General features: G+C 60.6%; 43 protein-coding genes and 6 tRNA genes. 41 read left to right on the plus strand and 8 right to left on the minus strand.

Features of this window, described 5'->3' with window-relative positions; all coding sequences use genetic code 11:
* Positions 1 to 107 precede the first annotated feature (107 nt).
* A complete protein-coding gene (locus tag ACIPZF_RS11355; RefSeq protein ID WP_400798928.1) occupies positions 108 to 875 on the minus strand; it encodes a hypothetical protein in 768 nt (255 codons plus the stop codon).
* Positions 876 to 1,190: 315 nt separating this feature from the next.
* Here ACIPZF_RS11355 and ACIPZF_RS11360 point away from each other — a divergent pair.
* The 11 genes from ACIPZF_RS11360 to ACIPZF_RS11410 all read left to right on the plus strand — a co-directional run bounded on the left by ACIPZF_RS11360 (position 1,191) and on the right by ACIPZF_RS11410 (position 19,868).
* Positions 1,191 to 1,266 (plus strand) — tRNA-Glu (locus ACIPZF_RS11360).
* 2 nt (positions 1,267 to 1,268) lie between these two features.
* A tRNA-Gly gene (locus ACIPZF_RS11365) sits at positions 1,269 to 1,344 on the plus strand.
* A 91-nt stretch (positions 1,345 to 1,435) separates the two neighbouring features.
* Positions 1,436 to 1,511, plus strand: a tRNA-Glu gene (locus ACIPZF_RS11370).
* A gap of 3 nt (positions 1,512 to 1,514) precedes the next feature.
* Positions 1,515 to 1,590: transfer RNA gene (locus ACIPZF_RS11375), tRNA-Gly, on the plus strand.
* 85 nt (positions 1,591 to 1,675) lie between these two features.
* Positions 1,676 to 1,751, plus strand: a tRNA-Gly gene (locus ACIPZF_RS11380).
* A 207-nt stretch (positions 1,752 to 1,958) separates the two neighbouring features.
* Complete coding sequence (locus ACIPZF_RS11385; RefSeq protein ID WP_400798931.1) at positions 1,959 to 6,626, plus strand: Tc toxin subunit A; 4,668 nt, start codon at positions 1,959 to 1,961, stop codon at positions 6,624 to 6,626.
* A 50-nt stretch (positions 6,627 to 6,676) separates the two neighbouring features.
* Positions 6,677 to 7,759: a neuraminidase-like domain-containing protein gene (locus ACIPZF_RS11390; protein WP_400798934.1), complete on the plus strand. Its 1,083-nt coding sequence runs from the start codon at positions 6,677 to 6,679 to the stop codon at positions 7,757 to 7,759.
* Between the two features lie 6 nt (positions 7,760 to 7,765).
* On the plus strand, positions 7,766 to 11,236 hold the full coding sequence (locus ACIPZF_RS11395) for a hypothetical protein (RefSeq protein ID WP_400798936.1): 3,471 nt from the start codon (positions 7,766 to 7,768) through the stop codon (positions 11,234 to 11,236).
* 86 nt (positions 11,237 to 11,322) lie between these two features.
* A complete protein-coding gene (locus ACIPZF_RS11400; RefSeq protein ID WP_400798939.1) occupies positions 11,323 to 13,944 on the plus strand; it encodes a hypothetical protein in 2,622 nt (873 codons plus the stop codon).
* A gap of 101 nt (positions 13,945 to 14,045) precedes the next feature.
* A complete protein-coding gene (locus ACIPZF_RS11405; RefSeq protein WP_400798941.1) occupies positions 14,046 to 14,696 on the plus strand; it encodes a hypothetical protein in 651 nt (216 codons plus the stop codon).
* Positions 14,697 to 14,765: 69 nt separating this feature from the next.
* The gene (locus tag ACIPZF_RS11410) at positions 14,766 to 19,868 is read left to right on the plus strand and encodes a SpvB/TcaC N-terminal domain-containing protein (protein WP_400798943.1); all 5,103 of its coding nucleotides are present in this window, start codon (positions 14,766 to 14,768) and stop codon (positions 19,866 to 19,868) included.
* 40 nt (positions 19,869 to 19,908) lie between these two features.
* On the opposite strand, the gene ACIPZF_RS11415 is transcribed toward ACIPZF_RS11410, so the two are convergent.
* A complete protein-coding gene (locus ACIPZF_RS11415; protein ID WP_400798946.1) occupies positions 19,909 to 20,319 on the minus strand; it encodes a PA2817 family protein in 411 nt (136 codons plus the stop codon).
* A gap of 78 nt (positions 20,320 to 20,397) precedes the next feature.
* Positions 20,398 to 22,845, minus strand: coding sequence for an acyl-CoA dehydrogenase (locus ACIPZF_RS11420; protein WP_400798949.1), 2,448 nt, complete (start codon positions 22,843 to 22,845; stop codon positions 20,398 to 20,400).
* A 172-nt stretch (positions 22,846 to 23,017) separates the two neighbouring features.
* Here ACIPZF_RS11420 and ACIPZF_RS11425 point away from each other — a divergent pair, with 172 nt between their 5' ends.
* From ACIPZF_RS11425 to ACIPZF_RS11435, 3 genes are all read left to right on the plus strand, one after another.
* Positions 23,018 to 23,641, plus strand: coding sequence for a glutathione S-transferase (locus tag ACIPZF_RS11425; protein ID WP_400798951.1), 624 nt, complete (start codon positions 23,018 to 23,020; stop codon positions 23,639 to 23,641).
* Between the two features lie 157 nt (positions 23,642 to 23,798).
* A complete protein-coding gene (locus ACIPZF_RS11430; RefSeq protein WP_400798953.1) occupies positions 23,799 to 24,731 on the plus strand; it encodes an ABC transporter ATP-binding protein in 933 nt (310 codons plus the stop codon).
* Positions 24,728 to 25,507, plus strand: coding sequence for an ABC transporter permease (locus tag ACIPZF_RS11435; protein ID WP_400798956.1), 780 nt, complete (start codon positions 24,728 to 24,730; stop codon positions 25,505 to 25,507). The genes ACIPZF_RS11430 and ACIPZF_RS11435 overlap by 4 nt, the downstream gene beginning before the upstream one ends.
* Here ACIPZF_RS11435 and ACIPZF_RS11440 read toward each other — a convergent pair.
* A complete protein-coding gene (locus tag ACIPZF_RS11440) occupies positions 25,391 to 26,029 on the minus strand; it encodes a DUF2062 domain-containing protein (protein WP_400798959.1) in 639 nt (212 codons plus the stop codon). The genes ACIPZF_RS11435 and ACIPZF_RS11440 overlap by 117 nt on opposite strands.
* A 142-nt stretch (positions 26,030 to 26,171) precedes the next feature.
* Here ACIPZF_RS11440 and ACIPZF_RS11445 point away from each other — a divergent pair, with 142 nt between their 5' ends.
* The 7 genes from ACIPZF_RS11445 to murB all read left to right on the plus strand — a co-directional run bounded on the left by ACIPZF_RS11445 (position 26,172) and on the right by murB (position 32,545).
* Positions 26,172 to 28,397, plus strand: a complete 2,226-nt coding sequence (locus ACIPZF_RS11445; RefSeq protein ID WP_400798962.1) for a DNA internalization-related competence protein ComEC/Rec2 — start codon at positions 26,172 to 26,174, stop codon at positions 28,395 to 28,397.
* A 68-nt stretch (positions 28,398 to 28,465) separates the two neighbouring features.
* Positions 28,466 to 29,101 (plus strand): MotA/TolQ/ExbB proton channel family protein, encoded by a 636-nt coding sequence (locus ACIPZF_RS11450; protein ID WP_016391244.1) that lies wholly within the window; start codon positions 28,466 to 28,468, stop codon positions 29,099 to 29,101.
* Complete coding sequence (locus ACIPZF_RS11455) at positions 29,098 to 29,532, plus strand: ExbD/TolR family protein (RefSeq protein ID WP_400798965.1); 435 nt, start codon at positions 29,098 to 29,100, stop codon at positions 29,530 to 29,532. Before ACIPZF_RS11450 ends, ACIPZF_RS11455 begins: the two co-directional genes overlap by 4 nt.
* Positions 29,532 to 30,542, plus strand: coding sequence for a tetraacyldisaccharide 4'-kinase (gene lpxK, locus ACIPZF_RS11460; protein WP_400798968.1), 1,011 nt, complete (start codon positions 29,532 to 29,534; stop codon positions 30,540 to 30,542). The genes ACIPZF_RS11455 and lpxK overlap by 1 nt, the downstream gene beginning before the upstream one ends.
* Before the next feature lie 43 nt (positions 30,543 to 30,585).
* Positions 30,586 to 30,771: a Trm112 family protein gene (locus ACIPZF_RS11465; RefSeq protein WP_003247142.1), complete on the plus strand. Its 186-nt coding sequence runs from the start codon at positions 30,586 to 30,588 to the stop codon at positions 30,769 to 30,771.
* Positions 30,768 to 31,532, plus strand: coding sequence for a 3-deoxy-manno-octulosonate cytidylyltransferase (kdsB, locus tag ACIPZF_RS11470; RefSeq protein WP_400798970.1), 765 nt, complete (start codon positions 30,768 to 30,770; stop codon positions 31,530 to 31,532). The genes ACIPZF_RS11465 and kdsB overlap by 4 nt, the downstream gene beginning before the upstream one ends.
* Positions 31,533 to 31,537: 5 nt before the next feature.
* Positions 31,538 to 32,545, plus strand: coding sequence for a UDP-N-acetylmuramate dehydrogenase (murB, locus tag ACIPZF_RS11475; RefSeq protein ID WP_400798973.1), 1,008 nt, complete (start codon positions 31,538 to 31,540; stop codon positions 32,543 to 32,545).
* Positions 32,546 to 32,697: 152 nt separating this feature from the next.
* On the opposite strand, the gene rne is transcribed toward murB, so the two are convergent.
* A complete protein-coding gene (rne, locus tag ACIPZF_RS11480) occupies positions 32,698 to 35,898 on the minus strand; it encodes a ribonuclease E (RefSeq protein WP_400798975.1) in 3,201 nt (1,066 codons plus the stop codon).
* A 743-nt stretch (positions 35,899 to 36,641) separates the two neighbouring features.
* On the opposite strand from rne, the gene rluC reads away from it, so the two are divergent.
* From rluC to ACIPZF_RS11495, 3 genes are read left to right on the plus strand one after another with little or no spacing between them, the layout of a single operon-like run.
* Positions 36,642 to 37,598, plus strand: a complete 957-nt coding sequence (rluC, locus tag ACIPZF_RS11485) for a 23S rRNA pseudouridine(955/2504/2580) synthase RluC (RefSeq protein ID WP_400798978.1) — start codon at positions 36,642 to 36,644, stop codon at positions 37,596 to 37,598.
* Positions 37,588 to 38,262, plus strand: coding sequence for an HAD family hydrolase (locus tag ACIPZF_RS11490; protein WP_400798981.1), 675 nt, complete (start codon positions 37,588 to 37,590; stop codon positions 38,260 to 38,262). Before rluC ends, ACIPZF_RS11490 begins: the two co-directional genes overlap by 11 nt.
* 2 nt (positions 38,263 to 38,264) lie before the next feature.
* Positions 38,265 to 39,290, plus strand: coding sequence for a S49 family peptidase (locus ACIPZF_RS11495; RefSeq protein WP_400798983.1), 1,026 nt, complete (start codon positions 38,265 to 38,267; stop codon positions 39,288 to 39,290).
* 6 nt (positions 39,291 to 39,296) lie between these two features.
* Here ACIPZF_RS11495 and ACIPZF_RS11500 read toward each other — a convergent pair whose 3' ends face one another.
* Positions 39,297 to 39,875 carry a Maf family protein gene (locus ACIPZF_RS11500; protein ID WP_400798986.1) on the minus strand — a complete coding sequence of 193 codons (579 nt, stop codon included), beginning with the start codon at positions 39,873 to 39,875 and terminating at the stop codon, positions 39,297 to 39,299.
* Between the two features lie 96 nt (positions 39,876 to 39,971).
* Here ACIPZF_RS11500 and ACIPZF_RS11505 point away from each other — a divergent pair, with 96 nt between their 5' ends.
* The 16 genes from ACIPZF_RS11505 to ACIPZF_RS11580 all read left to right on the plus strand — a co-directional run bounded on the left by ACIPZF_RS11505 (position 39,972) and on the right by ACIPZF_RS11580 (position 53,458).
* Positions 39,972 to 40,499 (plus strand): YceD family protein, encoded by a 528-nt coding sequence (locus ACIPZF_RS11505; protein WP_400798989.1) that lies wholly within the window; start codon positions 39,972 to 39,974, stop codon positions 40,497 to 40,499.
* Positions 40,500 to 40,512: 13 nt separating this feature from the next.
* Complete coding sequence (gene rpmF, locus ACIPZF_RS11510; protein ID WP_346613720.1) at positions 40,513 to 40,695, plus strand: 50S ribosomal protein L32; 183 nt, start codon at positions 40,513 to 40,515, stop codon at positions 40,693 to 40,695.
* Positions 40,696 to 40,698: 3 nt separating this feature from the next.
* Positions 40,699 to 41,709: a phosphate acyltransferase PlsX gene (gene plsX, locus ACIPZF_RS11515; RefSeq protein ID WP_400798992.1), complete on the plus strand. Its 1,011-nt coding sequence runs from the start codon at positions 40,699 to 40,701 to the stop codon at positions 41,707 to 41,709.
* A gap of 127 nt (positions 41,710 to 41,836) precedes the next feature.
* A complete protein-coding gene (gene fabD / locus ACIPZF_RS11520) occupies positions 41,837 to 42,775 on the plus strand; it encodes an ACP S-malonyltransferase (RefSeq protein ID WP_400798995.1) in 939 nt (312 codons plus the stop codon).
* A gap of 16 nt (positions 42,776 to 42,791) precedes the next feature.
* A complete protein-coding gene (gene fabG, locus ACIPZF_RS11525; RefSeq protein ID WP_387527323.1) occupies positions 42,792 to 43,532 on the plus strand; it encodes a 3-oxoacyl-ACP reductase FabG in 741 nt (246 codons plus the stop codon).
* 203 nt (positions 43,533 to 43,735) lie between these two features.
* Positions 43,736 to 43,972: an acyl carrier protein gene (acpP, locus tag ACIPZF_RS11530; RefSeq protein ID WP_008096410.1), complete on the plus strand. Its 237-nt coding sequence runs from the start codon at positions 43,736 to 43,738 to the stop codon at positions 43,970 to 43,972.
* A gap of 174 nt (positions 43,973 to 44,146) precedes the next feature.
* On the plus strand, positions 44,147 to 45,391 hold the full coding sequence (gene fabF / locus ACIPZF_RS11535; protein WP_400798999.1) for a beta-ketoacyl-ACP synthase II: 1,245 nt from the start codon (positions 44,147 to 44,149) through the stop codon (positions 45,389 to 45,391).
* Positions 45,391 to 46,206: an aminodeoxychorismate lyase gene (gene pabC / locus ACIPZF_RS11540; RefSeq protein ID WP_400799001.1), complete on the plus strand. Its 816-nt coding sequence runs from the start codon at positions 45,391 to 45,393 to the stop codon at positions 46,204 to 46,206. The genes fabF and pabC overlap by 1 nt, the downstream gene beginning before the upstream one ends.
* A 4-nt stretch (positions 46,207 to 46,210) precedes the next feature.
* Positions 46,211 to 47,374, plus strand: coding sequence for an endolytic transglycosylase MltG (mltG, locus tag ACIPZF_RS11545; protein WP_400799004.1), 1,164 nt, complete (start codon positions 46,211 to 46,213; stop codon positions 47,372 to 47,374).
* 9 nt (positions 47,375 to 47,383) lie between these two features.
* A complete protein-coding gene (tmk, locus tag ACIPZF_RS11550; RefSeq protein WP_400799007.1) occupies positions 47,384 to 48,016 on the plus strand; it encodes a dTMP kinase in 633 nt (210 codons plus the stop codon).
* Positions 48,009 to 48,995: a DNA polymerase III subunit delta' gene (locus ACIPZF_RS11555; protein WP_400799009.1), complete on the plus strand. Its 987-nt coding sequence runs from the start codon at positions 48,009 to 48,011 to the stop codon at positions 48,993 to 48,995. Before tmk ends, ACIPZF_RS11555 begins: the two co-directional genes overlap by 8 nt.
* 30 nt (positions 48,996 to 49,025) lie before the next feature.
* The gene (locus ACIPZF_RS11560; protein ID WP_400799012.1) at positions 49,026 to 49,811 is read left to right on the plus strand and encodes a TatD family hydrolase; all 786 of its coding nucleotides are present in this window, start codon (positions 49,026 to 49,028) and stop codon (positions 49,809 to 49,811) included.
* 693 nt (positions 49,812 to 50,504) lie between these two features.
* Positions 50,505 to 51,140: a TetR/AcrR family transcriptional regulator gene (locus ACIPZF_RS11565; protein WP_400683149.1), complete on the plus strand. Its 636-nt coding sequence runs from the start codon at positions 50,505 to 50,507 to the stop codon at positions 51,138 to 51,140.
* A 107-nt stretch (positions 51,141 to 51,247) separates the two neighbouring features.
* The gene (locus ACIPZF_RS11570; RefSeq protein ID WP_400799015.1) at positions 51,248 to 52,216 is read left to right on the plus strand and encodes a GTP 3',8-cyclase MoaA; all 969 of its coding nucleotides are present in this window, start codon (positions 51,248 to 51,250) and stop codon (positions 52,214 to 52,216) included.
* A gap of 65 nt (positions 52,217 to 52,281) precedes the next feature.
* Positions 52,282 to 52,887: a DUF4823 domain-containing protein gene (locus ACIPZF_RS11575; protein WP_400799018.1), complete on the plus strand. Its 606-nt coding sequence runs from the start codon at positions 52,282 to 52,284 to the stop codon at positions 52,885 to 52,887.
* Positions 52,888 to 52,897: 10 nt separating this feature from the next.
* Complete coding sequence (locus ACIPZF_RS11580; protein WP_400799020.1) at positions 52,898 to 53,458, plus strand: DUF1285 domain-containing protein; 561 nt, start codon at positions 52,898 to 52,900, stop codon at positions 53,456 to 53,458.
* Positions 53,459 to 53,773: 315 nt separating this feature from the next.
* On the opposite strand, the gene ACIPZF_RS11585 is transcribed toward ACIPZF_RS11580, so the two are convergent.
* Both ACIPZF_RS11585 and ACIPZF_RS11590 read right to left on the minus strand, forming a co-directional pair.
* Positions 53,774 to 53,849 (minus strand) — tRNA-Asn (locus ACIPZF_RS11585).
* A 74-nt stretch (positions 53,850 to 53,923) separates the two neighbouring features.
* Entirely contained in the window at positions 53,924 to 55,120 is a 1,197-nt protein-coding gene (locus ACIPZF_RS11590) for an amino acid aminotransferase (RefSeq protein WP_400799023.1), read from the minus strand.
* Between the two features lie 287 nt (positions 55,121 to 55,407).
* Between ACIPZF_RS11590 and uvrB the strand changes: the two genes are divergently transcribed.
* Positions 55,408 to 57,421 (plus strand): excinuclease ABC subunit UvrB (uvrB, locus tag ACIPZF_RS11595; protein ID WP_400799026.1); only part of this gene is annotated, 2,014 nt, incomplete at its 3' end.

The following is a 57,421-nucleotide window of genomic DNA, read 5'->3' on the forward strand; positions in this document are numbered from 1 at the left end:
TGCTCGTGGCACCTGCGGCACTCAGCTTGTCATTCACCGCTCTCACTCCAGATTCTAATCCCCCTTCAAGACACAAGCGGCTTCAGCCGCGAACAGGCCGGTGCCGGTCAATCGTAGATCACGCGCTTCTTCCAGGTCTCGTCCTCATCGGTCTTGAGCCCCTGGGTCAGTTCGTTCTCATCATTTTCAGCCGGCTCCATCTGGTCCAGCACCTGGGCATTGGCCCGTGCCAGCAGTTTTTCCAGATACGTCAGCTGCTCTTCATACACTTTCGGCTCCGGCTGCTTGCGCAGGTATTGCACGCCCCGCTCGAAGGCCAGCCGCGCTTGACCCGGCTGCTCTTGCTGCAGGGCCTGCTGGCCGAGGTTGTTGAAGAACTCGATGTGCAGCAGCACCAGCAGATGACGGATCTCCTTGACCCAGTGCTTGCCTTCGCTGGTTTGCAGGATGTTTTCCTGGGTGGCCTTGACGATCTGGTTGTGCAGCGCCTCCAGGAGAAACCGCACATCCTTGGCCTTGACCTCGGTCTGGATCGGGCAGGGAGGGTTGTTCACCGGGATCTTGTCGCCCAGGGCGATCAGCCCTTCGAGTTCGGCGATGCGCGCCTTGAGTTCGGCGTTGTTCTTGTCCAGGGCCAGTTGGCGCTGGTTCAGGTGCAGCTCGAGGCGCGTCAACATCAGCTTCAGGCCCGGGCTCATGAACTGGCCGGGGAAGGTCTCGGTGATTTCGCCGCAGCGGCGCAGGCGGTCGGCCAGCTCGATTTTCAGGCGGGCGCGTTCCAGCTTGCTGTTCTCGACTACGTTGTTGAGGTAGCCGATCACGATCAGCAACGCGATGCCCGCTACGATGAGCAGAGTGATCAGAAGTGGTGTCACCGTTAACGCCTCATCAAGAGTTGTGCTTAATTGAGTGTAGAGCGGCCAGTCTGGCTACCCTGTTGCACTTTGTCGGCCTGTCGCTGGATTTCTCGAGTGATGGCACTTTGCGTCGGGGCCGTCAGAAAATCAACGCCAATTCATCGGCAAGCGCCGCAGGTGGCCTTAAGAAGTGTCGAAGTCATTGATTTAAATAAATTTCTACAAAGGGGTTGACGACCCCTCAAGGCATCCATAGAATGCGCGCCACTTGCAGCGTAAAGCACACAGCGAAACGCAGCAGGGAGTGAAAGCTGGCAGCAATGCTTGCAGCGTGTCCCCTTCGTCTAGTGGCCTAGGACACCGCCCTTTCACGGCGGTAACAGGGGTTCGAGTCCCCTAGGGGACGCCATTGCGGGAATAGCTCAGTTGGTAGAGCACGACCTTGCCAAGGTCGGGGTCGCGAGTTCGAGTCTCGTTTCCCGCTCCAGTTTCTCCGGCAACGCCTGGCGGCGGGGCAGGAAAAGAAAATCCAGGTTGAATCGTGAGGTTCATATCGGGTGCACTGAAAAGTGTTGTGTGTCCCCTTCGTCTAGTGGCCTAGGACACCGCCCTTTCACGGCGGTAACAGGGGTTCGAGTCCCCTAGGGGACGCCATTTGCGGGAATAGCTCAGTTGGTAGAGCACGACCTTGCCAAGGTCGGGGTCGCGAGTTCGAGTCTCGTTTCCCGCTCCAGTTTTAATACTGTGGCGTTCGCACGGTGCAGTGGTGGTGAAGGTCCTCGTGGCGCTTCACGCCGATTAGCGGTAAAGCTTCAAATGCGGGAATAGCTCAGTTGGTAGAGCACGACCTTGCCAAGGTCGGGGTCGCGAGTTCGAGTCTCGTTTCCCGCTCCAAATTAGAAAACGCCATCTCTCAGGAGATGGCGTTTTTTTTTGCGCTTACCCAATGGCTCGCCTGCGAATGCGGCCTGGGTTGCTTGCCCGTACCTATCATTTTTACCAGTTTCGCGTTTCCTCAGCTGCTCCTAGGATCTTCCGCAAGCCCACCGAATGTTTGAATCGACAGGGCCATGGATCATAGAAGACGGCGCGGGGGTTCAAATGGCTGAAGATCAAGATGGCAAACAAGGGATGCTGCTCGAGAAAATTCTGGCGGTCGAGCCGGCCATCAGCAGCAAGCTCGGTGCCACGGCGTTTTTATCCGAGCCCATCGCAAAGCTGCAGCGTGAGCCCGCCAGGCATCTGCTCAAGCGTTATCCGGAGCTGCACTTCAAGGAGGCGCAGCGGCTCAAAGCGCGCCTGCAAGTAGCGACAGCGGCAATGATGCGAGCATTCAGGGAAAAGCGCCTGGTGGCCTCATCGGGGCGGGTAGCAGATCAGCTCAAAGGTCTGTTGGCCCAGACTGATGGCCCAACCTTCGAAAACCAGTTTTTCCCCGATTGGGGTGCCAATACCCGGCCCGATGCGTTGGACGCAACCACCTCGCCGGTGGCTTACCTGATCGACATACTGCTCTTTATTGCTGAGTACGTGGAAAGATATGCCGACCCCCATAAAGCGCTGACGTTAAGCACCCGACGCCCAGACATCTACGCGCTGCTCCTGGATGAATCGGCCATGAACCGCGTGGTTACCCAGGTCGAAGTGATCATTGGCATGATGGAGCGGGTCATCGCCGAACATCAACGGGTGTCAAATGATACAGAAGTTGCCGAAGACAAATTGCTTAACGTTCGCCATCCGTTGAAGCTTTTTCCCTACGAGCTTTACTGGCAGCAGATTAAAACGGTCCTGTCTCACAACAAACTGTTGATCAGCGACGTCTCACGTTTGTCTGATATGGATGCGCCTTACTTCATCCAGTTAGGTGCGCACTCCAAGTGGTCGGATGTCGCCTTGCAGCAGGATACGGAGTTAGGGCCTGCTTTACGCGCCATTCTGATTGAACGCGCCTATTTCCGTGGCAACGCGCTGGGGCGTTATGATCCGCAGACCCGGCGGTGGCGGGTTCCGCCTGTCAGCAATCCACCGGATGAGCTGGCCGACAGCACCAATTTCTATCAGGAGAACTTCGGTGTCTCGGGATACCCTGCGCTACAGAGGGTAGTGAACTTTTGTCAGGCGTTGCAATTCGATCAGCAGGAAATGGACTCGTTGTTCGGCTTCGCCGCCCACGCACCCAAGCTTTCCAGCAACATCACCGAGCCGGTGCCGTTGGATACGCCTGTCTCAGCAAAACTGTTCGCGGCGCGTTTCATCAACAGCGGAGCTGAACCGGCTATCAGTGTTTTCACTGAAAACGATGTTCATCAGTTCCGGAATTTGACCGAGGACCGTTGCGACCGCATCAATCGGCTGGTCCGTTTGGCCCATGCATTGGATTTGCCTTATGCGCAAGCCGACCAGTTAGTCTGTGCAATTATCGAGGCTGAGCATCGGGCGCCCTCCGTCGCTGCGCGAATGACTGCAGATGCTCCGTTGTGGATGACGGTCAATACCTTGCGCGGGCTCGGGCTGTTTCAAGATCTGCGCGCCCGCTACGCTTGCCAACCTGAGGTGTTTTCCGTCTTTCTGTCAAAGATGTCGGTGTTTGGCGTAGGCGACACGCCTAGCCATTTTGACCGTGTATTCAACGCTGACACCAGTACGCCGCTGGTACTCGATGGTGCAGCGTTCTCTGTGGCTGGCGGTGATGCAGCAAGCAAACGTACTGTCGATCAGCTGTGCAGCGGGCTCGGGATCAACATGGAAACCTTCCGCTACCTGGCACGAATGGTCATGCAGGGGCAAGGCAGCACTACGATGCGGCGTTCGTTAGACACGATCAGCGCGCTTTACCGGGTCACGGCGTTGGCTCAGTTGTTGTCAATCACCACCATCGAGTTGCTATCGCTGTTGGAAGTCTTGAGTCCACAAGGGCAGTACGCGATTCTGCTGGCCGGTGCGCCGCAAAATACCATGTATCAGAGCTATGAGCAGGCCGATACCATCAGCGTGATTCATGCCATCAGCAGCTGCGTTCGCTGGTGTCAGGAACGCGACTTGGCCATTGTCTGGCTGGTGAAACAGTTGCTACCGATTGAAAGCATAGAGCTGGTTCAGCAACATATCAGAACACTGTTTACCGATCTCAAGAGCCATCTCATTCCCTTCCAGGATTTCAATCGAACGCTGGCGGAAGCCGGTGTCACAGCGTTGAGAAGCCAGGATTGGCAAACCAACCTGGAGCAGGTCGTCGATGCGCAGGGGCTGATCAAGGATACCGGCAACAGTGAGGAAGATTTTGATGCGCTGCAATATGAGAATTTTGTCCAGCGCGAGACTCAGGTCGTCATCGATCGCTTGATATCTGCAGGTGATGACCCGGAAAGCGAGTTGCCTGCGCTGAGCCCGGACGAAGTCGAGCGCCTGAAAATCCTGATCGTCGGGTGTGTCTTGCGCCTCAGGTCGCAGCAATGGGGGGTGGTGCAAGAACGACTTGCGCAGTTTTTGTCAATCAATGCCGACGTGTCGATCCCTGTTATTTACTGGGCAGGAGAAATGGTTCACACGCTGTTGGCCAGCGCCGCGAGTTTCGACCCTGATCAGATTCAGTCCGATACCATCAAAGCGATAACACCGTTCATCTATCGCCTGCAGCGGTGTGCGCTGGTCGCTCGCAAGTTTTCGTTGAGCCCTGCGTTTTTCTCCACGTTGTTGATGCGCGCGCTGCGGCCCTGCTTGAGTATCAAGACGACCGAACTGACCTTGCACACGTTGTATTTCCTCGAGCGCTATTCGCAATGCCTGCTCTTGGGGCAACAGTCAGAAGAGCAATTGCTGGGCTATTTTGCCCTGATTTCGAATCTGCATGAACTCAGCGAAAATGAAAAGCCATTGATCCGTGATGCGGCTGCAGAAAAAGTGGCCGCCTGGGCAGGTTGGGGGATTCGTGAGGTGCTGGACGTTGCCAAGCAGATTAGCGATGACGGCATCATTGCAAACGTTCAACAACTGAGCATTCTGTTGCAGACACGGCAATTAAGCGAACAAACCGGTCTGAGTGCCGATTCGTTGATGAAAATCAGCCGACTCAGTTCGCATGATGATACACGGACCTACCGGGCGGCGGCAGAAGAGATGCTCAGCAGCTTGCGTCGGGAAACCGAGCAGCGTCGCGATGAAGCGGAGCTGCGTCAAAGCCTGACCTCTCAATGCCGGGTGAGTAAAGCCTTGCTGGTAGCAAACAAACATATTAACGATGAGGATGAGGATGGGGAAGGTACGGTCACCCTGAAACTACTGGACATGGATAACCAGCCGGTATCGGGTATCAAAGTGACCTGGGATACAGACCTCGGCACATTGCTCGACCGCTTCAGTTTTACCGATCATGCGGGCGAGGCCAAGGTACAGATCCGAGCCTGGTTTGAAAAAAATGAAAACAAACGACAAGCGCTGGGCGTAGCCCATGTTACAGCGACGTACCTGCTGGACAGCCGCGCCTACGCGCCCCCTATAACATTCGACTGCGATGAAAAGACGGTGGATGCACTAGGGCTCATAGAGAAACCCGAGGAACCTTGGCTCTTGGCCGGCAACCAGGGCACCTACGTACTGACCACCAGTTTGGGGGATCATAACGGAAATCCCGGTGTAGATCGGCTGGTGAAGTGGGCCACAACCATTGGTTATTTCTTGGATAGTGCTGGTGAGACATTAACAGACGCCAGTGGCAACAGCACGATCAAGCTACGCAGCTTGGCACCTGGGACAGGGCAGGTATCGTACTGGTATGAGCCGAAATCCAAGGATCCCGTGTATTTCAACATCGGCTTTAACGATAGACCGTATGTCAACACATTGGATCTCATTTCCTGGGTGGTTGCCGGATGGCATATTGAGGTTGAGGCAACGATTCTGAGGCTTGATGGCGAGCCGAGCGCGGGCACTGCGCTGAAATGGCAATGCGATGGGGTCAAACTGGTCGAGGGAGACGAGGTGAGCGACAGCCAGGGGCACGCTCGAGCAAGCTTTTACACCTCAGAAGCCGCAATGGCGAGCGTCACAGTTACGCTCACCCACCTGGGTGAGGAGAAGCCTTATAATACCAAGACACTGGAATTCGAGGTGTTGAAGGACGCGAACAAAATCGAGTCTGAGGAAAGTGGACGCTGGCCAATGGCAGATGGTATCAGTGCCAGCGAGTATGAAGTTCATGTATTCAGCTCGGATGATAAGCCAGTTGCGCATTACCCGATCACCTGGAAAGTGCAAGAGGGAGGTTATAAGGATATTGTAAACCTGACCGGTCTCGACGGTATTGCACGTTATCAGTTGAAGAGTAAGGAGCCGCGGGAACTAACCGTTGCTGCCGTGACGTTGAATGGGGGCGGCAAAACATTCGACCCCGTCAAGTTCTTGCCGCCGCTGGGCTTGCAAGTTTTGTTTGACGGCGAGCTTGTAGATGGTCCGATCACCATCAGCCAAGAAGACGATGCCAGCGGTGTCCCGCATACCTTGACTTATCGAATAGCCGAAGACCATCCGCTGCTGGAAGAGAGCATGAGTCTCGTCTATTCGAGCCGTGACTCTGCTCTTTCTTTGGGACTTAAATTTGATCCCGCCCTGGGCTCGGGGAACTCATTCGCCGACGGAGAAGTAACCTGGACGATCACCGCTAGTGCGACAGGATTGCGCCAGCCTGCTGGGCTAAGGCTGGGACTGTCCTTTGCAAAGGCCATTGACCCGATATGGACCGACGCCATAGTCAAACCGATGGGTAACTAATCGCGCCCCCCCCCCTACTTTGTTTTGACCGCTTCAATATTGAGGTGTCTATGAACAGTGCACTATCCAACACATTGGCGGAGCAATGGCGGGACGCGCTATGTGCCTACGTCACTCATCACATCATGCCGGAAACACTGCAGGCCTCGTCGTTGAATATGATCACTGCCGAGCACGTGAGCCGCTATTTCTTGTTGGATACGCAGGTCACGGCTGCGGTGACGACTTCCTATGTGGCTGAAGCCCTCGCCTGCACCCAGACCTACGTCAATGCGATATTCAATAATGTTGAGCCCGGTTACCCAAGTAGTTTTGACGCGGAACTCGTTTCGTTCTGGAAACAGGCGATGTCGAATTATTCCATCTGGGCGGCTTACCAGATGCTCGAAGACTATCCCGAAAACTATATTCGCGCGGATTTGCGCTTCGATAAAACGCAATTGTTTCAAACGTTGGAGAACAACCTGGCGCAAAGCAAGATAAGCGATGCCACTGTGCAGAATGCGTTGCTCGCGTATCTCAAGGGCTACGAGTTCCAGAACAGTATCAGCGTGCGTTCGGGTTACATCGATTTTATCGGTTGGCAGCAAGACCACGAGCATTTTCCGGGTTACGGCTTTGCCAATTCCAATCATTACCTGCTGGGTCAAGATGCCGCTTCACCGCCTCAGTTTTACTGGCGTCAGGTCGATGTTCGTCTTGATGAGGATTCCACCTATATTCAAGCAGATGCATGGAGTGAGTGGCAAACCATCTCCGTGCCAGCTGCAAGTGTAGTGATTCAAGCCCGATTGGTTATGTTCTGCGGAAGGCTGCACCTTGTCTGGCTATCACACGACGAGCCTCGCGAAGTGCGGGAAATTGGGGAAATGGGGGAAATGGAGGAGGGGGATTCAAAATTACTCGGCTATACGTTCAAACTCCAGATCATTCACCTGGGGCTGGATAATTTCTGGTCCACCCCGGAAACCCTTTGGAAAAGAGATATATTTGTCGGATTGGAGAGCGAGCTGGAAATCGAATCTTATAGATTGGTGGCGTTGGCGCTAACCGGGCCGCGGGGCAGTGACGACCATTTGTTGATTATGCTTACGAAGGAAGGCGACGATCCCCGCATGAAGTATACGGTATGACGTGACGTGCTGAAGCGAGTGGATGAGTCGCCGATTTCAGACGAGGCAGTCAAGCGGCTGATTGATATGTTCGAGCCGAAAGGTAAAGAGCTAAAGCTTCAATTTCGTTTGCCCGCAAGTGAATACGGCTTGGAAAGTGTCAAGCCGGATGACGACAATGACCCGTTTTTATCCCTTGAGGTGGTGCTCGGAGATAAGGTAGATACGGGAGCTAAGGATGATGGCGAACCTTCAAACTATGCACTGCACGTGCGGGGGATCTCTGCAGAGGTAGTAGAGAGGAAGCGTCCGTTAGCCATTCAGATTATCTTCGAGGCGAAATCGGCAGCTGAGACACACTATTTTAGTATTCTCTCGCATCAGCAAGGGGTGATTGAATTTCGCTGCAGCGTTAAGGCGCCTCCGGTTTTTGGCGTCGTGGCGCTCTACCATGGTGAGTTAAACTTGATCGAGTTGTCCAGGGAGGATTTTGCAGCCGAACCATATGGGTGGTATGCAGCAACAACGCTTTTAGACTTAGACCCGCTGTTGGACGTGTTGGTAGGGTATTCGCCCATCGAAGTTCGCGAAGGCGCGGGTTTTTCCGTTCAGATAGACCGTGAAACCATCGATGCTTACCCAATAGCGGAAAACTTCATCACCTATCGCTCGGACCTTGCTGCTCCACAAAGCATGCAATTGAGAGTAAATGACGAGCCTGCGTGGGATGGAGTGGTGACGGCCAGCGGTGGCGGCGCCAGTCCATGGATTCAGAGATCGGTAACGCTGGGGCAACCGGTAACCGTTAAGTTTGGGAAGCCTGACGAGCTATCCATGTTCACGGTATCTACGTTGCTACAGGAGAATTTGCTCTTCAAGAGTATAGTGCCCTATATCAGTCACCAGTCAGGCACTGATTTTCTGGTTTTTGAGTCAATTCAGGTCAAAGGAAAACCTCTGGTTGCACGATTGAACTCCCAGCAGATACCGGATCTTATCAACCGTGCGCAAGCGTCGCCTTGGGCGGTGTTCGCCTGGGATGCGCAGCATTTGCAAGAACCCCCTTATGTTCCTGAGAGCCCTTCAACCTGGCGGCGGACAGTCGACGATCCGCTGATGAACATGTTTGACGCGAATGGCCTTTACCTGCGTGAGCTTTTTTTCCATGTCCCGCATCTGATTGCATCGCGCTTGCAGGAAGAACAACGCTTTGAAGAGGCCCGGCGCTGGCTGGGTATGATCTTCAACCCGCAAAGCAGGCATCCTGAAACTGAACATTCCGGCATCGACTACTGGAACTGTGCCTGGATACTGCAGGACGATAACACTCAGGCCGCAGGCCTCGAGCATCAGTTGATCGACCCACACGTCATCGCGTTGCACGCGCCTTCCCATTATCGCAAAGCCATATTCATCCAATATGTTTACTTGTTGCTCGGTGATGCGGACGTGCATTATCGCCGTCAAACCCGTGACAGCCTGGCCAATGCCTGGCTGCTCTACCGGATGGCGGCGGAGTTGCTGGGGGAGGCGCCGAATGCGCGGGCCATCGACACCTGGCAACCGCGAACAGTCGAAGACTTGATCAAAGAAAGCGATGACCAGTCATTCGCGCGCTATGCATCATCCGTATCACCGGCGGACTTACCCAAGCAGCTGAGCACATTTGTCTGGACCGGGGTGGCGGCGCACCGAGCCTTCCGCTTGCCAGTCAATCAACAACTGCTCGATACCTGGGCTCTGCTGGAACAACGTATTCACAACCTTCGCCATTATTTGACGATCGATGGCAATCCATTGCAACTCGCGCTGTATGAACCGGCCGTCGATCCACTCGAACTGTTGATGGCACGCATGGGCGGCAACGCCAACATGTCGCATTTGCTGGGTTCCAGTACGGTAGTACCGCCCTACCGTTTCCGCACCCTGGTTGCGAAAGCGCAGGAAGCGGTGGCTGCGCTGATTCAGTTCGGTGAACAATTGCGCAGCTACATGGAGCTAGAAGACCGTAGTCACCTCGAGATGCTGCAGTACCAGCATGCGGCTGAGCTTGGAGGTTTCACCATCGAAATTCAAAAGGAGTTGTATGAGCAACAGAAAAAAAATGAGGTTGCGCTGTGTGAACAGAAGTGTTTGGTACAGGCGCGTCTGACTCATTTTCAAGAGCTGGACCAAGAAGGTGTCTCGGTAGGTGAAACATTTGCCATGGCGCTGCACGGTGCGGGGAGGCTGATAGGCACTGTGACTGGCGGGGTAATGGCCGCTTCCCATTTCGCGTCTGTGGTTCCCAATATATTTGGTTTAGCCAATGGCGGTAGCAATTATGCGGGGCCGCTGCAGGCGGCTGGCGCTCTGCTGAATGTGGGGGAGACGGCATTGCTCACCGCCGGTGAAATTCTACGGGAAACGGAGGGTTATCGGCGGCGTGCGCAAGATTGGAAACTGCAGATAGATCTGGCAACAAAAGAGTTAGCGGTTATCGATAAGCAACTGGAAGCTCAAAAGCACGCTACCCTGGCAGCACAACAATCCTGCCAGCATAGCGCTACGGTATTGAAGCAAACCAAAGAGATCTATGAGTTCTACAAGAAAAAAACGGCCAGCGTATCGCTGTACCAGTGGCTGCGGTCGCAGACCGCAACATTGCATGCAACGCTGTTCGATGTTGCGGTCAGCTTGTGTAATAGCGCTGAGACCTGTTGGCAATTCGAAACCGGCAACTATGGCCGCCGTATCATTCGCGCCCCCGCCTGGCAAGCTGATCGCTATGGGTTGGATGCCGGTAGCAAATTGAAGTTGGACCTGCTGCGGCTCGAGGCGGAAGTGCTTATGCGCCATGAGCGGCACCTGGAAGTACGCAAGACCGTTTCACTCTTGGCATTGCTTGATGAGAACCTGGTATTCAACAAGGGAAATGTACCCCTTGCTACCTGGCCAGAGGTGGTTGAGGCGCTGAGCGAAGACGGTGAACTGAGCTTCCAGCTCTCGGAAGAACTTTTCAACAAAGATTATCCCGGCCATTACATGCGTCGCTTGCACAGTGTGGCGTTATCGCTGCCGGCATTACTGGGGCCCTATCAGAACATTCGCGCGACGCTAGCCCAGCAAAAGAGCCAGTTGTTGACTGCGCCTGATATAGAAGGAGTGAAACACCTTTCGCCTCGGGCGCGGGCGGCGGAAAATGGAAATGGGCTTAACGTGATGATGAGTTTACGTACCGATCAGAAAGTCTGTGTGTCTTCAGCCAATCAGGATCTCGGCATGTTCGTCGCGACCGAGCCGGACGACCGCTATCGGCCGTTTGAAAATACCGGTGCGGTCTCCTCATGGCGGCTACGGTTCCCCAGGCATGCCAAGCAAAGCCGCATGCTCGAAAGCCTGAGCGACATAATTATCGAAGTGCAGTACTTCGCTTTGTACGGTGGAGAGAAGTTTGAAGGAGAAGTGATGGAGCTTTTGCGTGCTGGAGAGGAGTCATTGCGGCTACCGCCATCCTGACTCGGCGCTGGCTACATTCAGCCGACAGGTGACAACCACTTGCCGGATAGACCCTTGTTTCTATTAAACCCGCTATAGGTGCAACTATGAAAAACGACAGCCAACCAAAAAAGGCAGAGAGCTTGACCGTAGGCCAGGAAACCAAGGGTCATAACCTTGTTGATGATGGGTCTTTTCCCGACGGCAGTATTGGTGATGGCAAAAGTTGGGAAGCTGAGAAATACCCCGGGGAACGTATTCATCTCGGAACCGGTGACAATATTTATTTAGGCCTGGGCGGGGGCGAGAAGATTTGGCAGGATATCGTGGAGTTGCCGGTCAGTGCGAGTGGTGCGGCTGACGTACGGCCCTACTATTCGATCAGCCTCGAGTATGATTCTGAATTTATTGGAGATTGCAGCCTTAAAGTACATAGCATTGATGGCTATAATGAAACGGAGTTATTGGAGCATACGCTTCAAGGGTTCGGGACGGCCGAGGGTGATGCGCTAGTGCTCTATCCTCAGCGCGATCCTAAGGGCGATCCTCAGCGCGATCCTAATTGGCACCAAGTGGATCCACTTAAACTCCCAGTGCCCAAACATGCAACCCACCTGCGCATTAGCTTCGAGACCACCGATAAGGATACAGGCTTTAGATATTTGTATTTAAAACGCGTGGTATCGTTGCTGTCGTTGCCGGCGTTAGGCTCAGAAAAAAAAGTTTCGGGGGAGCGAACTTCCCCCGCGGTGGAGCCCTCTGTTCTGAAGGTGGTTGTTGACCCTGCCGGAATTGGGCATGAGCAGCTGGTGGTTGCGGGAACGCCGGTTAAGTTATGTCATGGCGCCCATCATGTTCTAAAAGTCAAAGTCGGCGAAGGCGATACCTGGGCGGGCCAGAACGCCAGTCTGCTCTGGTCGAGTACTAGCGGCGTCCCGCAGGATTACGGCTTGAGCGCGGAGCCGGCTTTCAACGTTAATGACACGGATCAAGAGGATCGTTATAAGCCGTTGCCGGCCGAGGCTGAGGTGTGCTGGAACCTGGACGCTGCGGGTAAAGGATCAGGGATTTCATCTGGCGATGTACACCTGGGCCTGGGCAGTTATTGGACAGCGGAGAAGTATGCGTTCCAGGCTCAGGTGGGCCATCATTACTATGTCCTCGGCAAGGTGGAGTGGGATGGGCAAGTGCCAGTTATCAAGCTGGGCAATAGCTGCTCGCTGGAGGTCGAGGTGGAGAACCGCTTTGATTCGGATAGCCCGCTTGAAGGCATTGAGGTGCCTTGGTTTTTGAATGGTCAGTATTATCAAACGGTGCCAACCAACGCCAAAGGCAAGTCGGTGTTGAAGTACACACCAAAAGCGGGGGATCAGGGGGAGGACAACGAGGTGACCTTTACCGCCCAATGTCGGAATGGCTTCGACCAGCTGAGTAAAGTGCACACGACAATTCCAGTGTTTGCGGAGTCGCCCTGGATTGAAGAGTTGAATGTGAAGCTGGATGGCAATACCATCGCGGACCTCACGCAGTGGCCTCTTCATCTGAAGTGTGGCGGTGATCATAAGTTGAGACTTGAACCGAAAGAATCGAAAGAATCGAAAAAATTGAAAAATTGGTTCTTGGGAAAAAAGATCGCGTTGAGCTGTCTGAGCGACCCGGATTTAGGCATCGTGCTTGACCCCGCCCCGAACGTGCCGATAACAATGATCGAAAAGGGGATTGAGTGGACCGTCACAGGGGGCGGCAAACGTGGGATGTTCACGCTCCAGGCCCAGACCGTTGAGGCTGATAGCGATAAGGTGCCGCCGCTGCAGATGAAAGGTATACAGCTTTCTGCAGACCTTGCCGATGAGTTGGACATCACAGTTGGAGGGGAGGTGGCGCCTCCTTACATTTTCCGACGCCAGACGCCTTCAGATATTCTTGTAAAAGTTAAGCCCGATAGCCCGTTGGCGGGTATCGGAGAACCCGTCTTTTTGCACTTTGTTAGCGGAGGGAATTTAGTCGATACAGACATTCCGGCAACGCCCGCCTACGGCGAGCCCCAGATACTCCCGCCGGATGATAATGGTATTAGCTGGTCTCTTAGAGGTGGAGCTGCCAGGGGCCTGTTCGACCTAAAAATCGCTGTGCGCAATCTCGATTTCTACGTGAATACGTGTTTACTGCTGTCGAACAAGGCTGAAGATGAGATCGAGGTGGTGATTGAGCCTGAATCGGATGTGCCCACTCATCATGTTTTCCGGCGCAGCGTAAGCAAGGTAGTCACGGTCAAGCCCCGTGCTGGTAGCCCGCTGAACGCTATCAACTCAGAGGTCTCGTTGGCATTCATTAATAAGGGCTCACTTGAAGCCGACCAGGTGCCGGCAACTCCGAACTATGGGGTTAAAAATCGTATGCCCGCGACGGGCGCGACGTGGACCCTCGAAGGGACTGATGTCAGTGGTTTCTTCGGCTTGAGCGCTACAGTGTATGGTATGAGCCTGAACGTAGAGAATTGTGTATTGCTCTCTACTCGGGCCGAGGACGAGTTAGAGGTGAAGTTTGACGGTGTACCTGTAAGTCCGCCAATGTTCTTTAAGCGCGATACCATGCGCAGGGTTAGCCTGATACCTAAAGGGGGCAGTCCGCTGGTTGAAATATCGGCACCGGTAAGATTGGAGTTTGAGAAAACAGGTGCGGTGACCTCGGGGCAAGTTACGTGCCGGGCTATGGAATTAGCCGGCTAATGGTGGCTGGAGGACTAACTTGGCAGGTCACCGGGAAACTTGTCAGTGGCAAATTCGGTCTGAAGTTCGTTGGGTTCGGTTTCGAACTGAAAAGACCGTGCGTGTTACATTCCAGTAGACTCCAGGATGAGTTTGAGATAGTGCAAGGGGATAGGACGATTGTTTCGGATATTGGAACGCCAACTGCTCATCCAGTGACGCTGCGGGCACGGCCTGAAAGTGGGTTGGGTACAATAGGATTGAGATTTACACTTGTCAGTTCAACAGAAACATCGAGCCATGTGGTATTGCCCCATGCGTCGCAGAATATGGACAACGGTGAGGTGAGCTGGGAGGTAACTCTGAAGGAGATGGAGGCAGGTTATTTTGTAATTCAAAATAGTTTGTTCTCTGATTTTGTTGCTTTTGATTATGTTGCATATAATAGTTGCTTAAGTGATTATTTGCAGTTTTGGTATGGCCTTACAAAGCTGAAATTTGATGTGAATAATGTTGTTTTGGAACAGGGTTACATATCTTTGCATACTGCTGATCGTCGATTTGTCGGGGTAGGTATTTCTTTCCTCGGAGCACCGGATGATACGGTTATGTCACCTACATCGCCTTACTATATCGAGGGATGGCCTGCTGAGACTACTTGGAATTTGACGTATAACCGTGATGTAAGGGAGGTTCACTTGACAATTCAATTCACGATGAAGCGCACTGGCATAAGCGCTCCAGGACCCACTATTACCCTGAAACAGCGCTGAGTTAGTTGTTATTGGTGCCGTTGAGTCAAGCGATAGACTATCGATCGTTGTTCAAGATGGACGGGGAGCATGATGACAGATCAACTTTCACCAGGTTCTGAACGTGATGGCACTGCGTTCTATACGCCCCCTTCGTTACCCAAAGGCGGCGGTACCGTCTCGATTGGCGGCGGCATGCTCTCAGCCGGTGGCCCCGACGGCTCGGCAGGTTGGCAAATGCCCCTGCCATCGCCCGCTGGCCGAGCACTGTCGGCAACCCTGGCGCTGCAATATTCATCGGCCGGTGGCAACAGTGCTTTCGGTGCTGGCTGGGACTGCGCGCTGCCCGCGGTGATGCGCATGACCCGCTTCGGCTTTCCCCAGTACGACGGCAACGACCGCTTGGTTGGGCCCAATGGGGTGGAAATCGTTAAAGCCGGCCCAGAGCGGACGGCTTTGGCGCTGCCATTCTCGAAGACCCCGATCGACTACAGGGTGACGCCCTGGTGCGCGCGTTTTGGCAGTCGAGCAGAGCGTCTGGAGCACTGGGTGGTGGATGGCGCTGATGATGCCGGCTTCTGGTTGCACTTTCTCGCCGATGGCAGCCTGTCGCTTTATGGCTGGTCACCTTTGGCCCGGCTGAGCGATCCGGCTGACCCGGCTCACGTGGCCGGCTGGTATCTGGAAGAAACCGTCTCGGCGCGCGGGGAGCATGTGGTGTATCGCTACCGCCCTGAGGATGAGCTTGGCTGTAGCAAGGAGGAACTTACAGCGCACCCGCAAGTCGCTCATCTCTACCTGGCGGCGGTATACGCCATGAACACGACCTCTTCAGAGGCGCTGCTGATACCGCAGGGAGCATTCGACGAAGCCGACTTCCTGACCTTCACCCTGTTCGATTACGACGAGCGCGACCCCAGTACCGACCTGCCGCCGGATCTGCAGCCCAAGCAGCCCTGGCCAGTGCGCGAAGACCCACAGTCCTTCTGGCGTTACGGCTTCAACGTGCGTATTCGCCGCTTGTGCCGGGAGGTTTTGCTCTGGCACCGCACGGCACGGATGGACGACACAGATGACGACACACCGGTACTGGTCAGCCGCCTGCGCCTGGAGTATGACAGCAGCGCGGTGACCAGCATTCTGGTATCGGCGCAGCAGTTGACGCATGAGGTTCACAGCCGCATGCCGCCGATGGAGTTCGAGCTCAGCCGACCGGGCCGAGCCATACCGGGTTGGGAGCCAGTAGCGGAACTCGACGGCTTCTGGTCGCCGGCCTGGCAAATGGCCGATCTCTATGGCGAAGGGCTGCCGGGCCTGTTGTACCGGGAACACAATGCTTGGCGTTATCGTCCACCGCAGCGTCTGAAACAGGCGCGTGTGGGGCAGACAGACCCGATCACCTGGGGCACTGCCGTCACCCTTGGGGCGCGTCCTGCCATCGAAACAGGTGTACTGACCGACTTGAATGGTGACGGTCGGCCGGAGTGGCTGATCACGGCAGGCGGTCTGCGCGGCAGCTACACCCTCGCGCCCGATGGCAATTGGGGTGGGCTGGCGCCGCTGGCGGAATTCCCCAGCGAGTATGGCCACCCCCAGGCACAACTGACTGACCTGACAGGCGATGGCCTGCAGGACGTGCTGATGTTGCACGCGCTGGGCTCCAATACCGTACGTTTGTATCCCGCTGCGGGCACAGCGGGTTGGCTGGCCGCCATCAACAAAATTTACGAGGGCGCGGTGCCGTTACCGTCAGTGGATACCTCCGAGCATCAGCTGGTGACGTTCGCCGACCCGGCGGGTAGCGGCCAGGCGCATCTGGTATGCATCACCGGAACCGGCGTGACCCTGTGGCCGTCGCTGGGGTATGGCAAGTTCGCCAACGCCGTGCAGATCCCTGGTTTTGCCGTGACGGACTTCAACGCATCGCGAGTGTTTCTGGCGGACACCGATGGTGCTGGCACCACGGATATCCTCTACCTGCAGCCGGATAAGATTCGGGTCTTTATCAGTGAGTGCGGCAACCGTTACCGGGAGGCTGCCTTCGTCCCTGCACCAGAGGGTGTGGTACTGGACTCCAACTGCCAGCTACAGGTTGCCGACATGCGCGGCCAAGGAACCGCCGACTTGTTGCTGACTGTTCCTCATTGGGGGCCGGACTTGGAGCCGCGAACCTGGACCTATCGGTTCAATGATCGCCGCCCTTGGTTACTGGAAACGATTTCGGACAATGCGGGCAGCAGAACCGAGCTCGAGTACCGCAGCTCGGCCCAGGCTTGGCTGGATGAGAAGGCCGCCGTGCAAGCCCGAACGGGAGCAACGCCTGTCAGCTACCTGCCATTTCCGGTGCATACCGTCAGCCGTGTGACAACGGTGAATGAAATCACCGGGCTCTGCCTGGGTAGCCAAACCACTTATCTGGGCGGGGTGTGGGATGGCCGGGAGCGCGAGTTTGCCGGGTTCACTCGGCTGATTCAAACCGATACCCATGATCGGGTGGAGGCTGGCGCTGCTGAACTATCGCCGCCGATGCGCACTTGTAGTTGGTTCTATTCGGGAATCGAAGCCCGTGATGGCCAGGCACAGGACGCTTTCACCGACATGGAAACAACCTTTCCTGCCATGCCGGTCCGCTTTACCCGGTGGAAGGATAATGCCGAAGAGGAGTTTTCGCCGGAGATCGGCTCCGATCTACGGGCTCAATTGTTCCGTGCGTTGCGTGGGCAAATGATGCGCACGGAGGTGTACGGCGAGGATGCCCATATACGGGCGGATTGCCCGTACACGGTGACGCGTCCGCGCCTTCAGGTCAGGGCATACGCTACCGCGGATAACCAACGACCTGCTGCCTTGACCACCGCCGTGGAGACGTTGTCCTTTGCTTGCGAACGTGTAGTGCAAGACCCACTGATAACGCAGTCCATCGTGCTCGAGCAAGATGCGTATGGCAGTGTCTTGCAAAGCGTTACCATCAATTATCCGCGACAGTTGACAGAGCAAGCCCTGAAAGAAGAGGAGCAAGAGCGGTGTATCTATCCGAGCTCCCTGCCGCCCGGCCTGATCGACGCCAGCTGCGATCCGCAGCAATATGACTGCTGGGTCAACCTCACCCGGGCTACCGTACACAACCTGGTAACAGGCGATGACTTTGTCATCGGCCTGGCTGACACGACCCGAGCGGATGTCGTGCGCCTGGGGGTCGATGATATCCCCTCGGATGGTTTCAATGTCGAGGTGTTGCTGAACAATGGCTTGCCGCTGGACCAACCGGATAAAACCACCCTCAAAGGCTTCGAGAAAGTGGTGTGGCGCGAGTCCGAGAAGGCTAACGCAGCGATGAAACCATCGCGTCAGGCACTGCAGGCCTACACCCGCACCGCCATGTTGGACAAAGCTTGCCTCGATGTTTTACGCCCCACCTTCGAGCAGACGCTGCGAGACCTGGTCGAGGACGCTTTGCGCAAACCGCAAGCGTGCGATCAGGTGTTGGCCCGTGTAAGCAAGCGCCTGGCTCAGGCACCAGGGGCGGCAACGGCTTACCTTTTGCTGATGGCCTACGTGCAAACCCAGCCCAATGATGAAGCGGCCGTGCAGATCTTGCGCGATGGCCTGAAGCGTGTCATCAGCGTGGAGCAATTGCAGCGACGGCTGCTCTTTGCCGACCCTGCGCAGCTGCCTGATGGGCTGCAGGCAGCAGTGTTCAGGGAAAGCAGGGTGGCTAATGAGTCGTTGTGGGCCGTGCTTGAATGGTTTTCCACTGACGAAGGACTGGGCAGCGCGAGTATGCCAGTCATTCATGCGGCGGTGGATGGCGCGTTGAATTCCCCTCAATCCGTCGCAGTGTTCTGGCGTGTCGTGTTAGCGGCGCTGGCGGCAACTGAGCGAGCTGTAGTCCTTCCCGCAAACGTTCAGGGTTGGCTGGAGAGCGTTCGTAGCGTCCTGGGCCTGCGGGTCCAGGAGGAAACGTTGGAGGAACTCCTGCGCCGGGGTGGCTACATCGCCATGAATCGTGCGCCAGATGCTGAGGAACTGGCGGACCCGGCGGATCCGCAAGCGTCAGGCGCCCCAGGCATATCCGGTGAACCGCAGGTCCAGGAAGCGTATGCGGGTCACCACGGCATCTCGCACTACCAGGACGCGACGCATTTCTGGCAGCCAGCGGCCGTCCAGGAAAATACGTTGATTGGGCGTGTGCAACTGGTCTATACCGCCCATGACATCGCCGTACGCTCGGTCACCGACGCGGCTGGCCTGACCTCGGTCATAGAAACTTACGACTGGCGCTTCATCAGCCCGATAAAAATCCAGGATGCCAACGACAATATCAGTGAAGTCACGCTGGATGCCTTGGGCCGTGTGATGCACAGGCGCTTTTACGGCACGGAAACTCCGGCTGGCGGTGATCAGGCAGTGATGACCGGGTATTGCTCTGGGCGGGCATTCGTTCCACCTGCTACCGTCGAACTCGCGGTAGCGTTGAATGACACCAAGAAAGTGCCGGTGGCAGAGGCGTTTACTGTCGTTGCCGATAGCTGGATGCCATTGGAATTGAGGGCAGACGGCAGTACGGCTCGCCGCCGCTGCGGTGAACTGGCGTGGTTGCGTGCTGCCGAGCGTTTGCGCAAAGACGCCATTACGCCGCCTTCGATCATGACCGAGCGTACGCCACCGCATGTCATTCAAATTCAGACCGACCGCTATGACGACGATCCAGAGCAGCAAGTGCGTGTGCGGGTCATGCTCAACGGTGGGGGGCAGGTGCTGCAAACAGCAATTCTCAATCCGCCAGGCGAAGCATTCGCGCGCACAGAGGCGGGCGGCCTGGTCGTCGATGCAAACGGGCAGGCAGTGACCTTGCCTGATGTCGCGGTACGCTGGGCGGTTACTGGCAAAACCGAATTCGACAACAAGGGGCAGGCGGTGCGCGTGTGGTTGCCCTTCTACTTGAACGACTGGCGCTGGGTCAGCGATGACAGTGCACGTGAGGGGATCTATGCCGATACCCACGTGTTCGATGCCGCTGGCCGGGAAGTCAAAGTGGTACGTGCCGCTGGCGAGGATGTCGAAGGCGTCTGGGCGAACTATTTGCGTCGGGTGCAGTACTACCCCTGGTTCGCTGTTTCGGAAGACGAGAACGACACGTGGCAGGAGGTGATCGAACAGGCGCGTGAGTACGCCCGTCGGACGCTGCATTGATGCATGTCGGCGCCAGCGGGAACACTGGCGCCTTCGCAATTCAATGCTTGCTGCCGCCCCCCGACATGCTCAGCAGTTGTTTCTCCTGATTCCAGTCAAACGGCTCGTCATTCTGCTCAGCCTCAAAGCGGCGCTCTTCCAGCTGCTGGTACATATCCAGCTCTTCATCGGGCATGAAGTGCAGGCAGTCACCGGCGAAGAACCACAGCAGGTCGCGCGGCACCAGGTGGGCGATCTGTGGATAGCGCTGAATGACCTGGCAGATCAGGTCCTGGCCCAGGTACTGACTTTCCAGTGGGTCTTGTGGCAGCAGGGTCAGCAGCTCGTCGAAGCGTTCGAGGAACAGAGCGTGGCTTTCCTCCGGTACCTGCTCGGCTTCACCCAACGCCACCAGGATGGTACGCAGGTGGTTCAGCAGTTGCAGGTGGTATTCCAGGTGGGGGTTGGCCATGGGGCGGTCCTCGGTAACGTTGAAACGGGCGCGGAGTATACGCGGGTTGGGGAAGGGGCCGCAAAGCGGCCCCCAGTGTCAGCGAACCTTGCCCGGTTCCGCCAATAACTGCTCCTTGTCGAAGGCATCCACGTCGATCACTTCGCGCCGTGCCGTTTCCGCCTCATGCAGGCGTTGGCCTTCACCGGGCTGCAACACGCCGCCCTCGACCGCTGCATCGATTGCCGGCTGGCCAGGCGCCGGCTGCACCTTGCCCTCCTTGATAGCCTGATGCAGCGCCTTGCGCAGCGGCACCGCTTCGTCCAACAGGTCGCTCGCCCGTTGCAAGGCAGCCACTGGGTCGCCTTCGGCCTGCGGCCGGTAGCAGCCAGCAAGCAACTCCTCTAGCGCCGGGTCGCCCTTGCTGCGGCCGATCAGTTCAGCTACCTCGGCATCCAGTTCATCGCTTGGCCCGGTGTGGCGGCGGCCAAATGGGAAGACCAGCACCCGAAGGGCACAGCCGATGAAGCGATTGGGGAAGTTGTCGAGCAGGCGGTCCAGGGCGTTTTCCGCCTGGCCCAGGCTTTCTTCCATGGCCCAGCGCAGCAGCGGCCGCATGTGCTCCGGCGAGCCCAGGTCGTGATAGCGCTTGAGCGCGGCTGAGGACAGGTACAGGTAGCTCAGCACATCCCCCAGGCGCGCGCTCAGCCGCTCGCGGCGCTTCAGGGCGCCACCGAGCAGCATCATCGACAGGTCTGCCAGCAGGGCAAAGGCCGCCGCCTGACGGTTGAGGGCGCGGAAGTAGCCCTGGCTCAGGGCGTCCCCGGGCACTTTCTCCAGATGGCCGAGCCCCAGGCCGTATACCAGCGTGCTGGCCGCGTTGCCGGCGGCAAACATGATGTGCTTCATCAGCAGATCATCGAACTCCTGCAGCGCCTGATCATGGTCCTCGCGTCCGGCCAGGGCCATTTCCCTGAGCACGAATGGATGGCAGCGGATCGCACCCTGGCCGAAGATCATCAGGTTGCGCGAGAGGATGTTGGCGCCTTCGACGGTAATGAAGATCGGCGCCCCTTGCCAGTTGCGCCCCAGGTAGTTGTTCGGGCCCATGATGATGCCCTTGCCGCCATGCACGTCCATGGCATGCTGAATGCACTCACGGCCGCGCTCGGTAAGGTGGTACTTGAGGATCGCCGACAGCACCGAAGGTTTTTCCCCAAGGTCCACGGCCTTGGCGGTCAGCAGGCGGGCGCTGTCCATCAGCCAGGCATTGCCGCCAATGCGTGCCAGCGATTCCTGGATGCCCTCGAAGGCGGCCAGCGGCACGTTGAACTGCTCGCGAATGTTGGCGTACTGACCGGTAACCAGGCTGGTGTACTTGGCCGCGCCGGTGCCGACGGCGGGCAGAGAAATGGAGCGGCCCACCGACAGGCAGTTCATCAGCATCATCCAGCCCTTGCCGAGCATGGCCTGGCCGCCGATGAGGAAGTCCAGCGGCACGAACACGTCCTTGCCGCTGTTGGGGCCGTTCATGAACGCCGCGCCCAGGGGCAGGTGGCGCTTGCCGATTTCCACGCCGGCAGTGTCGGTAGGGATCAGTGCCAGGCTGATGCCCAATTCTTCCTCGTCGCCCAGCAGGTGGTCCGGATCGTAGGCCTTGAACGCCAGACCAAGCAGGGTGGCGACCGGGCCCAGGGTGATGTAACGCTTCTCCCAGTTCAGGCGCAGGCCGATGACTTCTTCGCCGTTCCACTGGCCTTTGCAGATGACCCCGGTGTCGGGCATCGCTCCAGCGTCGGAGCCGGCCAGTGGGCCGGTGAGGGCGAAGCAGGGGATGTCATCGCCGCGGGCCAGGCGCGGCAGGTAGTGGTTGCGTTGCTCGTCGGTGCCGTAGTGCAGCAGCAGTTCGGCCGGGCCAAGCGAGTTGGGCACCATCACCGTGGAGGCCAGGTCGCCGCTGCGCGTTGCCAGCTTCATCGCCACCTGGGAGTGGGCGTAGGCAGAAAAACCTTTGCCGCCATATTCCTGCGGGATGATCAGGGCGAAGAAGCCATGGGACTTGATATGCGCCCAGGCCTCGGGCGGCAGGTCCAGGTCCTGGCCGATCTGCCAGTCGCTGACCATGGCGCAGAGTTCTTCGGTGGGGCCGTCGATGAAGGCTTGCTCTTCGTCGGTGAGCTTGGGCGCTGGATAGTCGAGCAGGGTGCGCCAGTCTGGGCGGCCGCTGAACAGCTCGCCGTCCCACCACACGGTGCCGGCGTCGATCGCTTCACGCTCGGTCTGCGACATCGGCGGCAGCGTGCGCTGGAACCAGCTGAACACTCGGCCGGTGAAGACCTTGCGCCGCCACTCGGGCAGCGCCACCAAGGCGATTTTCAGCCCGAGCACGATCCAGATCAGGGCCAGCAGCCAGCCGGGCGCGCTGCTGAAAATCCCCATCAGCAGCACGTAGGCCGCCAGGATGCCCAGTATCTGCAAGGGCGCCAGGCGCCGGTGCGTGAGGTACGCCGCGCCAATCACCAGCACCACCAACCACAACAGCAACATAATCGGTCCTCCTTGGAACCAGGGGCTTGAGCCGTCCCACAGAGCTTAGACGCAACCCGTCGAACGGCATTATCAGAACAGTGACAGGGTGTGGCGGCAGGAGTTTCAGCCCGTTGTTTGCCTGTGCCGGTGGAGTAGACTGTCCAACCTGTGCATTCATAAGGACGTTGCCATGCTGAAGATCTGGGGCCGCAAGAATTCGAGCAATGTGCGCAAGGCGCTGTGGATCGCCCAGGAACTGGGCCTTGATTTCGAGTCCATCGACGCCGGTGGCGCCTTCGGCGTGGTCAACGAGCCGCACTACCGAGCGCGCAATCCCAATGGGCTGGTGCCAATGCTCGAGGATGGCGACCTGACCCTGTGGGAATCCAATGCCATCGTCCGCTACCTCTGTGCCGAATACGGCCAGGAGCAGGGCTGGTACCTCGACGACCCACGCCAACGGGCCTTGGCCGACAAGTGGATGGACTGGACCACCTCGTCCTTCGCCACCCCGTTCCGCCCCTTGTTCTGGGGCTTGCTGCGCACCCCGGAAGACCAGCGCGACTGGGTTGCGATCAACGCTGCGCACAAGCAGTGCGCGCAGTTGCTGGCGATTGCCGATGAAGCCCTGGGGCAGCAACCTTACCTTTCCGGTGACCGGATCGGCATGGGCGACATCCCATTGGGTAGCTTCGTCTATGCCTGGTTCGAGATGCCCATCGAACGCCCGGCCATGTATCACCTTGAAGCCTGGTACGAGCGGCTCAAGGCGCGCCCGGCCTATCAGGCGGCGGTGATGACTGCGCTGACCTGACGGATCCTTCGGCTATTTCCGAACCCTCGTTAATAGCCACTATCAATACACATGACTGTACTTGTGCGGCCGGGCCTTGCACCATTGGCCGCACTCACTGCGCCAGTGACCTTGCCCTGGCGTGTCCTGCACCTTTTTCTTCGGTAAGTGACCCGCTATGAGTTCTGCCCTGTCCATTCGACAGTTGACCAAGACCTACGGCAACGGCTTTCAGGCCCTCAAAGGCATCGACCTCGATGTTGCCGAAGGCGACTTCTTCGCCTTGCTCGGCCCCAACGGCGCCGGCAAATCCACCACCATCGGCATTCTCTCGACCCTGGTCAACAAGACCAGCGGCACGGTGAACGTTTTCGGCCATGACCTCGACCGCCAACCCTCGGCGCTCAAGCGCTGCCTGGGCGTGGTGCCGCAGGAATTCAACTTCAACCAGTTCGAGAAAACCTTCGATATCGTCGTGACCCAGGCCGGCTATTACGGCATCCCGCCCAAGCTTGCCAAGGAGCGCGCCGAGCAGTACCTGACCCAACTGGGGTTGTGGGACAAGCGCGACGTGCAGTCGCGCTCGTTGTCCGGCGGCATGAAGCGCCGGCTGATGATCGCCCGGGCGTTGATCCACGAGCCGCGTCTGTTGATCCTCGATGAGCCGACCGCCGGGGTGGACATCGAACTGCGTCGCTCGATGTGGAGCTTTCTCACCGAGCTGAACCAGAAGGGCATCACCATCATCCTGACCACGCACTACCTGGAAGAAGCCGAGCAGCTGTGCCGCAACATCGGCATCATCGACCACGGCACCATCGTCGAGAACACCAGCATGCGCAAGCTGCTGGGCAAGCTGCATGTCGAGACTTTCGTCCTGGACCTCAAGCAGGACCTGCCTGCAGCGCCAATATTGCAGGGCTACCCGTGCCGGCTGATCACCCCGCACACCCTGGAAGTGCAGGTGGACAAGGATATCGGCATCACCGCGTTGTTCGGCCAGTTGGCCCTGCAGAGCATCGAGGTGCAGAGCCTGCGCAACAAGACCAACCGTCTCGAGGAGCTGTTCGTGTCCCTGGTGGAAAAAAACCTGTCGAAGGTGGCCGTATGAGTGTGGAGCTGCGCACCAACTGGGTCGCCCTGAATACCATCGTCTACCGCGAAGTGCGGCGCTTCTTGCGCATCTGGCCGCAGACCCTGCTGCCACCGGCGATCACCATGGTCCTGTACTTCGTCATCTTCGGTAACCTGATCGGCCGGCAGATTGGCGACATGGGTGGCTTCACCTACATGGAGTACATCGTCCCCGGCCTGATCATGATGTCGGTGATCACCAACTCCTACGGCAACGTGGTGTCGAGTTTCTTCGGCAGCAAGTTCCAGCGTTCGATCGAGGAGCTGATGGTGTCGCCGGTATCGCCGCACATCATCCTCGTCGGTTATGTGCTGGGTGGCGTGCTGCGCGGCCTGGCGGTGGGCGTGATCGTGACCCTGCTGTCGCTGTTCTTTACTCACTTGCAGGTCCATCACCTGGGCGTGACAGTTGTCGTGGTGCTGCTGACCGCGACCATCTTTTCGCTGTTGGGCTTCGTCAATGCCGTGTTCGCGCGCAACTTCGACGATATCTCGATCATCCCGACCTTCGTGCTGACGCCACTGACCTACCTGGGCGGGGTGTTCTACTCGATCAACCTGCTGCCGCCGTTCTGGCAGACCGTGTCGCTGGCCAACCCGGTGCTGCACATGGTCAACTCGTTCCGCTACGGCATTCTAGGGGTGTCGGACATCAGCATTGGCACGGCGATCACCTTCATGCTGGTCGCTACCGCCGTGCTCTACACGCTGTGCGTTCGCCTGCTGGTCAGCGGCCGCGGCATGCGTGCCTGAGCAGTTGACTGAGCATTTGAGCTTGCGCCGGCGCCACTGCCGGCCAATCCACCAGCGCCAGTACAGCAGGGTGGTGAAGTAGGCGGCGATGCCCAGCACCACCCCGCACACCACCGAGCCCAGCAAAAATGGTTGCCACAGGGTCGACAACTGGTCGGTGATCCATTCGAACGTCAGGTTTTCGGGTAGCGTGCGAGCCGGTGTCTGCAACAGCCAGGCGCCGGTCATGTAGGTGACGAAGAACACCGGCGGCATGGTCAGCGGGTTGGTCAGCCAGACCAGGCTGACGGCGATCGGCAGGTTGCCGCGCACTGGGATCGCCAGTGCTGCCGCCAGCAGCATCTGCATGGGAATGGGGATCAGCGCCGCGAACAGGCCCACGCCCATGGCCCGAGCCACCGAATGGCGGTTGAGGTGCCAAAGGTTCGGGTCGTGCAGCAGCTTGCCGAAAAAGCGCAGCGACTTGTGTTCCCGAATGCTGGTCGGGTCCGGCATGAAGCGTTTGAAAAGGCGGCGCGGCATGTAGGCTCCCGGAGCGTTGATCGGGGCAGTATGCCTTGATTCCATCTCGGTCTTGTTCAGAGTTTGTGACAATTGTTGAGCGAGCGTGCCCGGCTTTTCAGCTATGCCTGATTAGGCGATTGTGCTTCTGGAGCTCTACCTCATGCGCACAGGGATGTTTGCGCTCGCGCTCGGGCTGTTGTGCCTGGGCCTTCTTCCCCAGGTGCCATCGGTCGGATGGCTGTTGCTGCTGCTTGTCGGCGGGCTGGCTTGCCTGTGCACCCGGCTGTGGCCGGCGGGCTGTTTCGTGCTTGGATTGTGCTGGGCTTGCTGGTCGGCGCAACAGGCCGTGGATGATCGCCTGGCACCCGACCTGGATGGCCGCACCCTGTGGTTGCAGGGCAGGGTGGTCGGGTTGCCGACCGGCACCGGGCAGGGCGTGCGTTTCGAGCTCGAGCATCCCCAGTCACGCCGCGCCGAGTTGCCGCAACGTCTGTTGTTGAACTGGTTCGAGGGGCCGCCGGTGCGAACCGGTGAACGTTGGCGGCTGGCGGTCAGCCTGCAGCGCCCCGCGGGGTTGCTCAACCCGCATGGCCCGGACCGTGAGGCGCAGCTGCTGGCGCGGCGGGTCGGCGCGACCGGCACGGTCAAGGCAGGCCATGTGCTGCAGGCCAGCAGCCGGGGTTGGCGGGATACGCTGCGCCAGCGTCTGCTGGCTGTCGATGCCAACGGCCAGGCGGGCGCTCTGGTGGCCTTGGTGCTCGGTGATGGCGCCGGGCTGGCGCGGGACGACTGGCGAGTGCTGCAGGCGACCGGCACGGTACACCTGCTGGTGATCTCGGGGCAGCACATCGGCCTGGTCGCCGGCCTCTTCTATGCCCTGGTCGCAGGCATGGCGCGGTGGGGGCTGTGGCCTGCAAGGTGGCCCTGGCTGCCATGGGCGTGCGGCCTGGCGCTGACGGCGGCATTGGCATACGGCTGGCTGGCCGGTGCCGGCGTGCCCGTGCAGCGCGCCTGCCTGATGTTGGCAGTGGTGATGCTCTGGCGGCTGCGCTTTCGTCATCTGGGGGCATTCGTGCCGTTGCTGATGGCTATCAACGGGGTGTTGATCGTCGACCCCCTGGCACCGTTGCTGCCAGGCTTCTGGCTGTCGTTCGCGGCAGTGGCGATCCTGGTGTTCTGCTTCAGCGCCCGGCTCGGCAGATGGCGACCTTGGCAGGCGTGGAGCCGCGCCCAGTGGGTGATCGCCATCGGCTTGCTGCCGGTGCTGCTGGCCACCGGTTTGCCCGTCAGCCTGAGTGCGCCGGTGGCTAACCTGTTGGCCGTACCGTGGGTCAGCCTGGCGGTATTGCCGCTGGCTTTGCTCGGCACCTTGCTGTTGCCGCTGCCTGGCGTGGGCGAGGCCTTGTTATGGCTGGCGGGCGGCTCGTTGGATGTCCTGTTTCGGGTGCTGGCCTGGGTGGCCGACTGGCGGCCTGCGTGGGTGCCGCCCGCGCTGCCGGGGTGGGCCTGGCTGCTGGTCTGCCTCGGCGCGCTGCTGGTGTTGTTGCCGGCCGGTTTGCCGCTGCGGGCGCTGGGTGGGGTCATGCTGCTGGCCTTGTGGGTGCCCCGTGAGCCGGTCATGCCGGGGCAGGTCGAAGTCTGGCAGCTGGACGTAGGCCAGGGCCTGGCAGTGTTGCTGCGCACGCCCGGTCACAGCCTGCTGTACGACGCCGGCCCGGCGCGGGGCGATAGCGACCTGGGCGAACGGGTGGTCCTGCCGACGCTGCGCAGGCTGGGCGTGCGTGAGTTGGACGTGATGCTGATCAGTCATGGCCATGCCGACCACGCAGGCGGGGCGCTTGCGGTTTTTCGCGGGGTGCCGGTCGGCCAGGTGTTCGCCGGCGAGGCTCAGGACTTGGCCGCAGATCTTGCGGCCCGGCCTTGCTCCAGTGGCGAAAGCTGGGAGTGGGAGGGCGTGCGCTTCGCGCTTTGGCACTGGGCGCAAGGGCAGAGCAGTAATGATCGCTCCTGTGTATTGCTGGTCGAGGCCAATGGCGAGCGGCTGCTGCTGGCCGGCGACCTGGAGGCGGGCGCCGAGCAGGCCTGGCTGGCGGCAAACGATACCCCCGCCGTCGACTGGTTGCAGGCGCCACACCATGGCAGTCGCACGTCGTCGACCGAGGCCTTCATTCGGGGTGCGGCGCCACGTGGGGTGTTGATTTCGCGGGGGCGCAACAATGGCTTCGGCCATCCCCATGCGCAGGTCATCGAGCGCTACCGGCGCCATGGCCTGGCGATCCACGACACGGCAGTGCACGGGGCGTTGCGCCTGGTGCTGGGCAGCCACGGCGAGGTCCACGGGCTGCGGGCGCAGCGGCGCTTCTGGCGTAGCCAGGCAATTCCCTGACCTTCGGCAGATGAGGCCCCGGCGCGCGTATGGTAGAGTGGCGGCCTTTTTCCAAAGGGGCGTTTACTGTGTGGGAATTGGTCAAGTCCGGTGGTTGGATGATGCTGCCGATCATTCTGAGTTCCATCGCTGCCATGGCTATCGTCGTCGAGCGCCTGTGGACCCTGCGCGCCAGCCGCGTCACCCCGCCGCACCTGCTGGGCCAGGTATGGATGTGGATCAAGGACAAGCAGCTCACCAGTGACAAGCTCAAGGCCTTGCGCGCCGATTCGCCGCTGGGCGAGATCCTTGCCGCCGGCCTTGCCAATTCGCGCCATGGTCGCGAGATCATGAAAGAGTGCATCGAGGAAGCCGCCTCGCGGGTCATCCATGAGCTCGAACGCTACATCAGCACCCTCGGCACCATCGCCGCCATGGCCCCGCTGCTCGGCCTGCTCGGCACCGTGCTGGGCATGATCGATATCTTCAGTGCCTTCATGGGCTCGCAGATGACCGCCAACGCCGCCGTTCTGGCCGGTGGCATCTCCAAGGCCCTGGTCACCACGGCCGCCGGCCTGATGGTCGGTATCCCGGCGGTGTTCTTCCACCGCTTCCTGCTGCGCCGCATCGATGAACTGGTGGTGGGCATGGAGCAGGAAGCGATCAAGCTGGTGGAAGTGATCCAGGGCGACCGCGAAGTCGAAGTGGCCGGAGGCAAGGCGTGAAGTTCCGGCGCAATCGCCAGCGGGAGAACGTCGACATCAACCTCGCGTCGCTGATCGATGTGGTGTTCGTCCTGCTGCTGTTCTTCGTGGTCACCACCACCTTCACCCGCGAGACTCAGCTGCGCGTCGAGCTGCCCGAGGCCACCAGCGCCGAGCAGCCGCCAGCGGACCAGGACAAGCTGGTGGAAGTCACCATCAGTGCCGACGGTGTGTATTCGGTGAACAACCACCTGCTGCCCAAGAGCGACCTGGCCACCCTGAGCGAGGCGATCGAACGCGAGTCCGGCGGTGACAACACGCTGCCGCTGGCGATCAGCGCCGATGGCAAGACCCCGCACCAGGCCGTGATCACTGCGATGGATGCCGCCGGCAAGCTCGGTTTCAGCCAGCTGCGCATGACCACCGTCGAGGCTGCCCAGGGGACACCTTGATGGCGCTGGCCGACCGTCTGCTAGCCGCCTGGTACGCCGGGCATCCGGCCTTGGCCGTATTGCGTCCGCTCGAGGCCTTGTATCGCCGTGTGGTCACGCGCAAGCGCGCACGTTTTCTCAGTGGCGAGAGCGCCAGTTACCGCGCCCCGGTGCCAGTCATCGTGGTGGGCAACATCACGGTTGGTGGTACCGGCAAGACGCCTATGATTCTCTGGCTGATCGAGCATTGCCGACGCCAGGGGCTCAAGGTCGGTGTAGTCAGCCGGGGGTATGGCGCCAAGCCACCGCAACTGCCCTGGCGGGTGGCGGCGCATCAGAGTGCCGAACAGGCCGGCGATGAACCGTTATTGATCGTTCAGCGCACCGGGGTGGCGCTGATGATCGACCCTGACCGCTCGCGCGCCGTGCAGGCGTTGCTGGCCAGCGAGCCGCTGGACCTGATCCTGTGCGACGACGGCATGCAGCACTACCGTCTGGCGCGCGACCTGGAGCTGATGCTGATCGACGCCGCCCGTGGCCTGGGCAATGGCCGCTGCCTGCCCGCCGGGCCCTTGCGCGAGCCAGCCGAGCGCTTGCAGGCGGCCGATGCCGTGCTGTTCAACGGAGCCAGCGGCGATTGTGCAGACGGCTTCGCTTTCAGCCTGCAGCCCAGCGCCCTGGTCAACCTGCGTAGCGGTGAGCGCCGCAGCCTTGACCTCTTTCCCGCCGGCCAGCGTCTGCACGCGGTGGCCGGCATCGGCAACCCGCAACGTTTCTTCAATACCCTGCTGGGGCTAAACTGGCAGCCGGTACCGCACCCCTTCGCCGACCACGCGCAGTTCAGCGCGCAAAGCCTGGCGTTCAGCCCGCCGCTGCCGCTGGTGATGACCGAGAAGGATGCGGTGAAATGCCGGCCCTTCGCTGCCGACGACTGGTGGTACCTGGCCGTCGAGGCGCAGCCCACGCCGGCCTTCTGCGACTGGTTCGATGGTCAGCTGCACCGCTTGCTGCCAGGGCATCGTACGCCCTGACCCCGTACTCAATTTCCGGCCACCTGGCCTCAAGGATGCTTCCATGGACACCAAACTGCTCGATATCCTCGCCTGCCCGATCACCAAGGGCCCGCTCAAGCTCAGCGCTGACAAGACCGAGCTGATCAGCAAGGGCGCAGGCCTGGCCTACCCGATCCGCGACGGCATCCCGGTGATGCTGGAAAGCGAGGCGCGTACCCTGACCGACGACGAGCGTCTGGACAAATGAGCCTGAACTTCACCGTGGTGATTCCCGCCCGGCTGCGTTCCACGCGCCTGCCGGGCAAACCCTTGTTGCTGATCGCCGGCAAGCCGATGGTGCAGCATGTCTGGGAGCAGGCGCGCAAGAGTGGTGCCAGTCGCGTGGTCATCGCCACCGACGACACCAGTATCTTCGAGGCCTGCCAGGCCTTCGGCGGCGAAGTGCTGATGACCCGCGCCGACCATGAGTCGGGCACCGACCGCCTGGCCGAAGTGGCCGCGCAGCTTGGCTTGGCTGCCGATGAGATCGTGGTCAACGTCCAGGGGGACGAGCCGCTGATCCCGCCGGTGATCATCGATCAGGTCGCCGCCAACCTGGCCGCCCACCCCGAGGCCGGCATCGCCACGCTGGCCGAGCCGATCCATGACCCGGAAACCGTGTTCAACCCCAATGCCGTTAAAGTGGTCAGCGACAAGAACGGCCTGGCCTTGACTTTCAGCCGTGCACCGCTGCCGTGGGCGCGCGATGGGTTTGCCAAGGATCGCGGTCAACTGCCGGAGGGCGTGCCTTATCGTCGTCATATCGGCATGTACGCCTACCGCGTCGGTTTCCTCCAGGATTTCGTCAGCTGGGGCCCGTGCTGGCTGGAGCAGACCGAGGCCTTGGAGCAATTGCGCGCGCTGTGGCATGGCGTGCGCATCCATGTCGAGGACGCCATCGAGGCACCGGCCGTGGGTGTCGATACGCCCGAAGACCTGGAGCGCGTACGGCGCTTGCTGGAGGCTTGATACCCATGCAGCAGCAGGTATCGCTCAAGCCTTACAATACCTTTGGCATCGATGTGACAGCGCGCTACTTCACCGAGGCGCATAGCGACGACGAGGTGCGCGATGCGCTTGCGCAAGCGCGTGAGCTAGCGCTGCCCGTGCTGGTGATTGGGGGGGGCAGCAACCTCCTGCTGACCCGTGACGTAGACGCGCTGGTGCTGCACATCGCCAGCCGTGGCCGTCGCCTACTGAGCGATGAAGCGGGGCGGGTGGTGGTCGAGGCCGAGGCGGGGGAGCCTTGGCATCCGTTCGTGCAATGGTCGCTGCAACAAGGATTTTGCGGCCTGGAGAACCTCAGCCTGATCCCTGGCACCGTGGGCGCGGCACCGATGCAGAACGTTGGCGCATATGGGGTCGAGATCAAGGACGTGTTCGCCGGGCTGACGGCGCTTGACCGGCAGACCGGTGAGCTGCGCGATTTCAGCCTGGAGGAATGCGCGTTCGGTTACCGCGACAGTGCATTCAAGCGCAATCCGGGGCGTTGGATCATTCTGCGTGTTCGTTTTGCCTTGAGTCATAGCCTGCAGGCTCACCTGGACTACGGCCCGGTGCGTCAGCGCTTGGCCGAGCAAGGTGTGCAGCAGCCGAGCGCGCAGGCGATCAGCGATGCCATCTGCAGCATTCGCCGTGAGAAGCTGCCGGACCCGGCTGAGTTGGGCAATGCGGGCAGCTTCTTCAAGAACCCGGTGGTGCCTGCCGAGCTTGTGGCGCGCATTCGTGTGCATTATCCAGGCGTGGTGGCGTATCCCCAGGCGCATGGCCAGGAGAAGCTGGCGGCGGGTTGGTTGATCGAGCAGGCCGGGTGGAAGGGGTATCGCGATGGCGATGCCGGTGTGCACCGTCTGCAGTCGCTGGTGCTGGTCAATTATGGTCGGGCGAGCGGGGCGCAGTTGCATGGCCTGGCGCAGCGCGTTCAGGCGGACGTACTGGAGAAGTTCGGGGTTGAGCTGGAGATGGAGCCGAACTTGTATTGATGCGGGGTGCTTGGCGTAGCATCTGGGGTGTCACCGAAATCGAGCGCCGCGCGGGCGGCGCTCGGTCTCATAGGCGCTGAATTTCCTGAGCCGGACAAAGAAAAAGCCCCGCCAGTTCGCACTGGCGGGGCTTTTTCATTCAGCCGTGGCTATCAACCGTGATGAGGCTTTTGCTCATCGGCGGTTTCCAGCGCTGGCTCGCCAGCAGCAGCGGCAGCTTCCTGCGCGGCTTTGGCAGCAGCTTCGGCTTCACGCTTGCGGCGACGCACTTCACGTGGGTCGTTAGGCGCGCGACCGTTTGGCAGCACGACGGTAGCGGCTTCGACCACGGCCGGTGCTGGCGCTGGGGCAGGTTCGACAACCTCAGGCGCAGCTTCGACAGCAGCTGGTGCGGCCTCTGCAACCACTTCCGGCTGGGCTTCGACGACGACAGCGGCAGGCTGCTCGGCAACCGGCGCCTGTTCGACGACGACCGGTGCAGGCTCGGCTTCGCCAGCTTCGACGGCAGGCGCTTCGACCGGGGCTTGAGCAGGCGCTTCGGCGACCACGACCGGCTCAGCTGCGGGGGCCTCTTCGGCAACTGGCTGCGGCGCTACTTCTACCACAGGCTCGGCGCTGGCTTCGATCACGGCGACAGGTTCGCTGACCGGCTGCTCGACTACCGGTGCGATGGCGACTGCTTCGGCCTGGGCTGGCGTTTCAACCTGCTCGGCCGGCTGAGCGGCTTCGCTGTTGTCGGTAACGGCTGCTTCGGCGCTGGCGCGTTCGGCCTGCTGGTTGGCTTCGGCTTCGGCGCCAGCACTGATGTTGCTGCTGGCAACTGCCGCGGTGACGGCAAGGCCCGCAGCCAGTTCTGCACCCAGCGCGGTGGCCTGGTGCTGTTGCGGCTGCTCGTCGCTGCCTTCTTCTTCGCTGCCGTCGATCAGCTCGCCATTGGCGTTGCGCTGGCGTTCACGACGATTGCTGCGGCGACGCTGGCCACGGGAGCGGCGACGTGGACGCTCGTCATCGGAACCTTCCTGCTCGTCCTGCAGCAGCTCTTCGTTTGGCAGTTGCTCTTCAGCCAGCTCGGCAGCCTTCTGGGTGGCCTCTTCGCTGTCACGAGGTTGGCGCTCTTCACGCGGTGGGCGTGGTTGGCGTTCTTCGCGAGGTGCACGTTCTTCGCGTGGAGCACGTTCTTCGCGAGGTGCACGTTCTTCACGTGGTGCACGTTCTTCACGTGGTGCGCGTTCTTCACGAGGAGCACGCTCTTCGCGTGGGGCACGCTCTTCACGAGGTGCGCGTTCTTCACGGGCAGCAGGTGCAGCGTCCAGAGGCTCGCGCAATTCGCGCACGCGCTCTTCGCGGTTGCCGCGACGGTCTTCACGTGGCTGGCGTGGAGCACGCTCTTCGCGTGGTGCACGTTCTTCACGAGGTGCGCGCTCTTCACGCGGTGCACGTTCTTCGCGAGGCGCACGCTCTTCACGTGGAGCACGCTCGGCACGTTCTTCGCGCGGCTTGCGCTCTTCGTCGCGGCGACCGTTACGGTTGCGGCTCTGCTGGCGACCGTTACGGCGCTCTTCGTTGCGCTGGGTGCGCTCGGCAGCTGGCTTCTCGGCGGCCACCACGGGTGCGGCAGCCGGTTCTTCCTTGCCGGCGAACAGGCTGACCAGCGACTTCACCAGGCCCTTGAACAGGCTTGGCTCCGGCACGCTTGGCGCAGGCGCTGCAGGGGCGGCAGGCTGCTGCGCTTCGGCTGCGCTCGGCACTGGGGCGTTGGCGCGGGCCGGGGCGGTCTTGACGGCGGCTTCCTGGCGAACCAGGGTGCGGGTAGCGGTCGGCTGCGGCGCTTCTTCGGTTTCGCTGGCGGCGATCTCGTAGCTGGACTGGTTGTTCAGCACTTCCGGGTTGTCGTCGCGCAGGCGCTGGACTTCGAAATGCGGGGTTTCCAGGTGATCGTTCGGCAGGATGATGATGCGCGCACGGGTACGCAGTTCGATCTTGGTGATCGAGTTGCGCTTCTCGTTGAGCAGGAACGCGGCAACCGGGATCGGCACTTGGGCGCGAACCTCGGCAGTACGGTCCTTCAGCGCTTCTTCTTCGATCAGGCGCAGGATGGCCAGCGACAGCGACTCGACGTCGCGGATGATGCCGGTGCCCGAGCAACGTGGGCAGACGATGCCGCTGCTCTCGCCAAGCGACGGGCGCAGGCGCTGGCGGGACATCTCCAGCAGGCCGAAGCGCGAGATGCGGCCAACCTGGACGCGGGCACGGTCGGCCTCCAGGCACTCACGCACGCGTTCTTCGACGGCGCGCTGGTTCTTCGCCGGGGTCATGTCGATGAAGTCGATGACGATCAGGCCGCCGATGTCACGCAGGCGCAGCTGGCGGGCGATTTCTTCGGCCGCTTCCAGGTTGGTCTGCAGTGCGGTTTCCTCGATGTCGCTGCCCTTGGTGGCGCGCGCCGAGTTGATGTCGATGGAGACCAGGGCCTCGGTCGGGTCGATCACGATCGAGCCGCCGGACGGCAGGTCGACGACGCGCTGGAAGGCGGTCTCGATCTGGCTTTCGATCTGGAAGCGGTTGAACAGCGGCACGCTGTCTTCGTACAGCTTGACCTTGCTGGCGTACTGCGGCATCACCTGGCGGATGAAGGTCAGGGCTTCTTCCTGGGCGTCGATGCTGTCGATCAGCACTTCGCCGATGTCCTGGCGCAGGTAGTCGCGGATGGCGCGGATGATGACGTTGCTTTCCTGGTAGATCAGGAACGGCGCGGCGCGGTCCAGGGATGCTTCCTTGATGGCGGTCCACAGCTGCAAGAGGTAGTCGAGGTCCCACTGCATTTCTTCGCTGCTGCGGCCAAGGCCGGCGGTGCGCACGATCAGGCCCATGTCGCCCGGCACGGTCAGGCCGTTGAGGGCTTCGCGCAGTTCGTTGCGCTCTTCGCCTTCGATACGGCGGGAGATGCCGCCAGCGCGTGGGTTGTTCGGCATCAGCACCAGGTAGCGGCCAGCCAGGCTGATGAAGGTAGTCAGGGCGGCGCCTTTGTTGCCGCGCTCTTCCTTCTCGACCTGAACGATGACTTCCTGGCCTTCGCTCAGGACTTCCTTGATGTTGACCCGGCCTTCAGGGGCTTTCTTGAAGTATTCGCGGGAGATTTCTTTCAGCGGCAGGAAGCCGTGACGTTCAGAGCCGAAGTCGACGAAGGCGGCTTCGAGGCTTGGCTCGATCCGGGTGATCTTGCCTTTGTAGATGTTGGCCTTTTTCTGCTCACGTGCGCCGGACTCGATGTCCAGGTCGTACAGACGTTGGCCGTCCACCAGGGCTACACGCAACTCTTCGGGCTGAGTTGCGTTAATCAGCATTCTTTTCATGTTGTACCGTCGGTTTCCGGGCTGCCGGAAACGGCGTTCGGCACACACGACTTCTCATGGTCGGTGCCAAGGTGCGCAAAGGGTGGCAGGGCCACCCCCGTGTCGAAGAACGTTCGGCACCAGCCGGTTGCCCAGCCTGCCGTTGTCGCGACGACGCGTCCTGTTTGCTGCGGTGCCAACCAGGCCCCGGTGGTTTCGAATTGGAATCCGAATCAACCAAGCGGGCCTCGTGCACTCAGTCAGGAGGAGGAATCAACCGCCGGCCGTGGACGCTCGAGGGCATCTGCTACACGGACCGAGGGCTGTGCATCTCCACCCTGCACGTATCCCTGATAATTCGGGTGCTGCCGCGCGCTGAATCCGCAACGGGTTGCATTTTTCGCCAGTTCCGGTTCAAGAACTGACGCCATTCATGTTCAAGGCAGGTATTTCCGAAGCATTCGCCGTGCGTTGCGTGGAAGCGACGGGCGGGCAGAGGTACGGCGAAAAGAAGCGGGTAAGCAGGTGAAACACCGCACTTGTCGTTTTTTTTCGGTCTTCTCTACACAGCGCTGGTGGCGATTCCAGGCAATTCGGTAAACTGGCGAAAACCCCGTAGGACGGCCTCGCGTCCTGGAGAATTGCGTTGGTCAGGGACCGGCTAAGGGCCTGGTGCCGCTGGCCTGCCGCTTATGGCGGCGTTCGCGACTATAGCAGTAATGATTAAGTGCTTCAATTCCATAAAAAATTGTTATGATCCCGCAATGACGACCAATACCCCTCCGACTTCCGGCGTTCAGCTGATCGAAGTCGCGCCGGAGCTTGCCGGCCAACGCATCGACAATTTCCTCATCACCGCGCTCAAGGGTGTGCCCAAGACGCTGGTCTATCGCATCCTGCGCAAAGGCGAGGTGCGGGTCAACAAAGGCCGCGTCAAACCTGAGTACAAGATCCAGGCCGGCGACATCGTGCGCGTGCCGCCAGTGCGCCTGCCCGAACGCGACGAGCCGGCGCCGGTGGCCCAGGGGCTGCTGCAGCGCCTGGAAGCCGCCATCGTCTATGAAGACAAGGCGCTGATCGTGATGAACAAGCCTTCCGGCATCGCCGTGCATGGTGGCAGCGGCCTGAGTTTCGGTGTGATCGAGGCGCTGCGCCAGTTGCGCCCGGACGCCAAGGAACTGGAGCTGGTGCACCGCCTGGACCGCGACACCTCGGGCCTGCTGATGATCGCCAAGAAGCGCAGCATGCTGCGCCATCTGCATGCCGCGCTGCGCGGTGACGGTGTCGACAAGCGCTACATGGCGCTGGTGCGTGGCCACTGGCCGACCTCGAAAAAGCAAGTCAACGCACCGCTGCTCAAGAGCAACCTGCGTTCGGGCGAGCGCATGGTCGAGGTGAACGAGGAGGGCAAGGAAGCGCTGACCCTGTTCCGCGTGCTGCGCCGTTTCGGCGAGTTCGCCACCATCGTCGAGGCGCGCCCGATCACCGGGCGTACCCACCAGATTCGCGTGCATACGCTGCATGCCGGCCACATGATTGCCGGCGACAGCAAGTACGGTGATGAAGACTTCAGTCGCGAGATTCGTGAGCTGGGTGGCAAGCGCCTGTTCCTGCACGCTTACGCCCTGACCGTGCCGCTGCCCGATGGCGGCGAGCTGAAGCTCGAAGCGCCGGTGGATGAGGTCTGGGCTAAAACCGTGGAGCGACTCAGTGCGCCGTGACTATGAACTGCTGATTTTCGATTGGGATGGCACCTTGGCCGATTCCATTGGCCGTATCGTCGAATCGATGAATGCCGCCGCCGAGCGGGCGGGCGAGGCGCCAAGCCAGGAGGATGCCGTCAAGGGTATCATCGGCCTGGCGCTGGATGAGGCCATCTCGACCCTTTATCCTCATCTCGATGCCGTGCAGGTGGCGCGGTTTCGTCAGCACTACGCCGACATTTATACGGCCCTGGATCAGCAGCCTTCGCCTTTGTTCGAAGGGGTGGTCGAGTCGCTGGATGCCTTCCGTGCCCAGGGTTACCGTCTGGCGGTGGCAACCGGCAAGGCTCGCCGAGGCCTGGACCGGGTGCTCAAGGCCAATGGCTGGGAGCAGTTCTTCGACATTACCCGCGCCGCGGATGAAACCCGTGGGAAGCCACACCCACTGATGCTCGAAGAGATCCTTGGGCATTGTGGCATCGAACCCGGCCGGGCACTGATGGTCGGAGATTCGGCATTCGACCTGCAAATGGCCAGCAATGCTGGCATGCATTCGGTGGCCGTGGGCTATGGTGCCATGTCGCTGCAGGCGCTGGCCGAGTTCGGTCCGCAGGTGTGCATCGAGCATTTTTCCCAGCTGCGCGAGTGGCTGGCCGGTTCCTCGCAATTCCAAGGTAGGTGAGCATGGTAGACGAGTGGAAAGCGCCCAGTAACGAAACGGAAGAGGAGCGCCTCGCTCGTGAAGATCGCGAGGAGGATGTTCGTGTCGAGCGCAAGAGTTGGAAGCTGCTCGAAAAGACCCTGCTGGCGGGTGTCCAGGAGCAGCGTCGAGCCAGGCGCTGGGGGATCTTCTTCAAGCTGCTGACCTTCGTCTACCTGTTCGGCATTCTTGCGCTGTTCCTGCCGTTCACCGATATGGACAAGGCCGCTTCGCGCAGTACCAGTCATACGGCGCTGGTGGAAGTGCGCGGGGTGATCGCCGACCAGGAGGCGGCCAGTGCCGATAATCTGGTCAAGAGCCTGCGCGAGGCATTCAAGGATCCCAAGACCAAGGCTGTGGTCATGCGTATCAACAGCCCGGGCGGCAGTCCGGTGCAGGCGGGTTACGTCTATGACGAGATCCGTCGTTTGCGCGGCGAGTATCCGGACATCAAGCTGTATGCGGTCATCGCAGACCTGGGAGCGTCAGGCGCCTACTACATCGCCAGTGCCGCAGACGAAATCTACGCTGACAAGGCCAGCCTGGTGGGCTCCATTGGGGTGACGGCGGCGGGCTATGGCTTCGTTGGTTCGATGGAGAAGCTGGGCGTTGAGCGACGCACCTATACCGCCGGTGAGCACAAAGCCTTCCTCGATCCGTTCTCGCCTGAGAAACCGGAAGAGCGGGCGTTCTGGCAGGGTGTGTTGAACACCACGCATCAACAGTTCATCGCCATGGTCAAGCAGGGGCGCGGAGATCGCCTGAAAGACAAGGAGCATCCGGAGCTGTTCAGTGGCCTGGTGTGGTCGGGCGAGCAAGCCAAGGCGCTGGGGCTGGTGGATGGTCTGGGCAGCGCCAGTTATGTGGCGCGCGAGATCGTCGGGGAGAAGGAGTTGGTCGACTTCACTGTCCAGGAGTCGCCCTTCGATCGTTTCTCCAAGCGCATCGGTGCCAGCGTTGCTGAGAAGCTGGCACTGTACATGGGGTTCCAGGGGCCTGCTCTGCGCTGATTCAGCTCAGGGGATCTCAACACCTTCCTTCGTCAGCATGTCCACCAGCCGAATCAGCGGAAGCCCGATCAGGCTGGTGGCGTCGCAGCCGTGGGTGCTTTTGAACAAGCTCACTCCCAGGCCCTCGGCCTTGAAGCTGCCTGCGCAATCGAGCGGCTGTTCGGCGCTGACGTAGCGTTCAACGCGCTCTCGATTCAATTCCCGCATCGTTACCGTGAATGGCACGCAATCGACCTGGCACTGCCCTGTGGCGCTGTTGAGCAGCGCCAGCCCGGTCAGGAAGGTAACCTGCTGCCCGCTGGCCTCCAGCAGTTGCTCGCAGGCACGCTCGAAACTGTGGGGCTTGCCGAGGATCTGTTCACCGAGCACGGCCACCTGGTCGGAGCCGATGATCAGGTGCCCCGGGTGGCTGCTCGCCAAGGCCTCGGCCTTTTGCCTGGCCAGGCGCCGCACCAGCTCGGTCGCCGGCTCGTCGGCCAGTCGCCGCTCGTCTAGGTCGGGGCTTGCCGAGGTGAAAGGCAGGCGCAGGCGCGCGAGCAGTTCGCGCCGGTAAGGAGAGCTGGAAGCCAGTAACAAAGGAAGCATGATAGACTCCTGATCAAGTGAACCAAATTCTAACATGTGAGATGCCGCCTAATTTCCTTTGACAGGGCCGGGGGGCATCCCTAGAATGCTGCGCCTATGTTGAATGACCCGATTCCACCTCACGTTGACCCGCGCAAATTAGCCGATCGTGGCGTAACCCTTAACGGTTCGCTGCAACTCGCTGATTTGGAAAGACTCTGCGACCCGCTTTCCGACAATGTCGGTACGGTGCAGGCGAAGTTCGATTTTGAACGAGACGAGCAGCACGCTGTGGTTATCCACACCGAGCTGGATGTCGAAGTCAAAATGGTTTGCCAGCGTTGTCTTGAGCTGGTCACCCTGCCGATCCATAGCGAATGTACTTACGCTGTGGTGAAGGAGGGTGCGAATACCCAGTCGTTGCCGAAAGGCTATGACGTGCTGGAACTGGGCGAAGATCCATTGGATCTGCAGGCCTTGATCGAGGAGGAGCTTCTGCTCGCCTTGCCCATCGTGCCTGCTCATCATCCGGAAGAATGCCAGCAGCCGGCGGGCGCAGACGAGCCCGATTCGAGCAAGGACGAGGTATCGCGGTCCAACCCGTTCAGTGTTTTGGCGCAGTTAAAGCGTGACCCAAACGTTTAGGAGTTAATCAATTATGGCTGTTCAGCAGAACAAAAAATCCCGCTCTGCCCGTGACATGCGTCGTTCGCACGACGCTCTGTCGGAAAACGCGCTGTCGGTAGAAAAAACCACCGGCGAAATGCACCTGCGCCACCACGTATCGCCAGAAGGCGTATACCGTGGTCGCAAAGTGATCGACAAGGGCGCTGACGAGTAATCCTTGTCCGCTCAGATCATCGCGATCGACGCAATGGGCGGGGACTTCGGTCCCCGCAGCATTGTCCAGGCTAGTATTGCCTGCCTCTCGGCCACACCCTCGCTTCACCTGACCCTCGTCGGTCAACCCTCCCTTCTGGAAGATCTTGTCAGCGGCCTCGCGGCTGCGGATCGCGCGCGCCTGCAGATTGCCGCTGCCAGTGAAGTGATCGGTATGGACGAGCGGCCTTCCCAGGCGTTGCGTGGCAAGCCGGATTCGTCGATGCGCATCGCCCTCGAACTGGTGCGTGACGGCAAGGCCCAGGCCTGTGTCAGTGCCGGCAATACCGGGGCGTTGATGGCGCTTTCGCGCTTCGTGCTCAAGACCCTGCCGGGCATCGACCGGCCAGCCATGGTGGCGGCGATTCCGACCCAGGCCGGGTATTGCCAGCTGCTCGACCTGGGTGCCAACGTCGACTGCAGTGCGGAAAATCTCTACCAGTTCGCCGTGATGGGTTCGGTGGCCGCGCAGGCGCTGGGTATCCATCGCCCGCGTGTGGCGCTGTTGAACATCGGCACCGAAGATATCAAGGGCAATCAGCAGGTCAAGCTGGCCGCCACGCTGCTGCAGAATGCGCGCGGCCTCAACTATGTGGGCTTCGTCGAGGGTGATGGCCTGTATCGCGGTGAGGCGGACGTGGTGGTGTGTGATGGCTTTGTCGGCAACATTCTGCTCAAGTCCAGCGAAGGCCTGGCAACCATGATCGGTGCGCGCATCGAAAAGCTGTTCAAGGGCGGTGTGCTGGCTCGTGCCGCCGGGGCCATGGCCATGCCGTTGCTCAAGCGCCTGCAGGCCGACCTGGCGCCGGCGCGGCACAATGGTGCGAGCTTCCTCGGCTTGCAGGGCATTGTCATCAAGAGCCACGGCTCGGCGGGTGTGCAGGGCTTTCAGAGCGCGATTCAGCGAGCGCTGATCGAGATCCAGGAAAACCTCCCGCAGCGGCTGCATGGCCGTCTCGAAGATTTGTTGCCTTAGGCATTTCGCCGATGAAGTGCTTAAATGTGACCGCTTGGTCTGGGTTTCCATCCAAGTTTTCAGATTCCGCGCCCGGCCCGAGGCCTGGCGCACCCTATCCGACGACAAGATCATAAGGGCTTGTTCAATGTCTGCATCCCTCGCATTCGTCTTTCCCGGTCAAGGTTCCCAGTCGCTGGGCATGCTCGCCGAACTTGGCGCTGAGAAGCCGGTAATTGTCGAAACCTTCAAGGAGGCTTCCGAGGCTCTGGGCTATGACCTGTGGGATCTGGTCCAGAATGGGCCGGAAGAGAAGCTCAATCAAACCGACAAGACTCAGCCAGCGATTCTTACCGCCTCCATCGCGCTGTGGCGTTTGTGGCTGGAGGAGGGTGGCGCGCAGCCGGCCTTCGTCTCCGGTCACAGCCTGGGTGAATACAGCGCGCTGGTTGCTGCGGGCAGCCTGTCGCTGAAGGACGCGGTCAAGCTCGTTGAGCGTCGTGGCCAGTTGATGCAAGAAGCCGTGCCCGCCGGTCATGGCGCCATGGCTGCGATCCTCGGCCTTGACGATGCCGTCGTGGTCGAGATTTGCGCTGAAGCCGCTGAAGATCAAGTGGTCAGTGCCGTCAACTTCAACTCGCCGGGCCAGGTGGTCATCGCCGGTAACAAGGCGGCTGTCGATCGCGCCATCGAGCTGTGCAAAGCTAAAGGTGCCAAACGTGCCCTGCCACTGGCCGTCAGCGTACCCTCGCACTGTGCGCTGATGAAGCCGGCCGCCGAGCGTTTCGCCGAGAACGTCAACGCCATCGAATGGAAGGCGCCGCAAATCCCGGTGGTGCAGAACGTGACTGCCGCCGTTGCTGCCGACCTCGACGCACTCAAGCATGATCTGCTGGCGCAGCTGTACCAGCCGGTACGCTGGGTCGAGTGTGTGCAAACCCTCGCCAAAAACGGTGCGGTCAACCTGGTCGAATGCGGCCCGGGCAAAGTCCTGGCTGGCCTGAACAAGCGCTGCGCCGACGGCGTGACCACCTACAACCTCAATACCCCTGACGCCGTCGCCGCCACCCGCGCGGCGCTGGCCTGAATTTGGAGAAGCTTGCATGAGCCTGCAAGGTAAAGTTGCACTGGTTACCGGCGCCAGCCGTGGTATCGGCCAGGCCATCGCCCTCGAGCTGGGCCGCCAGGGCGCGACCGTGATCGGCACCGCCACCTCGGCCTCCGGCGCCGAGCGCATCGCCGCCACCCTGAAAGAGCACGGCATCACCGGCACCGGCATGGAGCTGAACGTGACCAGCGCCGAGTCCGTGGAAGCGGTATTGGGCGCCATTGGCGAGCAGTTCGGTGCGCCGACCATTCTGGTCAACAACGCCGGCATCACCCGTGACAACCTCATGCTGCGCATGAAGGACGACGAGTGGTTCGATGTGATCGACACCAACCTGAACAGCCTTTACCGTTTGTCCAAGGGCGTGCTGCGTGGCATGACCAAGGCACGTTGGGGCCGTATCATCAGCATCGGCTCGGTCGTCGGTGCCATGGGCAACGCCGGTCAAGCCAACTACGCAGCTGCCAAGGCAGGCCTCGAAGGCTTCAGCCGCGCGCTGGCGCGTGAAGTGGGCTCGCGTGGCATCACCGTCAACTCGGTGACCCCGGGCTTCATCGACACCGACATGACCCGCGAGCTGCCTGAAGCGCAGCGCGAAGCGCTGCAGACCCAGATTCCGCTGGGCCGCCTGGGCCAGGCCGACGAAATCGCCAAGGTGGTTTCGTTCCTGGCATCCGACGGCGCAGCCTATGTCACCGGCGCCACTGTGCCGGTGAACGGCGGGATGTACATGTAACACCGCAACTCAATGTGACGGATTGGTTCAAAAAAGAGTCATACTCCGAGCCTAAAATCCGTTATAAAGCTGCAACCAGATTCCAGGCAGAGGGCAGGGTGACTAATCGGGAGGTGCGTTCCGCTTGAAAAGCGAACGTCTTCCTATAAACTTGGTCACCGGCCAGCTGCCTGACATATGTCCATTAGGAGTGAAAACTAGGTATGAGCACCATCGAAGAACGCGTCAAGAAAATCGTCGCCGAGCAACTGGGCGTCAAGGAAGAGGAAGTGACCAACGAGAAGTCCTTCGTCGATGACCTGGGTGCCGATTCGCTTGACACCGTTGAGCTGGTGATGGCTCTGGAAGAGGAATTCGAGACCGAAATCCCTGACGAAGAAGCCGAGAAGATCACTACCGTTCAAGCTGCAATCGACTACGTCAACAGCCACAAGGCCTAAGACGCAGTAGTCGTCGCTTCTTGACGAGAAAAACCGCACTGCCTTTACCGGCGTGCGGTTTTTTCTTTGCGAAGGCCCTGCGTCGATCAGCGGGCTTCGAGAGCTTGTTGCCATTTCATTCCCTTGCTTGAATGCAATGGCAAGAGACTCTGGTTATTAGAAAAGGAGAGTACTGTGTCGCGTAGACGCGTCGTGGTCACCGGTATGGGTATGCTGTCGCCACTGGGTACCGATGTACCGAGCACCTGGCAGGGCATTCTGGCTGGCCGCAGTGGCATTGGTCCGATCGAACACACGGACCTGTCTGCCTACTCCACCCGTTTCGGCGGCTCGGTGAAGGGCTTCGAGGTCGAGCAGTACTTGTCGGCCAAGGAGGCTCGCAAGCTTGACCTGTTCATTCAGTACGGCCTGGCGGCCGGTTTTCAGGCGGTGCGTAATGCCGGCCTGGAAGTCACCGACGCCAACCGCGAGCGCATCGGCGTGGCCATGGGCTCGGGCATCGGTGGCCTGACCAACATCGAAGACACCAGCCGTACCCTGCACGAGCAAGGGCCGCGGCGCATTTCGCCGTTCTTCGTGCCGGGTTCGATCATCAACATGATCTCCGGTTTCCTGTCGATTCACCTGGGTCTGCAGGGGCCGAACTACGCCATTGCAACCGCCTGTACCACCGGCACTCACTGCATCGGCATGGCTGCGCGCAATATCGCCTACGGCGAAGCCGATGTGATGATCGCCGGCGGCGCCGAAATGGCTGCTTGTGGCCTGGGCATGGGTGGCTTCGGTGCTTCGCGCGCGCTGTCGACCCGCAATGACGAGCCAAGCCGTGCCAGCCGTCCGTGGGACAAGGGCCGTGACGGCTTCGTGCTGTCCGACGGCGCGGGTGCGCTGGTGCTGGAGGAGCTGGAACACGCCCAGGCCCGTGGTGCGACCATCTATGCAGAGCTGATCGGCTTCGGCATGAGCGGTGACGCCTTCCACATGACCTCGCCGCCCGATAGCGGTGAAGGCGCCGCCCGTTGCATGGCCAATGCCCTGCGCGATGCCGGTATCCAGCCGGATGCGGTGAGCTACATCAACGCCCACGGCACCTCGACCCCGGCCGGCGATGTTGCCGAAGTCGCGGCGATCAAGCGTGTGTTCGGCGAGCACGCCTACAAGCTGGCGGTCAGCTCGACCAAGTCGATGACCGGCCACCTGCTGGGCGCCGCCGGTGCGGTAGAGGCGATCTTCAGCGTGTTGGCGATCAACAGCCAGATGGCGCCGCCGACCATCAACCTGGACGAGCCGGACGAAGGTTGTGACCTTGACTTCGTGCCACACGAGGCGCGCAGCATGCCGATCGATGTGGTGCTGTCCAACTCGTTCGGCTTTGGTGGCACCAACGGCTCGCTGGTGTTCCGCCGGTTCGCCGGTTGATGCACAGCTGGATCGACGGCCAGCCTGCGACTGCGGTCAACCTGCAGAACCGCGGCCTGGCCTACGGCGATGGTCTGTTCGAGACCATCGCCGTGCGCGGTGGCCGGCCCAGCTTGCTGGACGCCCACCTGGCCCGCCTGGCATTGGGCTGTGAGCGACTGGCTATCAATGTCGACCTGGCGCTGGTGCGCGATGAAATCCTGCGCTATGCCAGCCAGTTGGGTGACGGTGTCGCCAAGCTGATCCTTACCCGTGGCGACAGCCAGCGGGGTTATGCCCCGGTCGTAAGCGCCGCGCCGCGGCGTATCCTGCAGGGCAGTCCGCTGCCCAGCTATCCTGTCGAACATGCCGAGCATGGCGTGCGTCTTTTTCCTTGCCAGACCCGGCTCGGGGAACAACCGCTGCTGGCCGGCCTCAAACACCTCAACCGCCTGGAGCAAGTGCTGGCCCGAGCCGAATGGCAGGACAGCGAACATGCCGAAGGCTTGATGTGCGACGGGCAGGGCAGGGTGGTCGAAGGGGTGTACAGCAATCTTTTCCTGGTGTGCGACGGCGTGCTGCTTACCGCTGATCTCGGCCGCTGCGGCGTTGCCGGCGTGATGCGTGCGGCGTTGCTGGAGCAGGCGCAGGCATTGGCAATACCGGTGCAGGTGCGTGACTTGCCATTGGACGAGCTGGCGCAGGCGCAAGAGGTATTTGTCTGCAACAGCGTCTATGGGGTCTGGCCTGTGCGGGCATTTGCCGCGCTGAACTGGTCGCCGGGCCCGCTCACCCGTAAACTGCAGGCCGTTGCCCGTACGTTACTGGATACCTGAATTCGTGAGACGCAAATTCCTGCTGCTGCTGGAAATGGGTTTGATCCTGGCCGGCCTGGCGTTGGGCTGGTCGGCCTGGAAGGTCAACTCGGTGTTGGAGCAGCCCCTGCACGTGACGCAGGAGCGCCTGCTCGACGTGCCCAATGGCACCAACCCCAACCGCATGTTCTATCGCATGCAGAACGAGGGGCTGCTTGATGACGCCTTCTGGTTGCGCTTGTACTGGCGCTTCAATATGGCGGGTACGCCGCTGAAGACCGGCGAGTATCGCCTCACCCCTGGCATGACCGTGGAAGACCTGTTCGACGCCTGGCGCCGGGCTGACGTGGTGCAGTACAACCTGACCCTGGTCGAGGGCTGGACCTTCCGCCAGGTGCGTTCGGCGATCGCCAAGCACGAAAAGATCAAGCACACCCTCGACGGCCTCGCCGATTCCGAAGTCATGGACAAGCTAGGCCATACCGGGGTGTTCCCAGAGGGCCGATTCTTCCCTGATACCTACCGTTTCGTACGGGGCATGAGCGATGTCGAGCTGCTTCAGCAGGCCTACCTGCGCCTGGACGAAGTCCTGGCCAAGGAGTGGGCAGAGCGCACCACCGACCTGCCTTACCGCGACCCTTACCAGGCGTTGATCATGGCCTCGCTGGTCGAGAAAGAAACCGGCATCCCCCAGGAGCGCGGTCAGATCGCTGGCGTGTTCGTCCGTCGCCTGCGCCTGGGCATGATGCTGCAGACCGACCCTACGGTGATCTACGGCATGGGCGAACGCTACAACGGCCGGATCACCCGCGCCGACCTGCGAGAGCCGACCCCTTACAACACCTACACCATCAGCGGCCTGCCGCCGACGCCGATCGCCATGGTCGGGCGAGAGGCGATTCACGCCGCGCTCAACCCATCCGATGGCACCAGCCTGTACTTCGTCGCCCGTGGCGACGGCAGCCATGTGTTCTCCGACGACCTCGACGATCACAACTCGGCGGTTCGCGAGTTCCAGCTCAAGCGGCGCGCGGATTATCGGTCCAGCCCGGCACCACAAGCGCAGCCGGATGAGCAGGACGCACCTGCCGAGGCCGCGCCAGAGCCGGCTGAGCCCTCCGTTCAGGACCCGGCCCCGGCCAGCGAACCCGCTCCGGCCGAAACGCCGGCGCCTGACGAACAACATTAAGGACTGCCTGTGAGCGGCTTGTTTATTACCCTGGAAGGCCCCGAAGGCGCGGGCAAGAGCACTAACCGCGATTACCTGGCTGGACGCCTGCGCGAGCAGGGGCTGGATGTGCTGCTGACCCGCGAGCCTGGCGGCACGCCGCTGGCCGAAAAGGTCCGCGAGCTGCTGCTGGCGCCAAGCGACGAAACGATGGCCGCCGACACCGAGTTGCTGCTGGTGTTCGCTGCGCGCGCCCAGCACCTGGCACAGGTGATCCGTCCGGCGCTGGAACGTGGCGCCGTGGTGCTGTGTGATCGCTTCACGGATGCCACCTATGCCTACCAAGGCGGTGGCCGTGGCCTTTCAGTCGAGCGTATCGCCACGCTGGAACAATTCGTTCAGGGCGACCTGCGCCCCGACCTGACACTGGTGTTCGACCTGCCGGTGGAAGTCGGCTTGGCCCGAGCCGCCGCGCGTGGCCGTCTGGACCGCTTCGAACAGGAAGGCCAGGCCTTCTTCGAGGCTGTGCGCCAGGCCTATCTGCAGCGCGCCCAGCGCGAGCCGCAGCGCTACGACCTGCTGGATGCCGCTCAGCCGCTTGAAGCCGTGCAGCGCGCCATTGACGCGCTGTTGCCGAGCATTTTGGAGCGCTGCCGTGGCTGAGGCCTACCCCTGGCAGCAGGCGCTTTGGCAGCAGCTGGCCGGGCGTGCCCAGCATGCCCATGCCTACCTGCTGCACGGGCCGCAGGGTATCGGCAAGCGCGCCCTGGCCGAGCGCCTGATGGCCCGGTTGTTGTGCCAGCAGCCGCAAGGGCTGGATGCTTGCGGGCAGTGCAAATCCTGCCTGCTGCTCAAGGCGGGCAGCCACCCGGACAACTTCGTGCTGGAGCCGGAAGAGGCCGACAAGCCGATCAAGGTCGACCAGGTGCGTGATCTGGTGTCATTCGTGGTGCAGACGGCGCAGCTGGGTGGGCGTAAAGTCATTCTGATCGAGCCGGTCGAAGCGATGAACGTCAATGCCTCCAACGCCCTGCTCAAGAGCCTGGAAGAGCCCTCCGGCGATACCGTTCTGCTGTTGGTCAGCCACCAGCCGAGCCGCTTGCTGCCGACCATCAAGAGCCGCTGCCAGCAGGTAACTTGCCCGCCGCCCAGTTTGGCTCAGAGCAAAGCTTGGCTGGCCTCGGCGCTGGCCGATTGCGACGAGGCCGAGCGCGACGAACTGCTGGCCCTTGCCGCTGGCTCGCCGCTGATGGCGGTGAAGCTGCAGGCCCAGGGCGTGCGCGAGCAGCGAGCACTGGTCACTGACGGGGTGAAGAAGTTGCTCAAGCAACAGCAATCCCCCAGTCAATTGGCCGAGGCCTGGAGCAGCGTACCTTTGTTGTTGCTATTCGACTGGTTCTGCGACTGGTCGCACATGACCCTGCGTTATCAATTGACCCAGGACGAAGACGGCCTAGGCTTGGCTGATATGCGCAAGGTGGTGCAGTACCTTGCGCAAAAGAGCCGGCAAGCCAAGGTGCTCGAGGTTCAGGCGTGGATTCTCGAGCAGCGCCAGAAGGTGCTGGGCAAGGCCAACCTCAACCGCGTCCTGCTGCTGGAAGCCTTGCTCGCCCACTGGGTGCAGCTGCCGGGTTCCCGCTGATTTTCCATTTCTTCATGTGTGCCGTATCCCATGCTCGTAGACTCCCATTGCCACCTCGATCGTCTTGACCTCAGTGCCCACCAGGGTTCCCTCGATGCTGCCCTGCAGGCGGCGCGCGAGCGCGGCGTCGGGCACTTCCTGTGCATTGGCGTCAGCGCCGAGAACGCCGGCGCGGTGAAGGCCCTGAGCGAGCAGTATGCCGATGTCGACTGCTCGGTGGGCGTGCACCCTCTTGATCTGGCACCTGGCGAAACCCCGGCGCTGGAATGGCTGTTGCGTGAGTTGGCGCACCCGCACGTCGTCGCCATCGGTGAAACCGGGTTGGATTACCATTACGAACCGGAAGCGGCCGAGCTGCAGCAGGCGTCGTTCCGCCTGCACCTGGAGGCTTCGCGCCAGACCGGCAAACCGGTGATCGTGCATACCCGTGCGGCTAGGGCCGACACGTTGGCGCTGCTGCGCGAGGCCAGCCTGCCCCAGGCCGGCGTGCTGCACTGCTTTACCGAGGACTGGGACATGGCGAAGGCGGCGCTGGATCTGGGGTACTACATTTCGCTGTCTGGCATCGTCACCTTCCGCAATGCCGAGGCGTTGCGCGACGTGGCGCGGCAAGTGCCGGCTGACCGGCTGCTGGTGGAGACCGATTCGCCTTACCTGGCGCCAATTCCTTATCGTGGCAAGCCGAACCTGCCCGAGTATGTGCGTGAGGTTGCGGAGTATGTGGCGTCGTTGCGGGGGGTGAGTTATGCGCAGCTGGCGGAGCAGACTACTGGCAACTTCAAGCGGTTGTTTCCTTTGGCGCGGGTGGGGGGGTAAGGGCGCCTGGCTGGGGTTTTCCGGTGGTGCTGAAATCGAGCGCCGCCCGCGCGGCGCATCGCGGATGAATCCGCTCCTACATTTGTTGCAACGTGCCATGGTCTGATAGGCCATAGTTGCCAGCCTCGTTGGCACGACGCGATTTTTTGACTGGCGCTGCCGCCGCCCCACCAGACTCAAGCCATGCACCAAGGCGAACAACCATGGCCTTACAGACCTAGGTACGTTGCAACAAATGTAGGAGCGGATTCATCCGCGATGCGCCGCGCGGGCGGCGCTCGATCTTGAGAGCGCTAACAATCCATCGGCTGGCACATCCTGCCGCCACACACTCTCAACCCTCCCTGGTACAGGCAAAAAAAACCCGGGTTCTGGGGGAGGAATCCGGGTTAAGACCATTAGGAGTAAAACAAAGGTACGCGGTCCCTGAGCACCTTTATCGGCGCGCCACTTGGGGGGGATGCGCCGCGCCAACACTTCAAGTATTGGTCAGCTTTGGCGCAGTGCCAGTCTTGATTGGTCGTTTTTTAAACAGATTTGGAATACGCCTGCTGTCGCTTCCTTCCTCAATGCATCTTTACCGCCCCTGCGCCCGCTCGAACTCATCGTGAAACACAGACATGTTTGGATGATCCGTGCAATTTGCTGCAAGTTAGGCATAATAAACCGCTTCAATGTCATCCAGTCCTTCCCATGCAGAAAGAACCTCGTAAGGTCCGTGAGTTTCGCCGTCGCGAACAGGAAATCCTCGATACTGCGCTCAAGCTGTTTCTCGAACAGGGTGAAGATAGCGTCACCGTCGAGATGATCGCTGACGCCGTAGGTATCGGCAAAGGTACGATCTACAAGCACTTCAAGTCCAAGGCGGAGATCTACCTGCGCCTGATGCTCGACTACGAGCGCGACTTGAACGGGCTGTTGCACTCGGCCGATGTCGACCGCGACAAGGAGGCGCTGTCGCGCGCCTATTTCGAGTTCCGCATGCGCGACCCGCAGCGCTACCGGCTGTTCGACCGCCTGGAAGAAAAGGTGGTAAAGGGCAATCAGGTACCGGAAATGGTCGAGGAGCTGCACAGCATTCGTGCCTCCAACTTCGATCGGCTGACCCAGCTGATCAAGGGGCGGATCAGCGAAGGCAAACTCGAAGACGTGCCGCCGTATTTCCACTACTGTGCTGCCTGGGCCCTGGTACATGGTGCCGTGGCACTGTATCACTCGCCGTTCTGGAGCAACGTGCTGGAGGACCAGGAGGGCTTCTTCCAGTTCCTCATGGACATCGGCGTGCGCATGGGCAACAAGCGCAAGCGCGACCCGGAACCCGCGAACTGAAGCGTTTCGCCCTTTTTGGCTGAAACCGGCATGAAGCCGGGGCTTGCAAAAACCTGAATTTTGAGTCAGGTTTCGCCAGCCCCGATTCATCCATGCCGGAGTCATTCATGATCGTCGATCGTCAAGGCAGGCGTTTTCGCAACCTGCGCGTCAGCCTGACGGCTGCCTGTAATTACGCCTGTAGCTATTGCGTGCCCAATGGCAAGCGTCTGGTGGCGGCACAGGATGAGCTGTCGGCAGAGGCGCTGGCACGTGGCGTGGCCTATCTGATCGAAGCTGCAGGTATCGAACGCCTGCGTATTACCGGTGGCGAACCCTTGGTCAGCCCCAGGCTCGATGCGTTTCTCGCAGCGGTGGCCAGGCTCGATCTGCAGGATATCTCCCTCACCACCAATGGCCAGTTGCTCTCGCGCAAGCTGCCGCAGTTGCAAGCGGCCGGTATCCGTCGTCTGAATGTTTCTCTCGATACCCTGGATCCTCAGGCGTTCCGACGCATCGCCCGGGGTGGCGACCTGGATAGCGTACTTGCGGGCATGCAGCAGGCGAGTGCCATGGGCATGCAGATCAAGGTGAACATGGTGCCCATGCGCGGGGAGAATCTCGATCAAGTGGTGCCCATGCTCGACTATTGCCTGGCCCGCGGCTTCGAGTTGCGCTTCATCGAATTGATGCGCATGGGCCATCTGGCTCGCGACTCCAACACCTTCTTGCAACAGTTCGTAGGGCTGGACCAGCTGCTGGAGCTGATCGGTCGCGAGCATGGCTACCAGCAGGTCGATGCGCCACTGGATGCCACCGCGCTGCGCTACCAGATACCGGGCAAGGGGCATTTTGGTGTGATCGCCAACGAGAGTGTGCCGTTCTGCCGTACCTGCTCGCGTCTGCGCTTGTCCTCCACGGGCTGGCTGCATGGCTGCTTGTCGTCGAGCAACCGTCACTTTGTCGGCGACTTGCTCGAGCAGCCCCGCCACCAGGCGCTTCCCGCATTGCAGCGGTTGCTGGTCAAGGCCCTGGCCGACAAGCAGGAACTGGCGTTTTCCGGTGATGTCATGGTGATGAAGGTGATCGGCGGCTGATCTGGCGCAAAAGCTGCATCCGCCGGCTATTCGCCGGTTTTTCGTCACCGGCCACTGGAGGGAAGATGCGTAGCCTGGTCTTGCCGCTGGCGCTGTTGGCGCTGGGCGGCTGCATGAATGTCAGCGATATGGGCGAGGGCGTCCGTTACCACATGAGCGATGCCGGCCTGCTGGATCACAGCGATACGCGCCGCACTCTGTCGATCCGCCTGCAACCCGATTCGTTCATCTTCATCGGCCAGGGCGCATTCATGCCACCGAGCAAGGGGCCGGTGCCGAAACAGAACGTGGTGGCCGAAGAGGCCTTCAAGAGCTTCGTCGAGTATTTCCCGCTGGTACGCCGCGCCCAAGGGCCGCTGGGCCTGGAAGAAGCCATTGCCGAGGCCCGCGCTGTAGGCGCCGACTATGTGCTGTACACCCGTTTCGCCCGCACCGATGACCGCATCTCCAATGGCGATGAATGGTATGACGAACAGGCGGTCGACCGCTTGGGGTGGGATACCGGCGTGGTGCAGATGATGCTGATCGAAACCAGCACCCGTTACCTGATCGACAGCGCACGCATCAAGAGCCGTGGCGGTTTGTTGACGTTCCACGACAATACGCCTCAGGATTTGCTCGCGGCACCGATGCGCGAGTACGCTCGTAGCCTTCTGGGCATGAGTGAGTGAGGGCAGGGTGATGACGGATTCCGCCAAGGCCAACGATTTACTGGCACAGATCCCCAAGCACAAGGGCCTGCCGCCGGTGCATCTGTGGAATCCGGATTTCTGCGGTGACATCGACATGCGCATCGCCCGTGACGGCACCTGGTATTACCTGGGTACGCCAATCGGGCGCAAGCCGATGGTGCGGCTGTTTTCCACGATCATTCGCCGCGATGGCGATGACTACTTCCTGATCACGCCGGTGGAAAAGGTGGGTATTCGCGTCGACGATGCGCCGTTCGTTGCCGTGGCCCTGGATGTGCAGGGCAGTGGCGAGCAGCAGGTGTTGACCTTTACCAGCAATGTCGAGGATCAGGTCGAAGCGGGCCCGGCGAATCCTCTGCGTGTGGAGATCGACCCTGTCACCCAGGAGCCGTCGCCTTATGTGCTGATGCGCAGCAATCTCGAGGCGTTGATCCATCGCAATGTGTTCTACCAGTTGGTCGAGCTGGCAGTTGCGCGTGAGATCGATGGCGAAGAATGGCTAGGCGTCTGGAGCCATGGCGTGTTCTATCCCATTGGTCGTACCAGCTGAGCCGATTTAGTGTCATTGAGATCGAGCGCCGCCCGCGCGGCGCATCGCGAGCAACGCTCGCTCCTACGTTTGTTTCGGGCCAATTAATTCTGGGAAATCGGCGCGCGAACGCCTTGGCGCATGGCGCATTGTCGTGTCGATCTGAAAAAAGGCCGCGCGCGCTCGTCAATGACATAACTGGCCCGAAACAAACGTAGGAGCGGCGTTGCTCGCGATGCGCCGCGCGGGCGGCGCTCGATCTTATCAACGCCACAAATCCCAAGCCGAACAAAAAAGCCCCCGGCTGCTTTCGCAACCGGGGGCTTTTTCAGAATTTGGCTCCGCGACCTGGACTCGAACCAGGGACCCAATGATTAACAGTCATTTGCTCTACCGACTGAGCTATCGCGGAATCTGCGTGCATTTTACCCATTGCCAGCGGCAAGTCAACCCACCCCTGGCAATTCAATCAGCTAAATCAAGCAGTTACAGCACTTCGACGATGGCCTTGGTGACCACGTGGATGTTGCTCTGATTCAGCGCGGCAACGGCGATGCGGCCAGTATCCAGCGCATAGATGCCGAACTCGTTCTTCAGGCGTGCCACCTGCTCTACGCTCAGGCCGGAGTAGGAGAACATGCCCGCCTGGCGGCCAACGAAGCTGAAGTCGCGCTTGGCGCCGTATTCAGCCAGCAGGCTGACCATTTGCTGACGCATGCCGTGGATGCGCTGGCGCATTTCACCCAGCTCGGCTTCCCACATCTGGCGCAGCTCGTCGCTGTTGAGCACGGTAGCGACGATGGTGGCGCCGTGGGTCGGCGGGTTGGAGTAGGTGGTGCGGATCACGCGCTTGACCTGCGACAGCACACGGGTGCTCTCGTCCTTGTTGGCGGTGACGATCGACAGGGCGCCGACGCGCTCGCCGTACAGCGAGAACGACTTGGAAAACGAGCTGGAAACGAAGAACTCCAGGCCCGACTCGGCGAACAGGCGCACGGCGAAGGCGTCTTCGGCGATGCCATCACCAAAGCCCTGGTAGGCCATGTCGAGGAACGGCACATGACCCTTGGCCTTGACCACTTCCAGGACGTTTTTCCAGTCGTCCAGGCCGAGGTCGACGCCGGTCGGGTTATGGCAGCACGCGTGCAGCACGACGATCGAGCCGGACGGCAGGGCGTTCAGGTCTTCGAGCATACCGGCACGGTTGACGTCGTTGCTCGGTGCGTCGTAGTAGCGGTAGTTCTGCACCGGGAAGCCGGCGGTCTCGAACAGCGCGCGGTGGTTTTCCCAGCTCGGGTCGCTGATGGCGACCACGGCATTGGGCGACAGGCGCTTGAGGAAGTCGGCGCCGATTTTCAGAGCACCGGTGCCGCCTACGGCCTGCACGGTGACCACGCGGCCTGCGGCCAGCAGTGGCGACTCGGCGCCGAAGATCAGTTTCTGCACGGCCTGGTCGTAGGTGGCGATGCCGTCGATCGGCAGGTAGCCGCGCGAGGCATGCTGGGCGGCACGCTGGGTTTCGGCTTCGATCACGGCGCGCAGCAGCGGAATGCGGCCTTCCTCATTGCAGTACACGCCCACGCCCAGGTTGACCTTGTCGGTACGGGGATCGGCGTTGAATGCTTCGTTGAGGCCCAGAATGGGGTCGCGGGGTGCCAGCTCGACAGCGGAAAACAGGCTCATTGTTACCTTGGCTCTGAATGGAGAGTGATAGGGCGTACACGCTCCAGCCGAATGCACTGAAGCGGTGCACAAACGGGGAGTCAGTATAGTGATACCGCTCGGTCACTGCGACAGTGTGGCGCAGCTTTTCCGGCAATTTGCGCAAATATTTTTCGACCATTGGTCGAATTGCCGTGTCCACCGCAATAGGCGCTCACACCTGGACCTTGAATCCGGTCCCGGGCGGGCGCATTTGGGTATAGACTACTGGCTAAATTTACAGTTGCTGCGTTACCGCGAGGTCCGACATGTCCGAGTTCCAGCTCGTCACCCGTTTCCAGCCGGCCGGCGACCAGCCCGAGGCCATCCGCCAGATGGTCGAGGGTATCGAGGCGGGCCTGTCGCACCAGACCCTGCTCGGGGTGACCGGGTCGGGCAAAACCTTCAGCATTGCCAACGTCATTGCGCAGGTGCAGCGCCCGACCCTGGTGCTGGCGCCGAACAAGACCCTGGCCGCGCAGTTGTATGGCGAGTTCAAGGCGTTCTTCCCGAACAATGCGGTGGAGTACTTCGTCTCCTACTACGACTACTACCAGCCCGAAGCTTATGTGCCGTCGTCGGATACCTTCATCGAGAAGGATGCCTCGATCAACGACCACATCGAGCAGATGCGCCTGTCGGCGACCAAGGCGCTGCTGGAACGGCGCGATGCGATCATCGTCACCACCGTGTCGTGCATCTATGGCCTGGGCAGCCCCGAGACCTACCTTAAGATGGTGTTGCACGTCGACCGTGGCGATAAGCTCGACCAGCGCGCGCTGCTGCGCCGTTTGGCCGACCTGCAATACACCCGTAACGAGATGGACTTCGCCCGCGCCACCTTCCGCGTGCGTGGCGATGTGATCGACATCTTCCCTGCTGAATCGGACCGTGAAGCCATCCGTATCGAGCTGTTCGATGACGAAGTGGAGAACATCGCTGCGTTCGACCCGCTGACCGGCGAAGTCTTCCGCAAGTTGCCGCGCTTTACCTTCTATCCCAAGAGCCACTACGTCACCCCGCGGGAAACCCTGCTGGAAGCTGTGGACGGCATCAAGGACGAACTCAAGGACCGCCTCGAATATCTTCACCAAGGCAACAAGCTGGTCGAAGCCCAGCGCCTGGAGCAGCGTACCCGTTTCGACCTGGAGATGATCCTCGAACTGGGCTACTGCAACGGTATCGAGAACTACTCGCGCTATCTGTCCGGGCGCCCGGCTGGCGCGCCGCCGCCGACCCTCTATGACTACCTGCCGGCGGATGCCCTGCTGGTGATCGACGAGTCACACGTCAGCGTTCCGCAGGTCGGGGCAATGTACAAGGGCGATCGATCGCGAAAGGAAACCCTGGTCGAGTACGGCTTCCGCCTGCCGTCGGCGCTAGATAACCGGCCCATGCGTTTCGATGAGTGGGAGTCGGTCAGCCCGCAGACGATTTTCGTATCCGCAACCCCAGGGCCATATGAAGCCGAGCACGCTGGGCGGGTGGTCGAGCAGGTGGTGCGCCCGACCGGCCTGGTCGACCCGCAGGTCGAGATACGCCCGGCGCTGACCCAGGTCGACGACCTGCTGTCGGAGATTCGCAAGCGCGTCGATCAGGGCGAGCGGGTTCTGGCCACCACGCTGACCAAGCGCATGGCCGAAGACCTTTCCGATTACCTGGCCGACCACGACGTGCGGGTGCGCTACCTGCACTCGGATATCGACACGGTGGAGCGGGTGGAAATCATCCGAGACCTGCGCCTGGGCACCTTCGACGTGCTGGTGGGCATCAACCTGCTGCGTGAGGGCCTGGACATGCCCGAGGTCTCGCTGGTGGCGATTCTCGATGCAGACAAGGAAGGTTTCCTGCGTTCCGAGCGTTCGCTGATCCAGACCATCGGTCGGGCCGCACGAAATCTCAATGGTCGGGCGATTCTTTATGCCGACCAGATCACCGGATCCATGCAGCGGGCGATCGACGAGACCGAGCGCCGGCGCGAGAAGCAGATCGCCTTCAACGAGGCCCACGGCATCGTGCCCAAGGGCGTGGTCAAAGACATCACCGACATCATGGAAGGCGCCACCGTGCCGGGCTCGCGCAGCAAGAAGCGCAAAGGCATGGCCAAGGCGGCGGAGGAGAGCGCCCGTTACGAGGCCGAACTGCGCACGCCGGGTGAGATCACCAAGCGCATCAAGCAGTTGGAAGAGAAAATGATGCAGTTTGCGCGCGATCTGGAGTTTGAAGCTGCGGCGCAGTTGCGGGATGAGATCACCCAGCTTCGCGAGCGGCTGATTACCAGTT

The sequence above is a fragment of the Pseudomonas sp. NPDC089752 genome, assembly GCF_044748725.1.
In the GTDB taxonomy this organism is placed as follows: domain Bacteria; phylum Pseudomonadota; class Gammaproteobacteria; order Pseudomonadales; family Pseudomonadaceae; genus Aquipseudomonas.

Coding starts and splice junctions, on each gene's coding strand:
- ACIPZF_RS11385 (WP_400798931.1), top strand. CDS start 1,959: ATGGCTGAAGATCAAGATGGCAAACAAGGGATGCTGCTCGAGAAAATT.
- ACIPZF_RS11390 (WP_400798934.1), top strand. CDS start 6,677: ATGAACAGTGCACTATCCAACACATTGGCGGAGCAATGGCGGGACGCG.
- ACIPZF_RS11400 (WP_400798939.1), top strand. CDS start 11,323: ATGAAAAACGACAGCCAACCAAAAAAGGCAGAGAGCTTGACCGTAGGC.
- ACIPZF_RS11410 (WP_400798943.1), top strand. CDS start 14,766: ATGATGACAGATCAACTTTCACCAGGTTCTGAACGTGATGGCACTGCG.
- ACIPZF_RS11415 (WP_400798946.1), bottom strand. CDS start 20,319: ATGGCCAACCCCCACCTGGAATACCACCTGCAACTGCTGAACCACCTG.
- ACIPZF_RS11420 (WP_400798949.1), bottom strand. CDS start 22,845: ATGTTGCTGTTGTGGTTGGTGGTGCTGGTGATTGGCGCGGCGTACCTC.
- ACIPZF_RS11425 (WP_400798951.1), top strand. CDS start 23,018: ATGCTGAAGATCTGGGGCCGCAAGAATTCGAGCAATGTGCGCAAGGCG.
- ACIPZF_RS11430 (WP_400798953.1), top strand. CDS start 23,799: ATGAGTTCTGCCCTGTCCATTCGACAGTTGACCAAGACCTACGGCAAC.
- ACIPZF_RS11435 (WP_400798956.1), top strand. CDS start 24,728: ATGAGTGTGGAGCTGCGCACCAACTGGGTCGCCCTGAATACCATCGTC.
- ACIPZF_RS11440 (WP_400798959.1), bottom strand. CDS start 26,029: ATGCCGCGCCGCCTTTTCAAACGCTTCATGCCGGACCCGACCAGCATT.
- ACIPZF_RS11445 (WP_400798962.1), top strand. CDS start 26,172: ATGCGCACAGGGATGTTTGCGCTCGCGCTCGGGCTGTTGTGCCTGGGC.
- lpxK (WP_400798968.1), top strand. CDS start 29,532: ATGGCGCTGGCCGACCGTCTGCTAGCCGCCTGGTACGCCGGGCATCCG.
- ACIPZF_RS11465 (WP_003247142.1), top strand. CDS start 30,586: ATGGACACCAAACTGCTCGATATCCTCGCCTGCCCGATCACCAAGGGC.
- kdsB (WP_400798970.1), top strand. CDS start 30,768: ATGAGCCTGAACTTCACCGTGGTGATTCCCGCCCGGCTGCGTTCCACG.
- murB (WP_400798973.1), top strand. CDS start 31,538: ATGCAGCAGCAGGTATCGCTCAAGCCTTACAATACCTTTGGCATCGAT.
- rne (WP_400798975.1), bottom strand. CDS start 35,898: ATGAAAAGAATGCTGATTAACGCAACTCAGCCCGAAGAGTTGCGTGTA.
- rluC (WP_400798978.1), top strand. CDS start 36,642: ATGACGACCAATACCCCTCCGACTTCCGGCGTTCAGCTGATCGAAGTC.
- ACIPZF_RS11495 (WP_400798983.1), top strand. CDS start 38,265: ATGGTAGACGAGTGGAAAGCGCCCAGTAACGAAACGGAAGAGGAGCGC.
- ACIPZF_RS11500 (WP_400798986.1), bottom strand. CDS start 39,875: ATGCTTCCTTTGTTACTGGCTTCCAGCTCTCCTTACCGGCGCGAACTG.
- ACIPZF_RS11505 (WP_400798989.1), top strand. CDS start 39,972: ATGTTGAATGACCCGATTCCACCTCACGTTGACCCGCGCAAATTAGCC.
- rpmF (WP_346613720.1), top strand. CDS start 40,513: ATGGCTGTTCAGCAGAACAAAAAATCCCGCTCTGCCCGTGACATGCGT.
- fabD (WP_400798995.1), top strand. CDS start 41,837: ATGTCTGCATCCCTCGCATTCGTCTTTCCCGGTCAAGGTTCCCAGTCG.
- fabG (WP_387527323.1), top strand. CDS start 42,792: ATGAGCCTGCAAGGTAAAGTTGCACTGGTTACCGGCGCCAGCCGTGGT.
- acpP (WP_008096410.1), top strand. CDS start 43,736: ATGAGCACCATCGAAGAACGCGTCAAGAAAATCGTCGCCGAGCAACTG.
- pabC (WP_400799001.1), top strand. CDS start 45,391: ATGCACAGCTGGATCGACGGCCAGCCTGCGACTGCGGTCAACCTGCAG.
- ACIPZF_RS11560 (WP_400799012.1), top strand. CDS start 49,026: ATGCTCGTAGACTCCCATTGCCACCTCGATCGTCTTGACCTCAGTGCC.
- ACIPZF_RS11565 (WP_400683149.1), top strand. CDS start 50,505: ATGCAGAAAGAACCTCGTAAGGTCCGTGAGTTTCGCCGTCGCGAACAG.
- ACIPZF_RS11570 (WP_400799015.1), top strand. CDS start 51,248: ATGATCGTCGATCGTCAAGGCAGGCGTTTTCGCAACCTGCGCGTCAGC.
- ACIPZF_RS11575 (WP_400799018.1), top strand. CDS start 52,282: ATGCGTAGCCTGGTCTTGCCGCTGGCGCTGTTGGCGCTGGGCGGCTGC.
- ACIPZF_RS11580 (WP_400799020.1), top strand. CDS start 52,898: ATGACGGATTCCGCCAAGGCCAACGATTTACTGGCACAGATCCCCAAG.
- ACIPZF_RS11590 (WP_400799023.1), bottom strand. CDS start 55,120: ATGAGCCTGTTTTCCGCTGTCGAGCTGGCACCCCGCGACCCCATTCTG.